Consider the following 56,988-nt stretch of genomic DNA (forward strand, 5'->3'; position numbering starts at 1 on the left):
GACATCGTGGTCGCGGTCTTCCGTAGCCGGCCGGACCTGCTGGTGGTCAAGCGCGCGGTCCGCCCGGCCGACGGCGGCTGGTGGGTACGCGGGGACAACGAGTTCGTCACCGACGACTCCCGCGTCCACGGCGTGGCCGACGTGTGGGGACGGGTGGTGGCGCGTTACTGGCCGCGACCTCGGCGCTTCAGTGACAGACGGTTATGACCCTACTCACATTCGAGGTTCATGCCGGACACTATGCTCGGGCGGTGCCCGGGTGACCCCCGCACCGTGCGCCGCCCGCTGCCGCTGACCACGTGGCCCGGTTGGCCGGTCCATCTGCTCGACAGATCCTGGAGTCACCATGTCATCGTCTTCTGTGGATCCCGCTGATCCCGTCTTCCGGCTGCACGCCGGCGGCAAGATGGCCGTCACCTCGACGGTGCCGCTGACCAGCCGGGAGGATCTCTCCCTCGCCTACACCCCGGGCGTCGCCCGGGTCTGTGAGGCCATCGCCGCCGACCCCGCCCTGGTGGACGACTACACATGGGTGTCGCACACCGTCGCGGTGGTCACCGACGGGTCGGCCGTACTCGGCCTGGGCAACATCGGTCCCCGCGCCGCGATGCCGGTGATGGAGGGCAAGGCGGTGTTGTTCAAGCAGTTCGGCGGCGTGGACGCCGTGCCGATCTGCCTGGACACCCAGGACGTGGACGAGATCGTCACGGCGGTGACCGCGCTCGCCCCGTCGTTCGGCGGGATCAACCTGGAGGACATCAGCGCGCCGCGCTGCTTCGAGATCGAACGTCGCCTCGACGAGGCCCTCGGCATCCCGGTCTTCCACGACGACCAGCACGGCACCGCCATCGTCGTGCTGGCCGCCCTGCGCAACGCGGCCCGCCTGCTCAACCGCAAGCTCGGTGACCTGCGGGTCGCGGTCAGCGGTGCCGGCGCGGCCGGGATCGCGGTGACCAAGATGCTGATCGCCGGGGGCGTCAACCCGGACGACGTGGTGGTCTGCGACTCGCGCGGCATCATCGGCCGGGACCGCACCGACCTCACCGCGACCAAGGCCGACCTGGCCGCCATCACCAACGCCGCCGGGCGGCGGGGGGACATCACCGAGGCGCTGCGGGACGCCGATGTGCTGATCGGCGTCTCCGGCGGCCAGATCCCGGAGGCCGCGGTCGCCCGGATGGCCTCCGGTGGCATCGTCTTCGCCCTGGCGAACCCCACCCCGGAGGTGCACCCCGAGGTGGCCGCCCGGCACGTCGAGGTGGTCGCCACCGGCCGCAGCGATTACCCCAACCAGATCAACAACGTGCTCGCCTTCCCGGGCGTGTTCCGGGGGGCGCTGGACGCGCGGGCCACCCGGATCACCGAGAACATGAAGGTGGCGGCGGCCGACGCGATCGCCGGGGTGGTCAGCGAGACGCTGACCGCGGACGCGATCGTGCCCTCTCCGCTCGACCCCCGGGTCGCCCCGGCCGTCGCCGAGGCGGTCGCCGAAGCGGCCCGCGTCGACGGCGTCGCCCGCGCCTGAAACACCGCCAGGCCGGAGGGGGCCCGCCCGCTCGACGGGCGGGACCCCTCCGCGTGGAGCGTCCGCCCCGGATCAGGTGGCGCGCCTGCGGCGGATCAGGTACCGGGCGAGGAGCGTGCCGGCGACGGTGAGCACCGCTCCGACGCCGACGGGTAACGCGAGCCCGGTTCGCCCGGAGGGTTCCGCCGTGGTGGCTTCGACCGGGACGGGAAAGGTCAGTGTCCCCTCCGCCTCGCGTTCCACCGTCCCACTGGTCAGCACCAGTCGGGCGGTCCACCGGCCGGGGGAGACGGGTTCGGTCACCTCCGCGCTGACCTGGCCGGCCTGGCCCGGGAGGATCGTGACGCCCGTCGTGACGGTGAAGGGGCCGAGCCTGGCGGTGCCGGACTCGCGGGACAGGGAGAGGGTTCCGTTCATGTCCAGGGCCCGCTGACCGGTGTTGTGCACCCGCGCGGTGACCACGGGCCATTCCCCCGGGCCTTGGCCGGCGGCGAGTCCGTCGATGCGGAAGTCCGTGGGCGGCTCGCCGCCGGGGCCGACGTCAAGGTAGATCCGGACGCCCACCCGGCGGATCTGGCCGATGTTGCTGCCGTCGGTCGGTGGCTTGGTGACCTGGGCGAGGAGGGCCGCGTACCGTTCGCCCCGCGACGCGGACTCCGGCACGCTGATGGTGACCCTGACCGCTCTCTTGGCGCCGGGCGGCAGGTCGACGCCGGGCACCTCGGTGCGGACCCAACTGCTCAGCTCGTTGCCGCCGCGACCGTCGGAGGCGGTGAAGACGTTCTCCCGGACGGTCGCGCCCGCCGCGTACAGCTCGATGTGCTGCCGCTCGGGGGACGAGTTCTGGATCTCGACACGGCGGTGGATGGTGGCACCCGGTTTGAGGTGGTCCACGATGTACGCCCGTGCGCGCGGGTCCTTCACCCGGGCGGCCGGGATGTCCAGCATCCGGATGCTGATGGTCGCGTCGTCCCCGACCCGGTGCGGGGATCCGAGGCGGGCGGCGGCTGGCGATGCGGGCACCGTGAACGCCACGACGGCGACGGACGCCAGCATCATCAGCCGCCGGAGTCGGTCACAGGACAGTGTGGGTCACCGTGCCCGTGTAGACCCCGGCAACGGCGGTGCCGGGGATGTTGACCACGAGGGTCGGGTTCCAGGTGGCGGAGTTGTCGCCGTTGCCGCCGGTGAGGGAGAACGCCGTCCTCGGCACGTTGATGATCTGTGCGTCACCGGGGCCCGGCTGGCCAGGGGTGAAGGTGCCGTTGCCGGTGGTGGCGGTGGCGCCGCCGGACCAGTAGAGGACGTTGATGTTGGGGATCGTCTCTGCCGGGGTGCCACCACCGGTGGTGAAGTCGGTGGCGATGACCGTGGCGTTCCAACTCGCGTTCAGGGCGGCCCGCTGGTCTGCCACGGTCACCGGCCCGATCTGCCCCGAGACGGTGTCGCCGGGATTTCCGGCACCGATGTTCGCCGTCGCCGGAACGGTGATCGCGAGACCGTCCTCGGCCGCGACGGTCAGGGTGACGATGGTGTCCTCGGCCAACGCCGGGGAGGCGAGCCCGATGGCCAGCGTGGCACCGGCCAGGCCGGCAGCCAGGAGTTTTGCCCTCACGAAAGATCCCATCTTTGGTAACGGAATGAAACGGACAGAAGTAATTTAGGGCCGCATATCCGTAGACGCCGGTGAAACCGAGAATTCACCCCCGCGCCGCCCGTCCGGCTTTCCGGGCCGGTTGCCGAGCGTCACGTGGCGGGGGCTGCGCGCCATCGTCATCCTTGTTACCGTGCCGACCATGCGTGCCGCCTTCGCCTCCCGATTCGACGACGCCGACCCGCTCGCCGCGCTCACCGTGGGAGAGCAGCCCGAACCGACCCACTGGGACGACGACTGGGTGACCGTCCGGGTGCTGGCCAGCTCGCTCAACCACCACGACCTCTGGTCGCTGCGCGGCGTCGGCCTGGGCGAGGCCCGCCTGCCGATGACCCTCGGCTGCGACGCGGTGGGCGTCGACCCCGACGGCAACGAGGTCGTCGTCTACCCGGTGATCGCCGACCCGCGAGACCCGCGCGGCATCTCCCTCCTCTCCGAGCACGCCCAGGGCACCCTCGCTGAGCGGGTGGCCGTTCCCCGGTCGAACCTGCTGGCGCTGCCCGCCGGGCTCTCCACCACCGACGCCGCCTGTCTGCCCACCGCCTGGCTCACCGCATGGCGGATGCTCCGGCCCGTCGGGCGGGTCGACGAGGGTGACGCGGTGCTCGTCCAGGGCGCCGGTGGCGGGGTCGCCACCGCGGCCGTGGCGCTCGCCCTGGCGATGGGCAAGCGGGTCTACGCCACCAGCCGGGACGCGGCCAAGCGAGAGCGGATCGCCGCGCTGGGTGCGACCGCCGTGCAGCCGGGAGCCCGGCTGCCGGAGCGGGTCGACGTGGTCATCGAGACGGTCGGCGCGGCCACCTTCGACCACTCGCTGAAGTCGGCCGCGCCGATGGCCCGGATCGTCGTCTCCGGTGCGACCGCCGGGCACGAGCCGAAGGTCAACCTCCGCCGGATCTTCGCCATGCAGTTGCAGATCCTCGGCACCTCGATGGGCACCCGGGACGACATGGCGCAGTTGCTCGCCTTCTGCGCCGAGCACGGGGTGCGGCCGGTGGTCGACAGCGTGCACCCGTTCAGCCAGGTGACCGAGGCGTTCGCCCGGCTGCACTCCGGTGACGTCTTCGGCAAGGTGGTCGTCGACCACACCCGCTGACCCCGGCGGCGCCCCGCCCCGACGACGGTCGCGGGGCGTCCTCCGGCGGCGGCGCGCTTCCCTAGTGTCACCGTCGGCGCGCACGCGTGCCGACGGCTCAGAGGCGGTTGCCGAGGGGCGCTCAGAGGCGGTCGTCGAGGGTGGCGAGACCGCCCCGGGCCGCGTCCGCCGGCAGCCGGTCCCGGGCCGCCTCGTCGCCGTAGAGGCTCCAGCGCAGGAACTCGACGGTGGTGTCCGAGACGACCCGCAGGGACGCGCCGTCGGAGAGCAGCGCCTGCCCGTGGTCGCCCCGGGGCAGGCTCAGCATCGCCTTGGGCCAGGGAACCCGGTCGTAGGCGGCCCGGCCGGAGGAGTAGTCGACCACCTCGTCGAGTTCGCCGTGCACGAAGAGCTGCGGGGCGGCGGTGCCGGCGAACGTGCTGCCCACGCCGAGCGCGGTGCCGGCGAGGACCACCCCGGCGTCGAGCCGCTCGTCCCGCCCCAGGGTGAACAGGCCGATGGTGGTCACCCCGCCGGCGGAGTGCCCGGCGGCGGCCACCCGGTCGGTGGCCAGCCGCCCGCGCAGTGGGTCGTCGGCCCGCTCGTCCAACCGCAGCACCTCGGTGAGCACGTACGACACGTCGGCCGGCTGGTTCAGCACGTCGAGCGGGTTGACCGGGGCGGCTCCCCGGCTGGTGTTCGGGAAGGTCGGCGCGGCCACCACGAAACCCGCCGCCGCCCACCGGGTGAGCAGGGCGGCGTAGTCGGCGGGCCGGCCGCCCAGGCCGTGGCTGAACACGACCACCGGGAAGCGGCCCCCGGCAGCCGGGGCCGACCGTTCGGCCGCCCCGCCCGCCGCACCCCGGGCCGGATACCAGAGGGTCACCGGCAGGGGCCGGTCGCCGTCCCGGTTCAGCGTCAGCTGGCGTACGCCGACCGCGAACGTCTGCTCCGGCGCCTGCCCGCGCGGGATCCCGGGCGCGGGCGTGGCGGTCGCCGACGGTTCGGCCGCCGGGGACCAGGTGGCCGGGGCGGCGTCCGCCGAGCACGCGGCCAGCCCTGCGGTGAGCAGCGTGACGGCGACGAGCGCGGGGGTACGGCGACGGGGCATGCCCTCGATTGTGCCTCGCGGCCGGGACCGGCCGGACCGCTCAGCGGGGGACGCCGAGCCGGTCCTCGAAGGCGGTCACCTCGGGCAGCCGCGCGCCGGCCGCGATCCGCCGTCCGGCCGTCGGATCCTCGTAGAGTCGCCAGCGCAGCAGGTCGGTGGTGGCGGCGAGGACCTGTGCGAACCCGGGGCGGCCGGGGGTCAGGTACTCGCCGTGCCCCTGGCCGGGCAGGGTGAGGAAGGCCCGGGGCCAGTCGGAGCGGTCGTATCCGGCCCGACCGACGTGCCACGGCACGACCTGGTCGGCTCCACCGTGCACGAAGAGCAGGGCGGCCGGCGGCCCGGCGAAGCTGCCCGCCATGCCGCCCCCGGCGATGATGACGCCCGCGCGCAGTCGGGCCGAGTGGCCCGAGGCGAACATGCCGGCGGTGGTGAACCCCCCGGCCGAGTGCCCGGCGGCGGCGACCCGGCCGGTGTCCAGGTGACCGGCGAACAGATCGCCGCGGGTGCCGTCCAACCGGATCAGGTGGCGGATCACCCGCCAGGCGTCCGCCGGCTGGTTGCGCACGTCGGCCCGGTCGAACCGGAGCGAGCGGAGGTTGGTGTTCGGGTAGGTCGGCGCGGCCACCACGAAGCCCGCCGCCGCCCACCGGGTGGTCAGCGCGGCGTGCAGCGCGGGCACGCTGCGCAGCCCGTGGCTGTACAGCACCACGGGGAACCGGCCCGACGCGACCGACCGGCCGGTCGCCGGATACCAGACGGTCACCGACAGCGGGCGGGCCGACCGGGGTTCGACGGTGAGCGTCCGCATGGCGACGGCGTAGGCCTCCCGGGGGACCGGGCGGGGTGCCGACGTCCCGCCCGGAGCGGCGGTGGCCGTGCCGCACCCGGCCAGCAGCGCCGTCAGCAGCACGGCGAGCAGGCGCGTCAGCTTCATGGAACGACGGTAGGTGGCGGCGGGGTGGCGCGCTCCCACCGTCCGGACCGGGTACGCCCACCAGCCGGTCGGTCCGGCCGACCCGGTCGGCGGCCGGACCGTTCGTCCCGCCCGGGTTGCGTGGCTTCGCTACCCTCGTCGGCATGGCTGACGACTCCGTCGACCCGGGTGGGACCATCGAGTCGTATCGTGCCTTCGTGCCCGCTCCGGAGCTGGCCGGCCAGATCGGCCCGCCGGTGTCGCAGTCGTCGAAGCCGTCGTTGATCAGCGCGGTGGTGGTGGCCTCGGTGCTGCTCGCCCTGGCGTTCTGGATCGCACTGGGCTGACCGGCCGGGCCCAGCCGCCCACCGGCCGGACCGCCGCCCACGGTGCGTTCAGCCGGCGGTGACCACCGTGCGGGCGGCCCGCGCGATCTCCCGTTCCTCGTCGGTGCCGACCACGCAGACCGCGACCTCGGACCCCTCCGGGGAGACGATCCGGTCCCCGTCGCCGGTGGCGTTGCGGGTCGGGTCGACGCTGATCCCCAGCCGATCCAGCCCGGCCAGCGCGGCGGCGCGGACCGGCGCGGCGTGCTCGCCCACCCCGGCGGTGAAGGTGACCGCGTCGACCCGCCCGAGCAGGGCGTAGTACGCCCCCACGTAGCCGGTGATCCGTCGGCAGTAGACGTCGAAGGCGAGCGTCGCCCCCGAGTCGCCGTCGGCGCGGCGGGCCAGCACCTCCCGCATGTCGTTGGCCCCGGACAACCCGAGCAGCCCGCTGCGGTGGTTGAGCAGGTCGTCGAGTTCGTCCACGCCGAGACCGCCCTCGCGGTGCAGGTGGAAGAGGATCGCCGGGTCGAGGTCACCGCTGCGGGTGCCCATCACCAGCCCCTCCAGCGGCGACATCCCCATCGAGGTGGCGACGCTGCGTCCACCGGCCACCGCGCAGGCGCTCGCCCCGTTCCCCAGGTGCAGCGTGATCGTGTTGGTCTCCCCGTACGCCCGGCCGAGCAGTTCGGCGGTGCGCCGGGAGACGTACGCGTGCGAGGTGCCGTGGAAGCCGTACCGGCGGACGCCGTACCGCCGGGCGGTCTCCTGGTCGACGGCGTAGGTCGCGGCGGCCTCGGGCAGGGTGTGATGGAACGCGGTGTCGAAGACCGCGACCTGTGGGGTGTCCGGCAGCAGGTCACGGGTCACCTCGATGCCGGCCAGGTTCGCCGGGTTGTGCAGCGGCGCGAGCGGGAACAGGTCGCGGATCGCGGCGAGCACCCCGTCGTCGATCCGCACCGGCTCGGTGAAGCGCTGCCCGCCGTGCACCACCCGGTGCCCGACTGCGACCAGCCCGGTCAGGTCCAGCCCGGCGAGGATCTCCCGGACCGCGCCGGAGTGGTCCGCCGGGCCGCCGCCGGGCTCGCCGATCCGCTCGACGGTGCCCCGATCCCGCACGGTGTCCCCGTCGTAGAGGCGGTACTTCACCGACGACGACCCGCAGTTGAGCACCAGCACCCGACTCACGACGACTCCCCGCTGCCGGCGGCCTGGATGGCGGTGATCGCCACCGTGTTGACGATGTCGGCGACGGTGGCGCCCCGGGACAGGTCGTTGACCGGCCGGCGGAGGCCCTGCATCACCGGGCCGACCGCGACCGCGCCGGCCGAGCGCTGCACCGCCTTGTACGTGTTGTTGCCGGTGTTCAGGTCCGGGAAGACGAAGACCGTGGCCCGTCCGGCCACCGGGCTCTCCGGCAGCTTGGTGGCCGCCACCCGGGGGTCGATCGCCGCGTCGTACTGGATCGGCCCCTCCACCAGCAGGTCCGGCCGGCGCTGGCGGACCAGCTTCGTGGCCGCCGCGACCTTCTCCACGTCCGCGCCGAAGCCCGAACTGCCGGTGGAGTAGGAGAGCATGGCGACCCGGGGGTCGATGCCGAACCGGGCGGCGGTGTCGGCCGAGGAGATCGCGATGTCGGCGAGCTGGGCGGCGTCCGGGTCGGGGTTGACCGCGCAGTCGCCGTAGACCAGCACCCGGTCGGCCAGGAGCATGAAGAAGACGCTGGAGGCCACCGAGAGCCCCGGCACGGTACGGATGATCTCGAAGGCCGGGCGGATCGTGGCCGCCGTGGTGTGCGTCGCCCCGGAGACCATGCCGTCGGCATGCCCGGTCTGCACCATCATCGTGCCGAAGTAGTTCGGCTGTGCCACGAGGTCGTGGGCCAGCTCGGCCGTCATGCCCCGGTGCCGGCGCAGGTCGGCGTAGCGCTCGGCGAACTCGTCCCGCCACCCGCTGGTGGCCGGGTCGACCACTTCGGCGTCGCCGATGTCGATGCCCAGTTCCCGGGTGCGCCGGGCGATGTCGTCGGGGCGGCCCAGCAGGGTCAGCGCGGCCACGCCCCGCCGGAGCAGGATCTCGGCCGCCCGCAGGATCCGCTCCTCGGACCCCTCGGGCAGCACCAGCCGCCGCTGCCGCGCGCGGGCCCGGTCGATCAGGTCGTACTCGAACATCAGCGGCGTGACCCGCGCGGACCGGCTGACCTCCAGCCGGCGGGCGAGGTCGACGGTGTCCACGTGGGACTCGAACGCGCCGAGCGCGGCCTCCACCTTGCGCGGGTTCGCCGGGCTGGGGCGCCCCTCGATCCGGTTCGACGCGGAGATGGTGTCGTAGCTGTCGGTCGGCACCGACAGCACCGCCAGGCCGGTGTTCATGCGCTCGACCAGCCGCATCGCCCGGGGATCGGGCCGCTCGCCGAGGGTGAGCACCAGCCCGGCCACCGAGACCTGACCGGCCACGTGCGCGGCGCTCGCCGCCACCAGCAGGTCGTCCCGATCCCCGGGTGTGATCATCAGGCAGCCGTCGGTCAGGTGCTCCAACAGGGTCGGCACGTGCGCCGCGCCGACCACGTAGTCGAGCACGTCCCGGCCGAGCGCGGCGTCGTCCCCGGCGAGCAGGGTGGCGCCGAGCGCCGCCGCCACCTCGGCCACCGTCGGCGCCGACACGGTCGGCACCTCCGGGATCGCGTACGCGGGCACCGGCAGGTCGGGCATGGGCATCATCCCGGAAACCCGGTTGGCGATCACCGCCAGCACCGTCGCCCCGAGGTCCACCAGGTCGTGGTACGCCCCGCGTGCCGCCGCCGCGACCGCCTCCGGCTCCTGCCCGAAGCCGTCCACCACGGGCACCACGACGCTGCCGAACTCGGTCGCCAGCCGGGCGTTGAAGGCCAGCTCACGGGGGGCCGCTCCGTCGCCGGAGTCGGCGAAGTCGCTGCCGACGACGACCATCGCCGGGCAGCCCCGCTCGATCTCCCGGTACCGCTGGACGATCCGGGAGACGAGTTCCTCCCGCCGTCCTTCGCCGACCAGTGCCCTTGCCTCGGCGTAGGTGGCCCCGGCCGGCTCGGCCGAGCTGACGTCCACCCGGTAGCGGTCGCTGAGCAGGGCAAGGATGGGATCCGGCCGGACTCCGGAGACCAGCGGCCGGAACACGCCGATCCGCTCGACCTGTCGGGAGAGCAACTCGGCGAGACCGAGCGCGATCGTCGACTTTCCTCCGCCGGAACCCACGCTGGTGAGATAGACGCTGCGGGCCACGCGGTCAACCTACTAGGTCGGGGTGAACCCCGCCCGGCCACCGGCCCGGGTGGCCCCGCCGCCACGTTTTCCCATGTCAGACGGGACACACGAGCGGGGATGCGGGGCTTGCGCGTGGTTGACTCGCCGGGGTGGAGGGCCCTACCGAGATTATCCCTGTTGCTCCGGAACAATCCCCAATTTTCGTCGACCCCAGCGGTCGCCGACGGCGGTGGCTCCGCCGTACCGCCTACGCCCTGGGACTGGCCGGGGTGGCGTACACCGCCCTGGTGGGGGTCAGCTTCGCTGGCGGGCCGGTCCGACCGGAGACCATCATCCCGTTCGTCGAGCCGACGACCCGGCGGTGGCAGCCGCCTCCGGCGGTCGAGCCCGCAGCCGAGCCCACGCCCGCCGTCGGATCCTCCTCCGCGCCCACCACCACGCCGCCCCGTCGCTCGACGGCACCCCGGTCCGCCTCGCCCTCCGCGACACCCTCCGCCACGCCGACCTCGACCAGCCCCTCGCCGAGCCCGTCACCGGAGAGCCCGAACAGCGGCCGGCCGGAGGACACACCGACGCGGACGACATCGCCCACGCCGCCGGTGACCAGCCCGTCGCCGGCCGTACCCCCGTCCACGCCGTCCCCGCAGGACCCGATCGCGTCGGTCGAAGTGGTCGTGCCCCGGTGAGCCACCCTCCCCAGCGCCCGCCCGGTCCCCCGGCCGACCGGACTCGGGCACCCCGGCACGCCCGTCCGCTCCCGCTCGCCGGTCCGGCGAACCGGGTCCGGCGCTACGTGCCGCGACCGAGCTGGACCGTCTTCGCGATGGTCTTCGTCCTCCTCGGCGGCATCCTGTTCGTGCAGGCGTACGCCAACGGCTCGTTCGTCCCCGACTACCGGGCGGAGGTCACCACCGGTGGCGGGCAGGACGAGGTCCCCGAGGAGTTGCTCAGCGGCGGGCCGATCGTCAACACCACCTCCGGCCGCCCGCAGTCGTACCGCCTGCCGCCACGCACCATGGTGCTCACCTTCGACGACGGCCCGGACGAGCGGTGGACGCCCGAGGTGATGCGGGTGCTGGAACGCCACCAGGTGCCCGGGACGTTCTTCGTCCTCGGCAACCAGGTCGTCCGGCACCCCGAACTGGTCCGCGCACTGGCGGACGGGGGGCACGAACTCGGCGTGCACACCTTCACCCACCCCCACCTCGTCGACCTGCCCGGCTGGCAGCGCCGGATGGAGTACACCCAGACCCAGCTCGCCATCGCCGGCGCCACCGGGATCCGCACCAACCTGCTGCGCTTCCCGTACTCCTCGCGGGCGGACGCCTTCCTCGACCGGGACTGGCCGCTGCTGCAACAGGCCGGTGAGCTGGGATACCTGACCGTGGTCAACGACCTCGACAGCCGTGACTGGGAGCGGCGCGGCCCGGACTCGATGATCGCCAACTCCACCCCGGCCGGTTACGCCGGGGCGGTCACCCTCTGGCACGACTCCGGCGGTGACCGCTCCCAGACCGTCGAGGCGCTGGACCGTTTCATCCCGATGATGAAGGAGCGGGGATACCGCTTCACGACGGTCAGCGGCGGGCTGGACCTGGCCCTCGCCGAGGCCGGGGCCACCGACGGCGGGCCCGGCCCGACGAGCGCGTCACCGGGGGAGCAGTGGCGGGGCGCCGTGCTGATCCGGGCGGTGCGGGCCGCGGACACCACGTTCCTGGTCTTCAACGTGCTCTTCGTCGTCGTCGGCGTGCTCACCATCGGACGTACCGTGCTGCTGTTCCTGCTGGCCCTGTGGCACGCCCGCCGCCGACGCCGCCGGGACTGGTCCTGGGGTCCGCCGGTCACCGAACCGGTCTCGGTGATCGTGCCCGCCTACAACGAGAAGGAGGGGATCGCGGCGGCGGTCCGCTCGCTCGCCTCGGGTGACCACCCCGGCGGCATCGAGGTGGTCGTGGTCGACGACGGGTCCACCGATGGCACCGCCGACATCGTGGCCGCTCTCGGCCTGCCGAACGTACGGGTGGTCCGCAAGCCGAACGGCGGCAAGCCGAGCGCGCTCAACACCGGCGTCGCGCTGGCCCGGTACGACCTGATCGTCATGGTGGACGGGGACACCATCTTCGAGCCCGACGCGGTCCGCCGCCTGGTTCAGCCCTTCGCCGACCCGCAGGTGGGCGCGGTCGCCGGCAACGTCAAGGTGGGCAACCGGCGGAGCATGATCGCCAAGTGGCAGCACATCGAGTACGTCATCGGCTTCAACCTCGACCGTCGCCTCTACGAGACGTTGCGGTGCATGCCCACCGTCCCGGGCGCGATCGGCGGCTTCCGTCGGCAGGCGCTGGCGTACGCGGGCGGGATGACCGACGAGACGCTCGCCGAGGACACCGACATCACCATGGCCCTCGGCCGGGCCGGCTGGAAGGTCGTGTACGAGGAGAGCGCCCGCGCCTGGACAGAGGCGCCGACCAGTCTCGGGCAGTTGTGGAAGCAGCGCTACCGGTGGAGCTACGGCACCATGCAGGCGATGTGGAAGCACCGCCGCTCGGTGTTCGACCGGGGGGCCTCCGGCCGGTTCAGTCGACGCTGTCTGGCGTTCCTGACCATGTTCGGGGTCGTGCTGCCGCTGACCGCCCCGGTCATCGACCTGCTCGCCCTGTACGGCCTGGTCTTCCTGGACCGGACCGAGACGGCGCTGGCCTGGCTGGCGATGCTCGGCCTGCAGTTCCTCACCGCGATCGTGGCGTTCCGCCTGGACCGGGAGAAGCTCGGGGTCCTCTGGGTGCTGCCGTTGCAGCAGTTCGTCTACCGCCAGCTGATGTACCTGGTACTGGTCCAGTCCGTGATCACCGCGCTGACCGGTGGTCGGCTCGGCTGGCAGAAGCTGCGCCGCACCGGACTCGACGCCGCCGGCCCCGGTCAGCCCGGCCGACCGGTGCTCCCCGCAGCCGGCCGGAGGTAGCGCGGTCACCGGCGGCGGCCCCGGCCAGGCCGACTACTGCGCGCGACGGGTCAGCCGCCGGCGCGTGCGGCGAGCCCGAGGGCGTACTCGGGCCACCAGACGCCGGTCTCCGGCTCGCCGGGGCGGCAGGAACCGTCGGACTCGCCCGGGTACTTGACCCAGAGCAGGGCGTCGACCCGGTCGAGGCCGGTCTCGGTGGTGGGCTCCGCGCCGAGGGCCCGCCCGGGCGGGTTGCACCAGCTCGGCGCGCCCGCCACCGTCGGGGCCGGGTACGGGCCGTTGCCGTTGCGGCTGGTGTCGATCACGAAGGTCGTCGTTCCGCCCAGCGCGTCGGAGAGCCGGTGGCCGTACCGCAGGTTCTCCGGAGTGCCGACGAAGTTGGCGACGTTCAGGGCGAAGCCGTCGGCGTCGGCGATCCCGGCCCGGGTCAGGGCCGCCGCCAGCTTCGCGCCGTCCCTGACCCAGCCCGGGTGCCCCGCGTCCAGGTAGACCAGGGCGCTGCCGGTGCTCTTGAGCACCGTGACCGCGTCCCGTAGCAGCGCGAGCCGTCCCTCGACGTCGGCCACGCACCCGTCGACGGCGTCCGGGACCGCGCCCGGTTCGAGGATCACGGTGACCGGCCGCCCCCGGACGCCGCCGGCCAGCTCCCGGATCCACGTCTGGTACGCCCCGGCCGTCCCGGCGCCCCCGAAGCCCTGCCGGCCGCAGTCGCGCTGCGGCAGATTGTGGGTGACCAGGATCGGCATCTGCCCGGCGAGGGCCGCACCGGCCAGGAAGTCCTCCACCTGGTCGGTGACCGGCGCGGTGCCGTCGACCAGCCACCGGGCGGTCGGCCGGGCGCTGATCCCGCGGAGCATCGCGGCGTCGCCGCTCCGGTGCGTCCGCTCCCACCGGGCCACCTGCTCGGCCGCCGCGCTGTGCGGGTCGACGTAGAAGACCGGGGGCGGTGGCGCGGCCGAGGAGGTCGGGGCGGCTCCGGGGGGCGTCCGCCCGTCCGTCGACCCGTCCGCGCAGCCGGCCAGGAACACGGCGAGCGCGATCCCGGCCAGCAGGACGGTGCGGCTGGTCCGGTCCGGGAGGAACCTGTTGGGCACGGCCGTCACGCTACCTGGCGCCCCAGCTGGGAAAACTAGTCGTCGTCCTCGTCGTCGAGCCGGGCCAGCCAGGTGGCGAACCGCTCGATCGGCGTCTCGAACTCCGGGTTCAGGTCGACGAAGTCACGCAGCCGCTCGCCCAGCCACTCGACCGACACGGACTCCTCTCCGCGCCGCTGGACCAGTTCCTCGATGCCACGGTCGGTGAAGTACACGATGCTCTCCTCGACATGCCGCTGGGGCAGGCCCGGCCGGTGTCGGCGGGCGCTGCCCCAGCGCGGGACGGGCTCAGGGACGGGGCAGGGCCGCTTCGATGAGCGCGGTCTGCTCGACGTCGTGCATCTTCGCCGAGCCGACGGCCGGGGCCGCCGCGGCCGGCCGGGAGATCCGGCGCAGCCGGACGCCGTCCAGATGCTCCAGCAGGTTGAGCGCGACGAAGCTCCAGCCGCCCTGGTTGGCCGGCTCCTCCTGCACCCAGGCGAAGTCCTCGGCGTTCGGGTACTCGGCCAGGGCCGCCCGGATCTCCTCCACCGGCAGCGGGTAGAGCTGCTCGATCCGGATGATCGCGGTGTCCGTCACGCCCCGGTCCGCGCGGGCCTGGAACAGGTCGTAGTAGACCTTGCCCGAGCAGAGCAGCACCCGCTTCACCTGCTCCGGCGCCGGCGCGGCACCGTCGCGCAGCACCGGCTGGAAGGTGCCCGAAGTGAACTCCTCCACCTGCGAGACGCAGAGCTTGTGCCGCAGCAGCGACTTCGGCGTGAAGACCACCAGCGGCTTGCGCTTCGGCGACAGCGCCTGGCGACGCAGCAGGTGGAAGTAGTTCGCCGGGGTGGTCGGGATGGCCACCCGCATGTTGTCCTCGGCGCACATCTGGAGGAACCGCTCGGGGCGGCCGGAGGTGTGGTCCGGTCCCTGGCCCTCGTGGCCGTGCGGCAGCAGCAGCGTGACCGCGGAGCGCTGGCCCCACTTCACCTCGCCGGAGGAGACGAACTCGTCGATCACCGACTGGGCGCCGTTGACGAAGTCACCGAACTGGGCCTCCCAGCAGACCAGCGCGTTGACATTCTCCACCGAGTAGCCGTACTCGAAGCCCATCGCGGCGTACTCGCTGAGCAGCGAGTCGTGCACGAAGAACCGGGAGCGCTCGCCGTCGGCGGTGAGCGACTTCAGCGGGAGGTAGTCGTCGCCGGTCTTCGCGTCGACCACCGCCGCGTGCCGCTGCACGAAGGTGCCCCGGCGGGAGTCCTGACCGGCGAGCCGGACGGTGACCCCGTCGTGCAGCAGCGTGCCGAAGGCGATGATCTCGCCGAAGCCCCAGTCGATGCCGCCCTCGACGGACATCTTCGCCCGCCGGTCGAGCAGTTGCTGGATCCGCTTGTGCGGGGTGAATCCCTCGGGGAGGTTGACGTGCGCGTCCCCGACCGCCTTGACGACCTCGGCGCTGGTGGCGGTCTCCACCTGCGGCTCCGGCTCGTCCTCGCGGCGCGGCCGGGCGTGCTGCTTCGGGGCCGACGCGGCGTCCCGGGTGGCCTTGAAGACCCGCTCCAGCTGGGCCTGGTAGTCGCGGAGCAGCTCCTCCGCGTCCTCCACGGTGATGTCGCCCCGACCGATCAGCTCCTCGGTGTAGAGCTTCCGCACCGAGCGCTTCGAGTCAATGATCTTGTACATCTGGGGGTTGGACATCGAGGGGTCGTCGCCCTCGTTGTGCCCGCGCCGTCGGTAGCAGACCATGTCGATGACGACGTCCTTGTTGAACGCCTGGCGGTACTCGAAGGCCAGCCGGGCGACCCGGACCACGGCCTCGGGGTCGTCGCCGTTGACGTGGAAGATCGGCGCCTGGATCATCCGGGCCACGTCGGTGCTGTACAGGCTGGACCGCGAGTACTCCGGGGCGGTGGTGAAGCCGACCTGGTTGTTGACCACCACGTGCACGGTGCCGCCGGTGCGGTAGCCGCGCAGCTGGGAGAGGTTGAGCGTCTCGGCGACCACACCCTGGCCGGCGAAGGCGGCGTCACCGTGCACCGCCAGCGGCAGCACGGTGTACCCCTCCAGCTTCAGGTCGATCCGGTCCTGCTTGGCCCGGACGATGCCCTCCAGCACCGGGTCGACCGCCTCCAGGTGCGACGGGTTCGCCACCACCGAGACCTTGACCTGGTGCGCGCCGTCCGGAGTGCTGAACTTGCCGTTCTGGCCGAGGTGGTACTTGACGTCACCGGAGCCCTGGGTCGAGCGCGGGTCGAGGTGCCCCTCGAACTCCGAGAAGATCTTCTCGTACGGCTTGCCGACGACGTTGGCCAGCACGTTGAGCCGGCCCCGGTGGGCCATGCCGATGACGACCTCGTCCAGCCCCGCCTCGGCGGAGGACTCCAGCACCTCGCCGAGGAGCGGGATCAGCGACTCGCCGCCCTCCAGCGAGAAGCGCTTCTGCCCGACGTACTTGGTCTGGAGGAAGGTCTCGAACGCCTCGGCCGCGTTCAGCCGGTTGAGCACGTGCTTCTGCTCGTCGGCGGTGGGCTTCTCGTACTGGCGCTCGATCCGCTCCTGGATCCAGCGCCGCTCCTCCGGGTCCTGGATGTGCATGTACTCGATGCCGATCCGGCGGCAGTACGAGTCGCGCAGCACACCGAGGATCTCGCGCAGCTTCATCCGCTTCTTGCCCGCGAAACCGTTGACCGGGAACTGGCGGTCCAGGTCCCACAGGGTCAGCCCGTGCTGGAGCACGTCCAGGTCCGGGTGCTTGCGGATCTTGAACTCGAGCGGGTCGGTGTCGGCCATCAGGTGGCCGCGCACCCGGTACGCGTGGATCAGCTCGTGCACCCGGGCGGTCTTGTTGATCTGGCCCTCGTTGTTGACCGCGACGTCGCGCATCCAGCGCACCGGCTCGTACGGGATGCGCAGCGAGGTGAAGATCTGGTCGTAGAAGCCGTGCTCGCCGAGGAGCAGCTCGTGCATGACCTTGAGGAACTCGCCGGACTGCGCGCCCTGGATGATCCGGTGGTCGTACGTGCTGGTCAGCGAGATGACCTTGCTGACCGCCAGCTCGGCCAGGGTGGCCTCGCTCATGCCCTGGTACGGCGCCGGGTACTCCATCGCGCCGACGCCGATGATCGCGCTCTGCCCCTGCATCAGCCGCGGGATCGAGTGCACCGTGCCGATGCCACCCGGGTTGGTCAGCGAGATCGTGGTGCCCGAGTAGTCGTCCATGGTCAGCTCGTTGCGGCGGGCGCGCCGGACCACGTCCTCGTACGCCTGCCAGAACTGCCGGAAGTCCATCTGCTCGCAGGCCTTGATGGAGGGGACCACCAGGTTGCGGGTGCCGTCCGGCTTGGTCAGGTCGATCGCGATGCCGAGGTTGACGTGCTCCGGCGTGACCATCGCCGGCTTGCCGTCGATCTCGGCGAAGGAGTTGTTCATCTCCGGGTGCTGGACCAGCGCTCGGACCATCGCGTACCCGATCAGGTGGGTGAAGCTGACCTTGCCACCCCGGCCCCGGGCCAGGTGATTGTTGATCACGATGCGGTTGTCCACCAGGAGCTTCGCCGGCACGGCCCGGACGCTCGTCGCGGTCGGCACGTTCAGCGAGGCGTCCATGTTCTGGACGATGCGTGCGGCCACGCCACGCAGCGGGGTGGTGCGGGGGCCGCTCGGCGCCGGCTGGGCGGCGGCCTTGGCGGCCGGCTTGGCCGGGGCGGCCTTCTCCGGGGCGGCCTTGGCCGGAGCCGTCTTGGTGGGTGCGGTGGCGGCCGGCTTGGCCGCGGGCTTCGCCTGGGGCGCGGCCGTCCGGCCGTTGTCCGGCTGCCCGGCGGCCGGGCGGTCACCGTCGGTGCGGGTCACGCTCGCGGCGGGCTCCTGCTGCCCGGCCGGCTCCGTCGCGGCGGCGGGGGGTGCCTTCTTCGGCGCCGTCACCGGGCTACCGGCGCCCGGACCGGGCCGGTAGTCGGCAAAGAAGTCGTGCCAGGCCGAATCGACGCTGTTGGGGTCGGCGAGGTAGCGCTGGTACATCTCCTCGACGATCCACTCGTTCGGGCCGAAACCCGCCAGTGGGTTCTCCTGCGAAGTCTGCTGGGTCGACACGGCCGGTAATCGCCTCTTTCACGCGGGTTGTGTGTCTCGCGACGTCCGCGGGCAGTCCCCGGGGGGAGCGGACAGACGGCTCCCAGGCTACGCCGTGCGCGGGCCGGAGGCATTTCCGCCTCCGGCCCGTGTCACGTTTCACAGAAGACGCCAGAAATTCACCAACCGCCGGGTACGCCGTCGCCTCCTGCTAAGGGGATCGTCCCGGGTGGGAGCGGCATCGACGCGCCACCCCCACCCCCGCTCCGACGAGGTCCCGGCCTCAGGAGATGTCCCGGCGGCGCGTGATCATGACGCCGGCCAGCCCGGCGGCGACCGCGTACGCGACCAGCACCAGGGCGCCCGTCCACCACGGCGGCAGCATCGGCGAGTCGATGCCGCTGATCATGATCTGGGAGGCCATCGCCGGCCAGACCACCTGCCACTCCAGGATGGCCTCGGAGTCGAGCAGGTTGGACAGGAGCAGGAAGAGCAGCCCCACGACCTGGGTGCCGACCAGGTAGACCACCGAGGCGGTGACGACCGCGCCGAGCTGGTTGGTGATCAGCGTGCCGAGGCCGACACCGAGGACCGTCCAGATCGCGTACGCCAGCAGGTTGAGCAGCAGGGCCCGGTGGACCTCCCACTCGCCGAGCTGGGTGCCGAAGTCGTTGACGGACATGAAGATCACGCCAGCGACCAGGGCGATCACCGTGGTGGCCAGCCAGAACACGAAGCCCATCAGGGACGCCGCGACCAGCTTGCTCGCGATCACCGAGGTGCGCCGGGGCGTGCTGAGGAACGTGGTGGTGGCCGTCTGGTGGAAGAACTCGTTGGTCACCATCAGGATGCCGATCAGCATCACCAGGAGCAGGCCGAAGAACTGCCCGGAGGTGTAGAGGTTCGCCGCCTGCCCGGCCACGTCGGCCTGGGCTGCCGCCTCCTCGGGCGGGAGGCCGATCTCGGCGGGGTCGCCGGTGAGCGAGACGTGGGTGATCCAGGCGTTGAACGCGAAGGCGATCACCGTGGCGAGGAAGGCCCCGATCGCCAGCAGCCACCAGGTGCTGGTCGTCCGGATCTTGAGGAGTTCGGACCGGACCAGGTTCATCATCGGATGTCCGCCTTTCCGGCCGTCAGGTCCAGGAAGACCCGTTCCAGGTCGGGTCGTTCCGGCGTCAGTTCGTGCAGTTCGATCTGGGCGGCCAGCGCGGCCCGACCCACCGCCGGGGCGTCCACGCCGGCGACCAGGAGCGCGCCCTGCCCGTCCGGCTCGACCGTGGCGGAGAGTTCCTTCAGCGCCGTGACCAGTGCCTCCGCCTGCGGGGTCCGCACCCGTACCCGCGCACCCTGGGTCATCGAGCCGAGGACCTCGGCGACCGGTCCCTGCCGGATCAGCCGCCCGGCGGCGATGATCACCACGTCGTCGGCGAGCAGCTGCATCTCGGAGAGCAGGTGGCTGGAGACCAGCACCGTCTTCCCCTGGTGGGCCAGGCCCTTGAGGAAGCCCCGCATCCAGCGGATCCCCTCCGGGTCGAGGCCGTTCGCCGGCTCGTCCAGGATCAGCACCCGGGGGTCGCCCAGCATCGCCGCGGCGATGCCGAGTCGCTGCTTCATGCCCAGCGAGTAGCCCTTGAACTTGCGGTTCGCCGCCGGCGTCAGGCCGACCATGGCCAGCGCCTCGTCGGCCCGCTGCTTCGGCAGGCCGGCCGCCGCGCAGATCACCCGGAGGTGGTTGATCCCGGTACGCCCCTTGTGTGCGCTGGACGCCTCCAGGACCGCGCCGACCTGTCGGAGCGGCTGTGCCAGGTCGGCGTAGCGCGCCCCGCTGATGGTGGCCGTCCCCTCGGTCGGGGTGACCAGGTTCAGCAGCATCCGCAGTGTGGTGGTCTTGCCCGCGCCGTTCGGCCCGAGGAAGCCGGTGACCCTACCCGGCTGCACGGTGAACGACAGGTTGTCGACCGCTCGCACGGTGCGGTACTGCTTCGTCAGGCCGGACACCACGATCCGACCCTGGCCGGCGGGGCTCCGCTGCCCGTCAGACATCTTTCTCCTCTCCCTGGCGCAGAGAAGCGCCGTTACACAGCGTGACGGCTGGACCGGGCGAGGTCAATAACGCTCGGCTCTGAGATGTGTCTCCACCTCAGGCAGGACCAGGTCCTCCCCAGGGGGGAGAACGCTACCTTGAGTAGTGGTGACGTCGCTGAAGTGGTGCCGCTCGGGCCGGACAGCCCGGTCCGACCGGCGACGGGGCGGCGGTCAGCCGGTGGGCAGGGCGATCCAGGTGGCACGGGCGTATGCCAGGAGGGTGCCGTCGAGGGCGTACAGGCTGGAGTGCACCAGGGCCTTGCGTCCCTCGCCGCCGGTCGCCGCGCCGGTCACCACGCACTCGTCGCCGGGCCGGGGCAGCGCCGCGACACGCACCGCGATCCGGCCCAGCACGTACGGGCGGCCGGGGCCGATCACCGCCCAGCCGCCGGGGCAGTCCAGCGCCGCCCAGACCGTCTCCGGACGGACCTCGGCCGGCACCCGGAACGGGGCCGCCGTCCGGCCGTCGGGAAGCCGGCCGGGAAAGATCCGTAGACCGTCGGGGTGCTCCGGCCCGCACACGTAGCAGCCGGGGAAGGGGTGACCGGTGAAACCGGGATAGTCGGCGGAGGCGGCCCGCGCGGTGGCCAGGTCCACCGCCGGCACGGTCGGGGTGAACCCCGCCACCGGCGCCACCTGGGCGACCAGCGTCCCGTCCGGGTCGTGGACCTCGTGGCGTCCGGGCTGGTCGGCGGAGGGCAGCACACGCAGCGGCACCCCCAGCGGCGGAGGCCGGCGCAGGGTCACCTCGACCGTGCCCGGTGTCGCGGCGGCGGAGCCGGCGTTCCCGTCGGCCGGGGTGACGTCGCCGACCGCGGTGGCGAAGACCCCGGCGCTCCAGCCGCCGTTGCCCGAGCCGGGCGGTCCGTTGTAGCGCGCCTCGATGATCATCCGATGGGTCCTCCGTCGCCACGACCCGGCGGCGGTGCCGGGCCTCTGGGCAGCCTGCCACGTCCCCGGCCCGCCGGCAGGCGCCCGGTCGGCGACAGGCGTTCATCCGATCGACATCCGCCGAACCGGTGCCCGGCAACCCCGGTCGCCTACACAGTGCTCATGGCCGTTCCGCACCCCCCTGGCACCCCTCTGACGACCAGCGGATACACCCTGCACATCGCCGACGACCCGACCGAGGTGGCAGCCGCCCAGCGGCTGCGTCACGAGGTGTTCGGCACCGAACTCGGGGCCACCCTGCGCCCCGGCACCGCCGGGCTGGACACCGACGACCTCGACCCCTGGTGCGACCACCTGATCGTCCGTCAGGAGCGGACCGGCGCGGTGGTCGGCACGTACCGGCTGCTGCCGCCGGGACGCACCGACCGCCGGTACGCCGAGCAGGAGTTCGACCTGACCGCGCTCGATCCGCTCCGCGACGATCTGGTCGAGGCCGGTCGCTCCTGCGTGCACCCGGACCACCGCTCCGGAGCGGTGATCAACCTGATGTGGGCCGGCATCGCCCGCTACCTGCACCTGCGGGGACGCCGCTGGCTGGGCGGCTGCGCCTCGGTGTCACTGGCCGACGGCGGGCACACCGCCGCCGGGGTGTGGGAGCGGGTGCGGGCCGGGCACCTGGCGCCCCCGCTCCTGCGGGTCCGGCCGTACCGCCCCTGGTTCGCGGAGCCGGACGCCCCGCCGCGGGCCGACGACGCCGGGCCGACGGTGGTGCCGCCGCTGCTGCGCGGATACCTGCGGCTGGGCGCGTGGGTCTGCGGCGAACCCGCCTACGATCCGGACTTCGGGGTGGCCGACTTCTACGTGCTGCTCAGCCTGGACCGGATGAACCCGCGCTACCTGCGGCACTTCCTCGGCGACCCGGCGGTCGAGCCGGCCGCCCCACGCCGGGCCGGGGTCACGGCGTGAGCGCCGTCGGGTACGACCTCTGGCGTCCGCTCTCCGCGTGCGGCGCGAGCTGCCTGCCGGCCGACGGCCCCGTGCCGGCCGTACCGGTCGCCCGGCGGACGGCCCGCGCGCTGGCCGTACTCGGGATGCTGCTGGCCGGAGCCGCGCTGGCCGCCGCGCTGCCGTTGCTGCCCGCTCCCGCCCGGCGGGCCGGGTGCCGGGTCTGGGCGCGCGGCACGGCACGGGCGTTCGGCGCGCGGCTGGTGGTCCGGGGCCGACCGCCGCGCGGCCGGGCGCTGCTGGTCGCCAACCACGTCTCCTGGCTGGACGTCGTGGCGCTGCTCGCGGTCGCCCCGGCCCGGATGCTGGCCAAGCGGGAGGTGCGGGCCTGGCCCCTGGTCGGCCTGCTCGCCCGGGGGGCCGGCACGGTCTTCGTCGACCGCTCCCGCCCCCGGGCGCTGCCAGCGACCGTGCGCCGGGTGGCCGACCTGCTCCGGGCCGGCCGGCAGGTCGCGGTCTACCCGGAGGGGACCACCTGGTGCGGTACGGTCGATCCGGTCCACGTCCGACCCCGGCCGGGCTTCCGGCCGGCGGTGTTCCAGGCAGCGGTCGACACCGGCGCACCGGTCGTGCCGGTCCGGATCGGCTACCGCTGCGCCTCGGTCGACGTCGACACCACCGTCCCGGCCTTCCTCGGCGAGGAGAACCTCTGGCGGTCGGTGCGGCGGGTGCTCGCCGCCCGGGACCTGGTGGTGTCGGTGACCGTCGGCGCGGCCCTGCACCCCGCGCCCGGGGCGGACCGGCGTGGCCTGGCCCGGACGGCGGAGTCCGCGTTGCGGCTGATGCCGGTGTGGAAGAGTGGTGCCTGAGTCCGGTTCACCGCGTCAGGGCGGCTTTCAGGGTTTTTGCAGGAAGCGTCCAGCCCGGGCGCAGCGTCGTCACGGATGATGGCCACATGGCCCCTACCCAGACCGAGGCGCGACTGCTCGTCGTCGAGGACGACCCCAACATCCTCGAACTCCTCTCCGCGAGCCTGCGCTTCGCCGGCTTCGACGTGGCGACGGCGACCAGCGGCAGCGCGGCGTTGAACGCCGCCAAGGACCACCGCCCCGACCTGGTCGTCCTCGACGTGATGCTGCCCGACCTGGACGGCTTCGAAGTGATCCGGATGCTCCGCGAGGGCGGCACCCGGACACCGGTGGTCTTCCTGACCGCGCGGGACGCCACCGACGACAAGATCCGGGGCCTGACCCTCGGCGGCGACGACTACGTCACCAAGCCGTTCAGCCTGGAGGAGCTGACCGCCCGGATCCGGGCGGTGCTGCGGCGCACGGTCACCGGGGAGCACTCGCCGTCCCGCCTCACCTTCGCCGACCTGGAACTGGACGAGGAGACCCACGAGGTGCACCGCGCCGGGCAGCGGGTGCAGCTCTCGCCGACCGAGTTCAAGCTGCTGCGCTACCTGATGCTCAACGCCAACCGGGTGCTGTCCAAGGCGCAGATCCTCGACCACGTCTGGAACTACGACTTCCGGGGTGACGACAACATCGTCGAGTCGTACATCTCCTACCTGCGGCGAAAGGTGGACAACACGCAGCCCCGCCTGATCCACACCCTCCGTGGGGTCGGCTACGTGCTGCGCAAGCCGGCGGCGTGAACGCCGTCGACCAGGCGAAGGGTCGACTGCGGGCCGTACCGCTACGGGTCAAGCTGGTCGCGGCCGTGCTCGCCCTGGTCGCCGCCGCCCTCGTGGTGATCAGCACGCTGACCACCTTCTTCCTCCGCACCTACCTGGTCGACCAGGTCGACGCGGAACTGCGCAACAACGAGGCGACCATCCGGGGTGCGATCAGCCGCCTGCTGTCCGAGGGGAACCCGCAGAAGGCGGACCTGCCGACCGACTACATGGTCGCGGTGATCGACGCCAACGGGGTCGAGCCGCTGAGGTACGACACCAGCAACCTGGGCCCGGCAGACCTGCCCGCGTTGTCCGGAAACCTCGACAACGCCCAGGAGCGCGTCGGTGAGCCGTTCACGGTGCGCTCCCAGGACGGCGGAATCCGCTGGCGGATGCTCTACATCCAGCTTCCCGACGGTCCGGTGCTCGCCATCGGGCAGCACCTCTCCGACGTCGACCGGGCGGTCAAGCAGCTCATCTGGATAGACCTGCTGGTCGGTGGCGCGGTGCTGATCCTGCTCGCCTCGATCGGCGCGGCGATCGTGCGGACCAGCCTGAAACCGCTGGTCGACATCGAGCGGACGGCCGGCGCGATCGCCGGGGGCGACCTCACCCGACGGGTGCCCGACCCGGAACAGGGCAGCGAGTGCCCCACCTCCGAGCTGGGGCGGCTCTCCCGGGCGCTGAACTCGATGCTCGCCCAGATCGAGGCGGCCTTCACCGCCCGGGCCGCCTCCGAGGCGTCGGCCCGGTATGCCGAGGCCGCCGCCCGGGACGCCGCCGAGGCGGCCCGGGCCTCCGAGGCACGGGCGATCCGCTCCGAGGAACGGATGCGGCAGTTCGTCGCGGACGCCTCCCACGAGCTGCGGACCCCGCTGACCACCATCCGGGGCTTCGCCGAGCTGTACCGGCAGGGCGCGGCCCGCGAGCCCGGGGAGACCGCCGGCCTGCTGCGCCGGATCGAGGACGAGGCCGCCCGGATGGGGCTGCTCGTGGAGGACCTGCTGCTGCTGGCGCGGCTCGACCGGGAGCGTCCGCTGTCGCTCGCGCCGGTCGAGCTGCCGGTGCTCGCCGCCGACGCGGTCCAGGCCGCCCGGGTGGTCGCCCCGGACCGCCGGATCAGCCTGGACATCGCCCCGAACTCCGGTCCGCTCGTGGTCCGGGGCGACGACGCCCGGTTGCGGCAGATCATCGGCAACCTGATGACCAACGCGCTGACCCACACCCCGCCGGACGCGTCGGTGACCCTGCGGCTGTGTGCCGAGGAGGCGACGGCCGTGGTGGAGGTGGTCGACACCGGCCCGGGACTCTCCGAGGAGCAGGCCGAGCGGGTCTTCGAGCGGTTCTACCGGGCCGACGCCGCGCGCACCCGACGGGTCGGCGGGGCCAACGGGACCGGCCTGGGACTGGCCATCGTCGCCGCCCTGGTCGCCGTGCACCAGGGCACCGTCGAGGCGGTGCCCACCCCGGGCGGTGGCGCGACGTTCCGGGTCCGGCTGCCGCTGGCCCCGGAGGAACCGGGCGACTCCGTGGAGGAAGTGGGCAACGACACCCGGTGATTTTCAGGCAACATTCAGGTGGGTTCCAGGCTGAACGCAGCCCATGGGGGCAAGGTGGGGACATGACCGAGTACGAGACCGACCCGCAGCGGCGACCGGCCGACGCCGAGCCGGTGCATCCCACCGCCGAGCTGCCCCGCGCCGAGCACGCGCAGTCGCCGTACGCCCCGGACGCCGCTGCGGCGTCCGCCGACCGTTCCGGGACCGACGTGCCCACGGTGACGCCCCCCGCCTCCGGCGTGCCGGCGACCGGCCCTGCCCCGGCCGACGCCCCCACGTCCTCGTTCGCCTCCACCGCCGCCGTCCCGCCCGACGCTCCGGCTGCTGCGCCCGGACCGGCTCCGGCTCCGGGTGGTGCTTTCGGTTCGGCTCCCGCTGCGGGTGGTGCTCCCGGATCGGCTCCGGGCGGTGCTCCCGGGCCGGCTCCGGCCGCTGCACCACAGGGCTGGCGACCGGCCGACGCGGCGCCCCCCGCTGCCCCGCCCTACCCGGGCCACGTGTCCGCCCAGCCCGGCTACCCCTCGTCCGGCGGCCCCCATCCGAACGCTCCCTGGTACCCGGGGAACCAGGGCGGTTGGCACGCCGGTCACCCGGGGCAGCCGGGAGCGTCCGGGCCCATGCCGCCCGGTGGACCGGTTCCGCCGTGGGCGCAGGGTCCGGCTCCCCGACCCCACACCCCACCGGGTCGGGTGGCCAAGTTCGTCGCGGCCGGGGTCGCCGCGCTGGCCCTGATGGTCGGCTCCGGAGTCGGCGGCGGCGTGCTCGCGCTGGCCCTGTTCGAGGATGCCGGCACCAGGGTCACCTACTCGGCCGCTCCGGTGCTCAACGGCGCCGACCTGCCGAAGATCGCCGCCGCCGTGCAGGACAGCGTGGTCTCCATCCAGGCCGGCAGCGGCGAGGGTTCCGGCGTCATCCTGACCGCCGACGGGTTCGTGCTGACCAACAACCACGTGGTCGCCTCGGCCGGTGGGGAGACCGTGCAGGTGGTCTTCGCCAACGGCAGGAGCGCCGCCGCGGAGGTGGTCGGCACCGACCCCAGGACCGACCTCGCGGTGGTGAAGGCGGCCAACGTCTCCGGTCTCCAGCCGGCCAAGCTCGGCGACAGCGACGCGATGCAGGTCGGCGACCAGGTGCTCGCCCTGGGCAGCCCGCTCGGCCTCCAGGGATCGGTGACCGCCGGCATCATCAGCGCCCGGGACCGGACCATCCGGGCCGGCAGCCAGCAGGACCCGCAGGCCGGGGCCAGCTCCATCTCCGGCCTGCTCCAGACCGACGCCCCGATCAACCCGGGCAACTCCGGCGGGGCGCTGGTCAACACCCGGGGCGAGGTGATCGGCATCAACACCGCGATCGCCACCAGCGGCCAGAGCAGCGGCAACATCGGCGTCGGTTTCGCCATCCCGAGCAACAAGGCCAAGCTCGTCGCCGAGCAGCTCCAGCGGGGCGACAAGGTCAGCCACCCCTCGCTCGGGGTGAGCGTCACCGGTGCCGAGGACGGCGGCGCCCTGATCTCCGTGGTCAACCCGGGCAGCGCCGCCGAGAAGGCCGGCCTGCGCCAGGGCGACGTGGTCACCAAGTTCGGCGACAAGACCATCGCCGACTCGAACGACCTGGTGGCGGCCGTGCAGGCCGGCAAGGTCGGCGACCGGGTGGAGATCGAGTACCGCCGCAACGGCGCGACCGCCACCGTCACCGCGACGCTCGCCGAGGCGTCCTGACCGAAGCTGTCTCCTCCCCGCCGACGGCGGGCGGCGGAACCGAGGGGGTCGGTTCCGTCGCCCGCCGTCCCCTTGTGCCCAGCGTCCCCTTGTGCCCACCCGGCCCGGGTGAGGGCACCTCACCCCGGTCGCGGGCATCGTCGACGGCAACCGTGGGGGGCAGGGGAGAGGGGAGCGGCATGACCACAGCGGCGGGACGACCCACCGACGGGCAGATCCAGCAGGACGTCTCCGAGGAGCTGGTCTGGGAGCCCCGCGTCCCGTCGACCGGGGTCGGGGTGACCGTCCACGACGGGGTGGTGACGCTGACCGGCCAGGTGGGCAGCTACGCGGAACGGTGGGCCGCCGAGCGGAGCGCGCAGCGGGTGCGCGGGGTCCGGGCGGTCGCCGACGACCTGGAGGTGCGCCTCGGCGCCGACGCGGAGCGTACCGACGCCGAGGTGGCGCTCGCCGCGGTCCGCGCGCTCGAGTGGGACAGCTACGTACCGGCCGAGCGGCTCGACGTCACCGTCGCCAACGGCTGGGTGATGCTCCGTGGCCAGGTGGAGTTCGGCTTCCAGCGCCGCGCGGCCGAGCGCGAGTTGCGCCGGCTGCGCGGCGTGCGGGGCATCACCAACCTGGTCCGGGTACGCCCCCGTGGCCCGTCCACCGGCCAGGAGCTGCGCCAACGGATCCAGCGGACGCTGCTGCGCCGGGTCGGCACGGAGGGGGTCACGGTCGAGGTGGCCGGGGACGCCGTGCTGCTCGCCGGCACGGTGCACACCCTGGCCGATCGGGACGAGGCGGAACGGATCGCCTGGTCGACCCTGGGTGTCTGCGTGGTGCGCACCGAGGTGACCGTCGCCGGCTGACCCGGCGGTCCGCTCGTTTACCCCCGGCGGTGGCGGGAAGACACCGCCCGGAATCTGACAGGGGAGGCGTCGTCGTCGTGAACCACTCGTCCGCCGCGCGCGAGGGGCCGTTGCGGATCGCCATGGTGGTGCCTCCCTGGTACCCGGTCCCCCCGTCCGGCTACGGCGGCCTTGAACAGGTGGTGGCCGGTCTGGTCGACGGTCTGCTCGACCGGGGACACCGGGTGACGCTCTTCGGCGCGGGTGCCCGCCACGGCACGGACGCGGCCTACGTCCCGACGGTCGGCGAACTCCAGCACGAGCGGCTCGGCGAGTCCCTGCCCGAGCTGGCCCACCTGGCGCGGGTGCACCGTTCGCTCGACCCGGCCCGCTTCGACGTGGTCCACGACCACACCACGATCGGGCCGCTGCTGGCCGACCGACGGAGCCTGCCCACGGTCGCCACCGTGCACGGCAATCCGGTCGGTGAGTACGGCGACGTGCTGAGCCAGGTGCCCTCCTCGGTCGGTCTGGTCGCCATCTCGCACGCCCAGCGCCGGCTGAATCCGGGCCTGCCCTGGGTCGGGACCGTGCACAACGCCCTGGAGACCGCGCTCTTCCCGCGCAAACGCGCGCCGGGCGTCGGCCCGGTGCTCTGGTTGGCCCGGTTCAGTCCGGACAAGGGCCCGGAGGTGGCCGTCGCGGCCTGCCGGGCGGCGGGCCTGCCGCTGGTGCTGGCCGGCAAGTGCAACGAGCCGAGCGAGCGCCGCCACTACACGGAGGTAGTCGAGCCGCTGCTCGGGCCGGACGTGCGGGTGGTGTTCGACGCCGATCGGGAGACCTGCCTGCGGCTGCTGGTGGAGGCCCGCTGCCTCATCATGCCGATCCAGTGGGACGAGCCGTTCGGCATGGTGATGGTCGAGGCGATGGCGACCGGCACCCCGGTGGTCGCGCTGAACCGGGGCGCCGTGCCCGAGGTGGTCCGGCCCGGGGTCACCGGGCTGGTCTGCGACCGGCCGGAGGAACTGCCGGCGGCGCTGCGCGAGGTGGACCGCCTGCGGCCGGAGGACTGTGTGGCGCACGTGGCGGAGCACTTCTCCACCAGCGGAATGGCGGGTGGGTACGAGGCCGTGTACCGGCGCTCGGCCGCCCGGCCGTACACCACCCCCGCCGAGCCGGTCCGGACGCCCGTCCGCTGACGGATCCGTCAGCCACGCTCCCCGAACCCGTAGCTGCGGTCGACGGTCAACCCGATTGACGACGGGTTCACGCGCTGACTAGGGTTCGCCCGTGTCCAGCCCCGAGGCGTCCAGACGCTAGCCACCGGTCTCCGGTGGCGGTGATGTCGCTCTGAAGCGCTGTCGATTCTCCAGACGGCGCCGTTTGGCCGTACCTGCCACCGGACCGCCGTGGGCTGTCCTGCACGAGGTCGCGACCAGGTTCACCGTCGTCCTCGTCGCCTCCGTGCCACAGCCCGGTCCCCCTCGCGCGGTGGTCCCCGTGCACCCCGCCGGACCGATGGCCCGTCGCCGACGTCCGGCCGTGCCCGCCGTGAGTCCACCGCGTCCTCTTCATCCATGTACGTCGAGGGATGTGGTGTGCCATGCCCATTGCCATCTACCTGCTCGGACTGGCGGTCTTCGCCCAGGGGACGTCCGAGTTCATGCTGTCCGGCCTGCTCCCGGACATTGCCCGTGACCTGCGTGTTTCCGTCCCGGCAGCGGGAGCGCTGACGTCTGCCTTCGCCGGAGGAATGATCATCGGAGCGCCGCTGACGGCCATCCTCAGCCTGCGGTGGCCGAAACGACGGGCACTACTGGTCTTCCTGGGCGTCTTCATCCTGGTGCACGTCGTCGGGGCGGTCACCACCAACTTCGGCGTCCTGCTGGCCAGCCGGGTCGTCGGAGCGCTGGCGTACGCCGGCTTCCTGGCCGTCGGCCTGGCCACGGCGACCGGGATGGCCGGGCCCCAGGCCCGGGGGCGGGCCGCCGCCGTCCTGCTCGGTGGCATCACCCTGGCCTGCGTCGCCGGGGTGCCCGCCGGTGCCCTGCTCGGTCAGTTGTGGAGCTGGCGCTCGGCGTTCTGGGCGGTGGCCGTCGTCTCGCTGCCCGCCGTCGTCACCATCCTGCGCTCGGTTCCGGCCGGTACGCCGGACGTGGCCGCCCCTGGCGCCCGACGGGAACTGCGGGCGCTGCGCCGTCCCCGCCTGCTCGTGTACCTGCTCCTGGGTGCCCTGGTGAACGGCGCGACCTTCTGCACCTTCACCTACCTGGCTCCCCTGGCCACCGACGTCAGCGGGTTCGGCCGGCAGTGGGTGCCCGTGCTGCTGGCCCTCTTCGGCCTGGGATCGTTCGTCGGGGTGACCATCGGGGGCCGCATGTCGGACTCCCGACCGATGCGACTCCTCGTGCCCGGTGGGCTGGCGCTGCTCGTCGGCTGGTTCCTGTTCACGGTGACCGCCGAGCACGCGTACGTGGTGTTCCCGCTGGTCTTCGTCCAGGGAGCCCTCTCGTTCGCGGTCGGGTCCACCCTCGTCACCCGGGCGCTGTACGAGGCCGTCGACGCACCGTCCCTGGGTGGCTCGTTCGCGACCGCCGCACTCAACGTGGGAGCGGCCGTCGGCCCCCTGCTGGGCGGTGCCGCCATCGGTGCCGGATTCGGTTACCGGTCCCCGCTGTGGGTCAGTGCGCTGCTGGTCGCCCTGGCGTTGCTGGCAGCGGGACTCGCGACAGCGTGGCGGCCGGGTCCGGACGGAGCCGTCGGGGAGACGGTCCCCACCTGACGCCGGTCGGACCGACCGGGCGAGGCCCAGAAAAACCCTGCCCACCGGCTCGCCTCGCCCGGTACGGTCGCGCACGTGTTCCCACTGCGGGGAGCCCAAGGGCTCCGCGCACGGCAGTCCTGGCAGTTCCCGCGCGGAGAGTAGGTCTCGTCAATGGCATGTCGTATCAGTGAACTCGTGCTCGGTTGCCGCGACCCCGAGGTGCTGGCGCGGTTCTGGTGCGAGGTCCTGGACTTCGTGGTGCTCGATCGCGAAGAGGACGGCACCCTGGAGATCGGGCCGCGCGAAGGGTTCGGCGGCCCGCAGCCGACGATCATCCTGAGCCGCAGGGACGAGCCGGAACAGGGGAAGCCCCGGCTGCACATCGACGTCAACGCCACCGACCGCGATCAGGACGCCGAGCTCGAACGTCTCCTGAAGCTCGGGGCGCGTCCGGTCGACATCGGCCAGACCGGCGAGGAATCCTGGCACGTTCTCGCCGACCCCGAGGGAAACGAGTTCTGCCTGCTCAGGGCCCGCCTCAACCCGCTCTGACGGCTCGCTGTCCCCGGTGCGGCCCTAGGTCCGCGCGGCGGCGAGGCGTTGCAGGGCGGTGTCGAGCTGGCGGGCGTACCCGGGGGTGATCGCGCCCTCGCTGACCCGGCGCGCGACCTTCTCCCGCAGCTGCGCCACCGACTGCGTCACGTCGTGCTGGCCGACGGCTGCGGCGGCGGTCAGGTTGCGCAGGTGGTTGTCCAGATCGAGGCCGACGTCCTCGCGGATCTCGCCGGCCGTGACCCCGGCGTCGATGAGCTGGTCGAGCCGACCCACCGCGCTCTCCAGGGTTTCCCCGTCGGGGTTGGCGGGGGGTTGCGACGAGGTTTCCGCCGGGGGCCGGGACGGGCGTTCGACAGCCGTCCCGGTGGGGCCGGGCGACTCTCCGGTGGGCTCGACCGCCAGCCCGGTGGTCGGCTGGACCTGCGCGGGCGGAGGTGCCGTCCCGGGGTCGTCCGGCCAGACCAGCGCGACCGGGACGAGCACCGCGACCGCCCCGGCGGCCAACCCCAGGGCCCACCGGCCCGGCCGCCGGTCCGGCGGTGCGTGCGTCCGCACCCCGTCGGCCGGTGCCCGACCGGCCGACGGCGTCGGTGCCGGCCCGGCTGGCTCGGGCACCGGGGCGGGCCCGTTCGACGGCAACGGCACGGTCTGCGCGGGAGCCGGATCGGCGGCGAGCTGTCGGCCCAACGCCTCGGCGACCTGCCGCGCGGTCGGGCGTTCGGCCGGATCCCGGGCGAGGCAGCGCAGGCAGGTCCGTGCCACCGGCGGCGGCAGGTCCGGTACGCCCGCCAGCGACGGCGCCTCCCGGGTCTCCAGCGCCACGCTGAGCTGCTCCCAGGTGTCCGCCGGGTACGGCACCCGGCCGGTCAACGTCTCGTACAGCAGCACGCCGAGGGAGTAGACGTCGGTCGACGGCTGGGCGGGTGCCCCGTCGAGGCGCTCCGGTGCGACGTACGCGGGTGTGCCGAACGTGCCGCCGTCCTCGTCCTCGTCCGGGGCGCCGATCCGGGTGGCGATGCCGAAGTCGAGGACCTTCGCGCCGACGGCGGTCATCATCACGTTGGCCGGGGTGATGTCCCGGTGCACGATGCCGAGCCGGTGGGCGGCGGCGAGGGCGTCGGCCACCTGCACGCCGATCTCCACCGCCTCGGTCCAGGGCAGCGGCCCCTCGGTGAGCCGGCACTCCAGCTCCTCGCCGCTGAGCAGCTCCATCACCACGAACGAGGTGATCGTGCCGTCCGGGGCGATCGCCTCGCCGTAGTCGTGCACCGAGGTGACGTGCGGGTGGACGAGCTGCGCGGCGGACCGGGCCTCCTCCCGGACCATGTCCCGGAAGCGGGCGTCGGCGGCCAGCGACGGGGCGAGCACCTTCACCGCGACGATCCGGTCGAGCACCTCGTCGCGGGCGCGCCAGATCACCGACATGCCGCCGGAGCCGATCCGGTCGACCAACCGGTACCGGCGAGCCAGCAGGCTGCCGGCGTGAAGCGCTCCCATCACTGAACGCACCTGCCTCGGGTCGGAGCGGTATCAGGTTGCGGGAATGTGTCCGGGGTGTCAACGGCTGGCCGGTTCGGCGGGACGGTACGGCCCGTGCCACGCCGGTCGGCGGAGGGTGGTGGGACCGGGGGGCGGTCCCGTCCCACCGGGCGTTGCGCCGTCCACCGGCCGACGGTCGACGGGCACGGACGTGCCAGGATTGACGCCATGACTGGCGGTCCGGTGGCGTTCGTGCTGGGTGGCGGGGGAGTGCTGGGCGCGGTCGAGGTGGGCATGCTGCGCGCTCTCTTTCGCGCCGGGATCCGCCCCGACCTGGTGCTCGGCACCTCGATCGGGGCGGTCAACGGGGCGCTCGTCGCCGCCGACCCGACCGAGACGGTGACCGACCGGCTGGTCCGGCTCTGGGCCTCCCCCGAGGCGAGCGAGGTGTACGGCGACTCGGTGGCCCGGCAGTTGCGCCGGTTCGCCGCCCGTACCCACCTGCACTCGCCCCGCCCGCTGCGCCGGTTGCTGGAGGCGGAGCTCGGCGCGGAGACCACCTTCGACGAGCTGAAGGTCCCCTTCCGGTGCTGCGCGGCGAGCATCGAACGTGCCGCCGAGCACTGGTTCAGCACCGGCCCGGTGGTGCCCGCCGTGGTCGCCTCCGCCTCGGTGCCGGGGCTGCTCCCCCCGGCGGAGATCGGCGGGGAACACTACGTGGACGGTGGCATCGTCAACTCGATCCCGGTGGGCGAGGCGGTCGTGCTCGGCGCGCGGCGGGTCTTCGTCCTCCAGGTGGGACGGATCGAACGGCCGCTGACCCCGCCCCGGCGGCCGTGGGAGGTCGCCCAGGTCGCGTTCGAGATCGCCCGCCGGCACCGGTTCGCCCGGGAGTTGGCGGCGCTGCCCGACGGGGTCGAGGTGCACGTCCTGCCCACCGGCGGGCTGGAACCCCGGGACGACTCGCCGTGGGCGTACCGGGACATGGCCGCGGTGGGCCGGCGGATCAGCCGCGCGTACATCGCCTCCCGCGACTACCTCGCCGCGCTGGACCGCTGATGCCGTTGCCGCCGGGTTGGATCCGCCGGGTGCTGCTCGCCCCGGCCGTGGTGTTCCTCGCCTTCACGGTGGTCACCACGCTGCCGGTCTGGCTGCTGGTCGCGGCGGCGCTGTCACCGTTCGTCCCCGGCCGGCTGCGCCCGCTGCGCCTGGTCTGGATCGGCGTCGTCTACCTGGTCTGGGACGCTGCCGCGCTGCTGGCCCTGTTCGGGCTCTGGATCGCCTCCGGCTTCGGCTGGCGGCTCCGCGCCCCGGCCTTCCAACGGGTGCACTACCTGCTCGCCGGCTGGTTCCTGCGGGTGCTCTTCTGGCAGGCCCGCTGGACGCTGCGGCTGAGCATCGACGTGGCCGGCAGCGACCCGGACACCGCCCTGCCCGGCCGGCCGGAACTGGTGCTCTGCCGGCACGCCGGACCGGGTGACTCGTTCATCCTGATCCACGCGCTGGTCAACTGGTTCTACCGGGAACCGAGAATCGTCCTGAAGGACGCCCTCCAGTGGGACCCGGCGATCGACGTCCTGCTCAACCGGCTGCCTACCCGCTTCCTCGCACCCGGGGCCCGCCGCGACGGGACGGTGCTCGACCAGATCGCACACCTCGCCACCGGGCTGGACGACAACGACGCGTTCGTCATCTTCCCGGAGGGCGGCAACTTCACCCCCCGGCGGCGGCTGCGGGCCATCGACCGGCTCCGGTCACGGGGCCTGGAGGGCATGGCGGTGCGCGCCGAGCGGATGCGGCACGTGCTCGCGCCCCAGCCGGGCGGGGTGCTCGCCGCGCTCGACGCCGCCCCCGAGGCCGGGGTCATCTTCGTGGCGCACACCGGGCTCGACAAGATGCTGACCGTGGCGGACGTCTGGCGGGAACTGCCGATGGACAAGCGGATCGTCATGCGGTTCTGGTCGGTCCCGCCGGAGGAGGTCCCGACCGGGCGGCAGGAGCGCATCGACTGGCTCTTCGACTGGTGGGCGCGGATCGACCAGTGGATCGAGGCCAACCGCGACGGTACGGCCACGCTGAACGGCGACGGGCCGCCTGACGCGTAGGGTGCGCTGCGTGGATCAGATCTGCGTGGTGACGACCGTGGTGGACGCGCGCTCGGTCGCGGACGTGCTGGCGGCGACCGCCGTGGCCGGACGGCTGGCGGCCTGTGCCCAGGTCGGCGGTCAGGTGGACAGCACCTACTGGTGGCAGTCCGCGATGGAGACCAGCGCCGAGTGGTCGGTGCAGTTCAAGACCGCCTCGGACCGGGTGGACGCCCTCGTCGACCAGATCCGGGCCAGCCATCCGTACGAGGTGCCGGAGATCCTGGTCACCCGGGTGGCGAGCGGCAACCCGGACTACTCGGCCTGGGTGCACGAGCAGACCCGGCCCTGAGTACGCGCACTCTGGGCCGGCGGTGTCCGGCCAGGGCAGGATGACCCCGTGCAGACCAGCGGCTACCCCTGTCCCGCGTGCGCGGCACCGGCTGACCTGATCGTCGGTTGCCGGACCTGCGGCCGGGGACCCGACCCGACCGCCGCCGAGGTGGTCCGGCTCGACGCCGAGATCACCGTCCTCGCCGGGCGGCTGGAGCAGGCGCGGCGGGCGTACCGGGACCTCGGCGTGGCCCTGGGTGCGGCCCAGCGGCGCCGGGCCGACCTGGCGGCGCGGGTCCGGGCGAGCCGGACGGTGCCCGCGCAGGCCACGGTGGCCCCGGCCCCTGCCATGGTGCGCCCGCCCCGGCCTGCGGTGGCCCCGACCCCGTCGGCGCCGCTCCGCACGGGCCTGGTTCCGCCTGGCCCGGTGCCGTCCGGTCCGCCTCAGATCCGGCCGGTCGCCGCAGGCCCGGTTCCGGTCGGCCCGGCGGCGGTGGGGGGCACCCCCGCCGGGCAGCGGGAGACCTCCACCCGGACGGTGCAGAGCGTGCTCTTCGTCCTGGGCGGACTGCTGCTCGGCACCGCGGCCATCGTCTTCACCGCGGTCGCCTGGGCGGCGGTGGGCGTCGTGGGTCGGGCGGCGATCCTGGCGGCGGTCACGGCGCTGGCGCTGGCCGTGCCGGCGGTCGTGGTGCGCAGGGGACTGCGCGGCACCGCAGAGACCGTCGCCGCCGTGGGGCTGCTGCTGGTGCTGCTCGACGGGTACGCCGCGTGGGCGGTCGACCTGGTCGGCGTCGCCGGTTGGCCGGTGACCCGGTACGCCGCGCTGGTCGGGGGGGCCAGCGCGGCGGTCGCCACCGGGTACGCGCTGCTCACCCGGCTGTCGGTGCCCTGGTTCGGGGCGTTGCTCGTCGCGCAGCCGGTGCTGCCGCTGCTCGCCGTCGAGGCCCGACCGGGCGTCGCCGGGTGGACGCTGGTGTTCGCCGGGGTCGCCCTGGTCGACTTGGCCGTGGTGCACGTGCTGTCGGCCCGGGTCGGTGCGGGCGGGCCGTTGGCCGTCGCGGGCCGGGTCGCCGCCTGGACCGGTCACGCCCTGGCCCTGGCCCCGGCGGCGGTCTGCGCGGTGGTCGCTCTGGTGCGGGGGGAGGCCTTCGGCACGCCGCTCGCGGCCGGGCTGCCGCTGCTGGTGGTGGGGGTGGTCCTGGCCGGGGCCGCACTGGTCGCCGGCAGCGCGGTCCTCCGGGCCGTCGCCGCCGCGCTGCTGGTGGTCGTCTCGGCCCCGGCGGTGCTCCGCCCGGTGGCCGAGCTGCGCCCCTCGGTGCTGCTGGTCACCTCGGCGGTGGTGGTGCTCGCGCTGGCCGGTGCCGTCCGGGCACTGCCCGCCGGGCTGCGCAGCGGCCCCCGGGCCGGGGCGCTCGTCGTGGCCGGGGTGATGGCGCACGTGGTCCTGGTGCCGACCGGTGGGCTGGCCGCCGCCGCGGTGCTCCGCTCCGTCCCGCCGTGGCGGGGCGCGACGGCCGGCCCCGACCTGCCCTGGGGCTGGCAGCTCCCGGTCGCGGTGCTGCTGACCGTCGGGGCGGGCCTGCTCCTGCTGCCCCGGGTCGCCCGGATCCCGGTCGCCCTCGGCGGCGGCGTGGTCGCGGTGCTCGCCGCGCCGGCCGTCCGGCCCGCGCCCTGGCCGGCGGTGGTGGCCCTCGGGTTGGCCGCCGGGGTGGTCCTGCTCCTGGTGGCGGTGTTCCGGTCGGGCGGACGGGCGTACCACCCGCCGCTCGCCGCCGCCGCTGGCGTGCTCCTGACCGGCCACGCCCTGCTCGTCGGCCTCGCCGCGCCGGTGGGGGCCGGCGCGGTCCTGGCCGGGGTGCTGATCGTCGGACTGGTGGTGGCCGGCCGGGCCCGACGGCTCGATGGCCCGGTCCGGTGGCTGGCCGGCCCGGCGCTGACCGTGGCGCTGCTCGCCGTACCGGCCCTGGTGGTGGTGACGCAGATCGAACTGGACCCGGCGCTGCCGTGGCGGCTGCGCGGGCCGGCCGTCGCCGTCGGGCTGCTGCCCGTCGCGCTGGTCGCGGTCCGTCGGCACTGGCCCGACCTCCAGCGGTACGCCGGTGCCGCGTTGGCCGGGGCGCTGCCGGTGGCCGGTCTCGCGCCGGTGGTCGTACCGGCCGGGGAGTCGGTGCCGGTCTACCTGTCGGCGGCGGTGCTGGTGGCGGTGGTGGGAGCCGCCGTGGTCCGCCCGACCGGTGGCCTCCGGGTGGTCGGCGTCGCGCTGGCGGTGGCGACCGGCGCGGTGCTCGTCCCGGCCGCCTTCCGGGTGCTGGTCGCTCCGTACGGCTGGCTCGGATCGGTCTGGTCCGGCGTGCCGGACGGGGTCGGGCTGGCGCCCGGGATGGCCCCGGCGCGACTCTCCGTCGGGGTGGCGTTCCTGGTGCTGCTCCTGGCCGTGGCGGTGGCCGCCCGGTCCACCCTGCTCGGGCGGGACCGGGCGGTGCTGATCGCCGTGCCGGTCGGCGCGGTGGCCGTGCCGGTGCTCCTCGGCGGGGCCGGCGCACCCTGGCCGGTGCTGCCGGCGGTGTCCCTGCTGCTCGGCGCGGCGGGCCTGCTGTTCGCCACGCTCACCACCGCCCCCACGGTCGCGGCCCCCGCGCCGCCCGCCGGGCCCGTCGGGTCACCGGCCGACTCCGTGACCGTCCCGTCCGACTCCGTGACCGTCCCGTCCGGCTCCGTGACCGTCCCGTCCGGCCCGGGTCTCGTCCCGTCCGGCCCGGGTTCCGCATCGCCCGTCAGGGCCGCGCGTCCGTCGTTGCTCCGGCTGGTGCTGCCGGTGCTGGCCGGCACCGGGCTGACCCTGGCCGGGGCCGGGTTGGCCGGCCTGCTGCCGACCCGCGCCGGCACGCTCGCCGGGCTGGGCCTGGCGCTGGTGGTCGCGGTCGTGGTCGGGGTCGCCGGTCGGGTCGACGCCGTCCGTCCGGTCGGCTGGGCGGGCGCGGCCCTCACCGCCACCGCCTTCGCGGTCACCGCCACGGTCGCCGCCGACCTGCCGCTGCGCACCGCCGGGTCGGCCGTGCTCGCGGTGGCGGTGCTCGTGCTGGGCACCGCCGCCCTGCTGGCGCGTCGGCGGCCGGCGGAGGGGCTGGTGCTGGACGCCGCCGCCCAGGGGGTCGCCCTGACGGCGCTCCTGCTCAGCGTCGGGTCGCGCCGGCAGGCCGCCCTGGTCTGCGTGCTCTGGGGCACCGCCGTCGCGCTGCGGGCGCTGCGCCCGGGGGAGTCGGTCGGTCGGCGGTGGACCTTCGCGGCCGTCGCCGGGGGCAGCGTGCTGCTCGGGGCGTGGCTCCTGCTCACCGTCGCCGAGGTCACGCTGCTGGAGGCGTACACCCTGCCGGCGGCCGGGCTGGCGCTGCTCGCCGGGCTGGTCGCGCTGCGTACCCGACCGGGGTTGACGAGCTGGACCGCCCTCGGCCCGGGGCTCGCCGCAGCGCTGCTGCCGAGTCTGGTGTCGGTCCTGGTGGGCGCGGACCCGCAACCGTGGCGGCGGCTGCTGCTCGGTGCCGGTGCGGTCGGCGTGGTGCTGTTCGGCGCGGTCCGGCGGTGGCAGGCCCCGGTCGTGCTCGGCGGGAGCAGCCTCGTCCCGCTCGCCCTGCACGAGGTCGTCCGCAGCTGGGACCTGGTGCCCCGGTGGATCTTCCTCGCCGTCGGCGGTCTCGCGCTGATCGGACTCGCGACCACCTACGAGCGTCGTCGGCGGGATCTGGCCCGGCTGCGTTCCGTGGTGGGGAGAATGGGGTAGGGCCTGCCCTACCCGCACTTCGGGGGGTCGCAGGATTACCCAGCGCAACCGTCGTCCGGAGACTGGAGTCGGGCCGCCGGCCGGCGGCCCGACCACCCGAGGAGACAGGGGCACACATGACGCTCGGTTCGGTGGCCGATCCGCCGCTACGGCGGGGCAGTGACTACGCGGGGTTGTCCCGGCGGATCAACGAGGCCGGTCTGCTGGCGCGGCGGCCCGGCTGGTACGTGGCGAGCGGAGCGCTGACGGTGGCTCTCTTCGTCGGCAGCTGGGCGTTGTTCGTCGCGGTCGGTGACAGCTGGGCGCAGCTCGGGGTCGCCGTGCTGCTCGCCGTCGCCACCACCCAGGTCGCCTTCCTGGGACACGACGCGGGGCACCGGCAGATGTTCCGTCGACGCGGTCCCAGCGAGGTGGTCGGGCTGCTCGCCGGCAACCTGGCGGTCGGGCTCAGCTACGGCTGGTGGGTGGACAAGCACAACCGGCACCACGCCAACCCCAACCACGAGGGCGAGGACCCGGACGTCGGTGCGGGCGCGCTGGTCTGGACCCACGAGCAGGCGGCGGCGACCCGGGGTTTCGGACGGTGGCTGGCCCGGTGGCAGGCGTGGCTCTTCTTCCCGATGCTGCTGTTGGAGGGGCTCGCGTTGCACGTGTCCAGCGTGCGCGCCGTCGTCGGGCGGAACCCGGACGGCGGGTTCCGGACGCCGATGCGGCACCGGACGGTGGAGGGACTGCTCCTGGCCGCGCACCTCGTCGGCTATCTCGTGCTGGTGGGTGCCGTCCTGTCGCCGGGGCGGGCGGTGGCATTCGTCGCCGTCCACCAGGGGCTCTGGGGGCTCTACATGGGCTGTTCGTTCGCCCCCAACCACAAGGGCATGGAGATGCCGACCGCCGCGGACAACCTCGACTACCTGCGTAAGCAGGTGCTCACCTCACGCAACGTGCGCGGCAACCTCCTGGTCGACGTCGCGCTCGGCGGTCTCAACTACCAGATCGAACATCACCTCTTCCCGAACATGCCCCGGGGCAACCTGCGCCGGGCTCAGCCGATCGTCCGCGCGTACTGCGCCGAGCAGGGCATCCCGTACGCCGAGACCGGTCTGTTCGACTCGTACCGGCAGGCGCTGGCCCACCTGCACGAAGCCGGCCGCCCGGTGCGGAGCTGACCGTCTGTGCCCCGCCGCCGCTGCTGCTGCGTCGGTAGCAGGGGTCCCCTGCACGACAAAAACGAGTAACAGGGGTCCCCTGCTACCAACCAACTGGGCACCCACCGTGCCCGGCGGGAGCGGGGGAGTGACGATTGCCGCTGGGTGGCGTTCGGGTCGGGCGGCGGCCGGCACGGCCCCGGTAGGGTGCTGACCATGGCAGAGGTGCTCACCGCAGAGGCGGTACGAGACAAACTGGCCGCGTTGGCGGACTGGACGGGCGACCCTGCCGGCATCAGTCGCACCGTCCAGCTCGGCAGCTTCCCCGAGGCGATCGCGGTCGTCGACCGGGTCGCCGAGGTGGCCGAGGAACGGGACCACCACCCCGACATCGACATCCGCTGGCGGACGCTGACGTTCCGCTGCACCACCCACTCCGCCGGCGGCGTCACCGAACGTGACATCGATCTGGCTCGGCGGATCGACGAGATCGTCCGGAGCACGCGATGAGATTCGAGATCAGCAAGGTGCTGGACGCGATCGAGGGACGCGTCTGCACCGACCCCGTCCTGGCCCGAGCGGTCGTCGACCTGGCCGAGGTGATCCGCTACCAGGATCTGGACGCCGGCCGGCCGGCGAGCATGCTGCGGCTCGGCATGGTCATCGACGCGCTGGCCCGCCAGCTGGAGGAGGACAGCGTCCCGGTCTACGCGGTCGTGCACCGGGCGCTGCTCTCCGACGCCGACCTGACCTCGAACGAGCGGATGGTGGTCCGCCGCTGGGCCGACGACGGCCTGGTGGAGGTGCTGGACCAGCCGGGTGACCGGATCCTGGAGGTCGCCGACCTGCTCGGCCTGCCGGTGCTCAGCCGGGCCCGCTTCGACGGGCTGCGCGGACGCTACCCGTGGGTGGTCGAGCAGCCGGGCCGGGTGGTCGCGCCGGTGCCGGGACAGGGCGGCCCGGCCTTCGTCGCGCACGTCGGCCCGGGTACGACCCCGGTCGCCGGCGAGCGGTCGCCGGTCGGGACGAAGCTGCTCTCCCGGCTGTGGCGCTGCCCCGAACCGGGCTGTGCGCTCTTCGGCTCCGGCGGCGGCGGTGGTGCCTTCGCCGACCTGGCCCCCCGCACGGAGCGGAGTCCGGCCGCCCAGCCGCCACCCACGCTGCGGACCGGCGCGCCGACCTGTCCCCGGCACAACACGCGGCTCGGTGACGCCGGAGCCCGGCCCCGGACCGAGGTCCTCGCGGTCCGCATCGGCGGCCTGGTCCGGCGTCGGTTCGTGCTCACCTCGGAGGAGCCGGTGCTGGTCGGTCGGGCGCCGGACCAGCCCAGCGGGATCGTGCTCGGCCAGTGGCTCAACGACGAGGCGCGCCGCTGGATCAGCCGCAGCCACGTCACGTTGGAGCTGCGGGCCGGCACGGTGGTGGTCACCGACGTGAGCACCAACGGCAGCGGGATCCGTCCGGGCGGCTCGATGGCCGAGGCGGAGCGGATTCCGCTGGCCCCGAAGCAGTCCCGCGTGCTGGACCCGGGCGACATGGTCGAGCTGTACCCGGGAGTGCAGATCGGCCGTCCGGGCGAGCTGCCCACCGGTGCCCGCTACACCCCCACCTCGGTGATGGCCGAAGCCCCCACCATGGCCATGCGCCTGCCCCGCCCCTGACGCCCTCCCACCGTTTTTTCTGCGTTGATCAAGAAGTTCGCGTCATCGTTCGGCGCTCTGCCTGACGCGAACTTCTTGATCGACGCTCAGGTGGGATGGGGTCAGGAGGCGGTGGGGGTGAGGACGGCGGTGAGCTGGGCCAGGGCGTGGTCGATCTCCTCGGCGGTGATGACCAGGGGCGGGGCCAGGCGGATCGTGGAGCCGTGGGTGTCCTTGGCGAGGATCCCGCGCTCCATCAGCCGCTCGCACGCCTGACGGCCGGTCATCAGCGCCGGGTCGATGTCCAGACCGGCCCAAAGGCCCCGGCCCCGGACGGCGACCAGGCCCCGGCCGATCAGCTCCCGTAGTCCGGCGTGCAGCCGCTCGCCCAGCTCGGCGGAGCGTCGCTGGAACTCGCCGGTGGCCAGCAGCCGGACCACCTCGGTGGCGACCGCGCAGGCCAGCGGGTTGCCGCCGAAGGTGGAGCCGTGCTGGCCGGGCTTGAGCACGCCCAGCACGTCGGCGTTCGCGGCCACCGCGGACACCGGCACGATGCCGCCGCCGAGTGCCTTGCCGAGCAGGTACATGTCCGGCACGACGCCCTCGTGGGCGCAGGCGAAGGTCTCGCCGGTGCGGCCGAGGCCGGACTGGATCTCGTCGGCCAGGAAGAGCACGTTGCGCTCGGTGCAGACCTGGCGTACGCCGGGCAGGTAGCCCTCCGGGGGCACGATCACGCCCTGCTCGCCCTGGATCGGCTCGATGAGCACGGCGACCGTGTTGTCGTCGATGGCGGCGGTCAGCGCGTCCAGGTCGCCGTACGGCACCACGGTGAACCCGGGGGTGTACGGGCCGAAGTCGTCCCGGGCGTCCGCGTCGGTGGAGAAGCTGACGATGGTGGTCGTCCGGCCGTGGAAGTTGCCCTCGGCGACGACGATGTTCGCCTGCCCGGCCGGCACGCCCTTGACCTGGTAGCCCCACTTGCGGGCGACCTTGATCGCGGTCTCCACCGCCTCCGCGCCGGTGTTCATCGGCAGCACCAGCTCCTTGCCGCAGAGCTGGGCCAGCTCGCGGCAGAAGTCGGCGAACTGGTCGTGGATGAACGCCCGGCTGGTCAGGGTCAGCTTGTCGAGCTGGTCGTGCGCGGCGGCGATCAGCTGCGGATGCCGGTGGCCGAAGTTGAGCGCGGAGTAGCCGGCCAGGCAGTCGAGGTAGCGCCGCCCGTCCACATCGGTGAGCCAGGAACCCTCGGCGGACGAGATCACCACCGGCAGCGGGTGGTAGTTGTGCGCGGTCCACCGTTCGGCGTCCCGGACCGCGTCCGGCGTCCGCAGCATGTCGTCGACGATCACTTGCCTGCCTTTCCCTGACGGAGTCGCAACGTGCAGCACTTCGGGCCACCGCCGGCCTTGCGCAGCTCGGACAGGTCGACACCGATGGTCTCGTAGCCCCGGTCCCGCAGCTTCGCGGCGAGATCGGTGGCCTGGGCGGGCAGCACCACATGCCGGCCGTCGCTGACCGCGTTCAGCCCCAGCACCTCGGCGTCGGCCATGGTCGCGTGCACCGCGTCGGGGAAGAGCCGACGCAGCGCCGCCCGACTGCCCGGCGAGAACGCCTCGGGCAGGTACGCCACGGTCCGCTCGTCCAGCACGGTGAGCGCGGTGTCCAGGTGGTAGAAGCGGGGGTCGACCAGCTGGAGGGTGATCACCGGATAGCCGAAGACCTCCTGCAACTGGGCGTGCGAGGCGTGCGCGGTGCGGAATCCGGTGCCGGCGAGCAGCAGGTCACCGGCGAGCAGGATGTCGCCCTCGCCCTCGTTGACGTGCTTCGGGTCGTGTATCTCGAAGCCGGCGGCCTCGAACCAGGCCCGGTACGCGGGGGCCTCGTCGGCTCGCTGCGGGTCGCGGAACTGCACGGCCATCGCCTGGCCGTCGATCACGGTGCCGCCATTGGCGGCGAAGACCATGTCGGGCAGGCCGGGGACCGGGGTGATCTCCTCGACGGTGTGACCGAGTTCGCGGTAGGTCCGCCGCAGTTGCTCCCACTGCCGGATCGCCAGGTCGGCGTCGACCGGCGCGGTGGGGTCCATCCAGGGGTTGATCGCGTAGTCGACGGCGAAGTACGTCGGCCGGCACATGAGAAAGCGCTGGCTGGTGGCGTCCATCGTCATTGTCCTGCTCCCGGGGGTCGGGCGCGCCCGGCCACTCGCGGCCTGCGGGCTGGCGCCGTTGCTCCAACGCTATGCGGCTGGCAGCGGCGGTATCCACCCGTGAGGATTGCGTGAAGCGTAGGTTCATTGCGTCTGTGGGGCAGTGGACGTGCGATTCGTTGCGTGCCGCAGCGCGGCGGACGGCCGATCAGGGTCGCCGCCTCTTTCCCGAGCAGGTCATCCAGGCCCACCGCCGAATGGTGCGTCGGCCGTCGGCAGGCTGCGGGAGTGACGAGTCAGAGGCGTGTGGCTACGCGGACCAGGTCGGCGAGGGCCCGGGAGCGGCTGTGCGGTGGCCAGGCGATGACTGTCGTGACGGCCGGCGCGTCCAGGACCGGCACGGCGGCCAGGCCTGCCAACAGGTTGGCGCGGCAGGACTCGGGCAGGACCACGGTGGTGGCCAGCACGAGCGAGGGCTGACTCGTCGCGGCCCGCCGGGCGCGTCGCTCGGCTGCGGCCAGCGCACGACGCCGGGAACGTGCCCTGGTGACGGACCTCCTGCTCACCCGCCATGGCATTCGGCCCCGGACATGCTTCAGGGGCGGCGAACCGCCGCCCCTGAAAGAGATGTCGCCCCCGCTGGTGAACCACCAGTTTGACCGGGCTCGACCGGTGCACCACCGGCGCCGCCAACAGTGCCCGTCAGAAGCGGTCGACAAACTGTGAGTCAAGCCACTCTCGGAAGCGGTTGACAAGGTCGCCGTCGGTGGTCGGCCAGTCGTACTGGCCGGTCATCGCGAGCACGCCGAGCACCACGGCGGCGAGGCCGGCCAGGATGCCGAGCAGCGCGTCGGTCTTGCCGGCGACGTGCCGACGGCGGGTGGCGATCAGGCCGAGGACGGCCAGCACCGCGCCGACCGCGCCGACCGCGATGCCGTACCCGGCGAGGGTGCCGGTGAGCACGAAGAGCAGCCCGGCCACCCCGACGACCAGCCCCAGGGTGGCGAGCAGGCTGGCCCGGGGCTTCTTGCCGGCCACCACCGCCGGCTCCGGGGCATGCCGGTCCGCGACGACGGGGTCGAGGTCCGGGTGGCGGTCGACCGTACGCTCCTGGGTCGCCCGGTCCAGGTCGCTGGTCCGCTCCATGGTGCTGGTGGTCGCGGTACCGGTGGTCGAATCAGGGCCCGGCCGGACGGGGCCCCGGTCCGGGTCCGTCTCCGCCGGGCGGACGGTGGCGGCCCGCGCGGTCGCCGCCCGGGCCGAGGCCCGTCGCTCCGCCTCGGCGTCCCGGGGGTCACGGATCCGGCCGTCCGCCGGCGGCGGGTCGCCCCGGTGGTCACGGCCGTCGGCCGTCGCGGCGGCGCTGCGGTACGTGGTCCGGTCGCCGTCCCGGTCGGTGCCCATCGGTTCGGCGACCCGGCCGGTGGACGACACCGACGACAGGTCCCGGTCGGCGGGGTGGACGGTCTCCGGGGCGGCTTCGTTCCCGTCCCGGGTGGCCGGTTCGTTCCGGCTCGACAGCAGGGGAATCTTCACGACGAACACCTCCTGGTCGGTGCGTGGAGACCTCGGACGCGCCGCCGGCTGCCACGCGGTGATGCTCGTGAGGTACCCCCGGCCCTCTTCCGGCACACCTGTCCCCTCCGGCGTCCCTCAATGGAATTGCAGGTGAACGAGGGGTCGACCAGTTCGTTTCACGCTGTGGCGGGGGCCGGAACGGCCGTAGGATCTCGACCCGTGACCGGTGCGGGCAGAGACGACGACCACGTTCCCGGTGCCCGGGGCCGCGTGGTCATGCTGGTCGACAACGCGGTGCACGGCGACTCTCGGGTGCAGAAGGCGGCCCGTTCGGCCGCCGCCGCCGGCTGGGACGTGACGCTGCTCGGCCGCTCGCCAGACGGCGCGCCGCACCGGTGGCGGCTCGGTCGCGCCGAGGTACGGCTGCTGCCGATGGGCGGCCCGGCCACCGGGACGCAGGCGCGTCGGCGGCGCGCGGTGGCGGCGCTCGGCGGCCTGCGCAAGCCGGTGGAACTGGCGTACACCCGGTTCTGGTCGGTGACCCTGCGGGAGCGGGCCTGGCGGCGGCTCGAACCGTCCCTGTGGCAGTACGAGCGGGCGTACGGACCGGTGGTGGACGCCCTCGACCCGGACCTCGTCCACGCCCACGACTTCCGGATGCTCGGGGTGGGCGCACGAGCCAAGCTGCGGGCCAGGGAACGGGGCCGGACCATCCGGCTGCTCTGGGACGCGCACGAGTTCCTCCCCGGCATCAAGCCCTGGCGGGACAACGTCCGCTGGCTGCCCGCCCACCGGGCGCACGAGCGGGAGTACGCCCCGTACGCCGACGCGGTGGTGACCGTCTCCGACGAACTGGCCCGACTGTTGCAGGCCGAACACGGCCTCGCCGACCGGCCGGCGGTGGTGCTCAACGCGCCGGACCTGCCGGACACCGCGCCGGAGGCGGAGTCCCTGCGCCAGCGGTGCGGGATCGGACCGGAGGTGCCGCTGCTGGTCTACAGCGGGGCGGCGTCCCCGCAACGCGGGCTGCGTGTGCTGGTGGAGGCGCTGCCCGACCTGTCCGGCACGCACCTCGCGTTCGTGGTGAACCGGCCCGACGGCGACCACGTCCGGGGCCTGGTCGCGCGGGCGACGGAACTCGGCGTCGGAGACCGGCTGCACGTCGGTGGGTACGTCGCCGCCGACCAGGTGGTGCCGCTGCTCGCCGGGGCGGACGTCGGGGTGATCCCGATCGAACACTGGCCGAATCACGAAATCGCCCTGATCACCAAGTTCTTCGAGTACTCGCACGCCCGGCTGCCGATCGTGGTCAGCGACGTGCGGACGATGGCGCAGACGGTCCGGCGTACCGGCCAGGGCGAGGTGTTCCGGGCCGGGGACGTCGCCGACCTGGTCCGTGCAGTGCGGACGGTGCTCGCCGACCCCGCCCGCTACCGGGCCGCATACGAAGCCCCGGGCTTGCTGGAGTCCTGGTCCTGGCCGGCCCAGGCCGAGGTGCTCGACCGGATCTACACCGCGCTGCTGCACCCGTGAATGAGAAGATCTTGCCGTGACCGAGTTCATGCCCCCGGAGCAGATCGCCCACCGGACCGCACGTGCCGTCGACGCCGCCGTCCACGCCGGACGTGGTCTCGGGCTCACCGTGACCGACCCCAAGGTGCTGTACGAGGTGTTCTCTGTGGTCGTCCACCTCGCACCATCGCCGGTCGTGGCCCGGGTGCTCACGGTGCTGCCGCACTACGCGGACCTCGACAGCCAGGCGGTCCGGCAGCGGGCGGAACTGGACGTGACCCGGTGGCTCGCCGACCGTGGCACGCCGGTCATCCCGCCCAGCCCGCTCGTCGCACCGCAACCGGTCCAGCGTGACGGGTTCTCGATGACGTTCTGGCAGCTCGTCGAGGTGGACCCGGACGCCGAGCCCGACTACGTGGCGAACGCCGGCCTCGTCGCCGACCTGCACGCCGCGTTGCGCGACTACCCGGGCGACCTGTCGTTCCTGTCCGCTGCCGAACCCCGGTTCATCGAGGACAGCCTTGCTCTGCTGGAGGACCACCCCGACCTCCTCGACCCGGCCGACCTGGGCCGCGCCCGCCACGAGTGGCAGGTCCTGGAGCCTCTCGTACGGTCCCGCGAGGCGTTCGAGCGCAGGTTCCCGGGAGCCGACCTCCAGCCCATCCACGGTGACTGTCCGGCGGTCAACATCGTCCCGGAGGTGCGCGGGCAGTTGTACGCCGACTTCGAGATGGTCACGCTGGGGCCGGTCGAGTGGGATCTCGCCGGCCTCGGCCCCGACTGCGAGGCCGCCTACGACCGCGAAGCGCGGCGCAGGGGACTGCGGGAGTTGAACCGGGACGTCCTGGGCTTCGTGAACGCGGTGGGAATGCTGCGAGGCGTCGCCTGCCTCGCGCTCGCCCCACAACTGCCCATGCTGGCCGACGCGACCCGGCCGCTCGTCGAGCAGTGGCGGTCGATGCCGTTCGCAGGCGGGCTGACCGACTGACGGAGTTTCCGGCGCGACGGTGACAGGTGGCGGCGTCAGCCGTGACTCGCCGTACGCCGCGCCTGCGTCGTCCGGCGCTGCGGGGTGGTCGGTGGCAGCCCGACCGGTCCGCGATTCTGGCGTACGGTCGGCAGGACGGCCGGTGTTCGGGGTGTGGACGAGCGTTGCTGGACCCGCAGCCCGGCCGGCTGCACGAAGATCGACCGGCGGGCGATCGCGTCACCCTTCCTGTCGAGCTGGTAGCCGTCGAGCCAGACCCACCCGTCGAAGGTGACCCGGTCGAGCACCCGGATCACGCGGAACACGATCGGCGTGACGAACTGGACGCTGGCCGCGCGGGTCACCAGCACCAGGTCACCGGCTCCGGGCAGGGGAGCGGTCATCGCCAGCCGAACACGCCACGGTGCCGACGCCATGTCCTGATCCGGGCGCGGGCGGCGTCCACCATCGGGCAGAACCCGGTCTCCGTGCATCTCGGGCAACGGCTGTGGCGGTGGTGGTCCAGGCAGTACCAGGCCGCCTGCACGAGGAACGGCACCTCGCGGTAGACGGTCATGGCTTCTCCCGGGGCCAGTGCCCTCGGTTGATCGGGATTCGACGCCGGACGTGGCAAGGCAACTTCGCGCCGCAGCGGCACACCCTGCGCCAGCGTCTCCAACTCCAGACCGGTCGGTGCTGGTGGGCCAGCGTCAGCGCGGTGGTCAGTAGGTAGTCGTCAGGGCGGATCCAGCTCATCAGTGCTCTCCGCTGGCTGTTGGGGTTGGTGGCCGTCAGGGCGACGGGATCCGCGCCGCCCTGACGGGGCTTGCCCACAGGTTGCCGAACCAAAGGAAGCCACAAGCAAACTACGTCACTGGTTGACGTAGGTAAAGCACGCGGCGTGGTTTTCCTGCATCACTTGCTGACGGTGGTTCATGCATGGTCAGATGGCAGGGCCGAACCAAGGGGATCGAAGTCATGCCCTCTGCACCTGCCGAATACCGACGCATCGCCGACGAATTGACCGCGAAGATCAAAAGCGGTGAGCTCGCGCCAGGGACGAAGTTGCCCAGCACGAGTGCGCTGGCCGATCAGTTCGCTGTCAGCGTGGCCACCGCGTACCGCGCCGTGTCGCTCCTGCACGATCGTGATCTGGTCGTGGGGCAGCCGGGGCGAGGCGTGTACGTGGCTGGCAAGGAGTAGCCGCGCGGGGGACGAGGTCCTCGTGGTGCTGAACGCCACCGCCTTGATCGCCTACGCCCGTGGTCAGGTCGCCACAAGGGAACCGGCCGTGCCATCCGGCCCACGATCCCTCCGGTTTGGCGATCTCGGGGTGTCCCGGCCGAGTGTCACCCCCATATCGCCGAAGTCGTGCTGGCCCGCGCCCCGACGGTGGAGCGCGACGACCGCTGACTACCCTTGGTGGCCGTGCCCGAGGGACATAGCATCCACCGCCTGGCGGCCCGGCACGCCGAGTTGTTCGCCGGGGAGAAACCACAGGTCAGCAGCCCTCAGGGCCGGTTCGCCGAAGGAGCCGCGCTGATCTCCGGCACCCTGCTGGAGAGCACCGAGGCGTACGGCAAGCACCTGCTGCACCACTACGCCGGGGAGATGACCCTCCACATCCACCTCGGGCTCTACGGCAAGTTCACCGACGGGGCGGGGGAGCCGCCCGCGCCGGTCGGGCAGGTGCGGCTGCGCATGGTCGGCGACCGCCACTGGTTGGACCTGCGCGGCCCCACCGCCTGCGAGCTGCTCACCCCGGGTGAGGTCGAGGCACTGCGCGCCCGGCTCGGCCCGGATCCGCTGCGGGCCGACGCCGACCCGGCGCGGGCGTACGGCCGGATCTGCCGCAGTCCGACGCCGCTCGCCGCGCTCCTGCTCGACCAGTCGGTGGTGGCCGGCACCGGTTTGATCTTCGTGACCGAGGCGCTGTTCCGGGCCGGACTGCCGCCGCTGCTGCCCGGCCGGAACCTGACCCTGGAGGGCTGGCGGGCACTCTGGACCGACCTCGTGGAGCTGATGACCCTCGCCGTCGAGCGGGGGCGGATCGACACCGTCCGTCCGGCCCACCTGCCCGAGGCGATGGGGCGTGCGCCGCGCGTCGACCGGCACGGCGGCGAGGTGTACGTCTACCGCCGCAGCGGCGACCCCTGCCACGTCTGCGGCTCGGCGGTCAGCCGGGGTGAGTTGGGCGGGCGCAACCTCTACTGGTGCGCCGCCTGTCAGGCCGGCTGACCCGGCCGGTGCCCGCGTTCCAGGCCGGGCCGACCGCTCGTGGTCCGGTCCGGTGGTCGGGCCGGTCCGCACCACCGGCCCGACCACCGCGCTCAGACCAGCCGGCGGATGTCGCCGTACGCGCGGTAGAAGCCGCCCCGGCCGGACTCGCGGACCTCGGGGACCAGGTAGCGGGCCCCCCGTTCGCGGATGCCCTTGGGGAACTGCACCGACCAGTCCCGGTGGAACCCGTCGGAGAGCACCTGGATCCGCAGCTGCCCCCGCACCTCGATGCACTGCACCACCACCCCGCCGTCGGCGTGGTTGACCACCTCCACCGTGGTCGACGGGGCGGTGGCCGCCATCCGGGGTGGTGCCTTGACGTCCACCACCTGCGGGACGCTGCCGCCCTCGGCCGCCCGGATCGCCGGCTCGCTGGCGTCGATGCAGGCCAGGTAGCCGCCGGTGGTGACCACGTAGAGGCGTTCGTCGTGGTACTGCATGGAGTACGCCGAACCGCAGCCGGTGCCGAGCTTCCAGAGCCGGTTGCCGGCCTCGTCGAAGCAGTAGATGGAGGAGTGGTTGTCCCCGGCGAAGACGTACCGGCCGTTCTCGGTGGCGGCGCAGGAGAAGACCGGGGCGTCGCACTGGTACGTCAGGTCGGCCCGGCCGTGCTTGGTCAGCCGGACGACCTGGCGGGTGCCGGTGCCGGCGAAGACGTGGTCGCGTTCCTGCCAGCCGAAGAGGACCGAGCCGGTGCGGGTGTTCCACAGCTCCTGGCCGGTACGCCAGTCGAAGCCGGTCACCCCCGCCGAGTGGCCGTGGTAGATCGCGTCGTCGTCGCAGCGCACCATCCAGGCCGACGAGCCGCGCCCCGGCCGCCGCCAGAGGAACTCGTCCTCGTGGTCGACGGCGGAGATGCCGCCGCCCGCGTCGGAGACGCCGAGCACCCCGTCGTGGATGTCCAGCCAGTAGATGTCGATCTCCGGCGCGATGGTGTACGCCACCCGGGGCACCTTGCCGGAGAGGTCGTAGACGTTGCCGTCGTCGCAGCCGGCGTAGATCCAGGCGTCGTCGGCGACGATGCACTTCACCCCGTCCGGCAGCCGGACCTGGCTCAGCACCTGGGCGTCGTGGCCGAGGGTGGTGATCACCCCGTGCTCGTTGCCCACCATGCAGTGCTGGCCGTCGACGAAGATGCCGAAGGCCGGGGCACCCGAGTGGTACCGCCAGAGCACCGGGGCGGTCCGCGCCGTGGAGTGGGTGCTGACGATCTGGCGGCGGCTGACCGCGCGCTTCTGCCGCACCCCGCGCACCGCCGGGGCGTACCCCTTGCGGACCTTCTCGCCGATCTTCTTAGCGGCGGCGGCGCGGGCCTTCGCGTTGTCCGCGAAGCTGCTGGTCTTGACCTGTCCCTGGTCACCGATCCGGCCGTAGCGGACGGTCAGCTCGGAGCCGTCCACGACGGTCTCGTAGAACTTGTGCGCGCCACCGTCCGCTTCGGACAGCTCAAGGTACGTCGTCTCCTGCGGCATGGGGAATCCTCCGGGGGCGGGCGACCGGCGGCGATCCGACCGGTACGTCGACAGCGCGCACACCGTAACCCGCGCCCCTGACAAGCCCGCCGAACGGGGCCTGACCTGCGGCTCAGCCGCCGTCGAGGAGCCAGCGGACCACCTCGACCTGCTGGGGGAAGACCTGCCCCTCGCCGATGCTCCAGGCCAGCGTCTGGCCGATCGTCCAGCCCCGCACCCGCTCCCGGTCCAGCCCCAGCCCGGCGGTGAGCCGGTCCAGCCGGCGGCGTACCGCGACCGGCGAGTGGCCCAGCTCCGCGCCGCGCACCATCGGCACCACGCTGAACTCGCGCTCGCCCACCAGCGGCTTCGGGTCGATCACCAGCCACGGCTCGCGTCCGGCCCGCAGCACGTTCCCGGCGTGCAGATCCTGGTTGACCAGGACCTGCTCACCCTGGGTCGGGGCCAGGCCGGTGAGCAGGTCGCGGGCGGCGTCAAGGAGCCGTCGTTCGTACGGCCGGCCGGCCCGCTCCCAGTTGCCCGGCAGCCGATCCACCCAGCCGGCGGCCTCGTCGGCCAGCGACGTGAAGGGGGCACCAGCCGGCCGCCAGAGCCGGGGGAGCAGGTCGACGACCACCCCGAGCGCCTCCTCGGGCGGGCAGTGGGACAGCGGGTCGCCGGGCACGCACCGCTCGATCAGCAGGGCCCGCCACGCCGGCTCGTGCGCCAGCAGTCGGACCGCGCCGTCACCGGCCCAGGCCGCCAACGCCGCCGCCTCGTGCTCGCTCTCCCAGCCGGGATACTGGAGCTTGAGTACGGCCGGCGTCCCGTCCGGCAGGTCGGCGGCGAGCGCCAGCGACACGAACGCCTCCGGGTACGCCGGGCCGAGCCGCAGCGACCACCGGTCCACGCAGGCGGCCAGCCGTTCCGGCAGCGCCGCCAGCCAGTCGCGTCCGGCGGGCACCCGCCGCATCCAGTCCAACCGCTGAGGGATCTCCAGGTCCACCCGACCATCCTCGGGCCGGCCCGGCGCGCTCGTACAACCGTTTCCGGCCGCCTTCCGTCCGGATGGAGACAGCGACGGAGGTGACCGTCAGGCGAGGGCGTCGACCGCCTTGCGGGCGGCGATCAGCACCGGGTCCCAGACCGGGGCATACGGCGGCGCGTAGCCGAGATCGAGGCCGGTCATCGCGTCCACCGTCATGCCGTTCCACAGCGCCACGGCCAGTGTGTCGATCCGCTTGGCCGCCTCGGACCAGCCGACGATCTGCGCGCCGAGCAGCCTTCCGCCGGGCTTCTCGGCGATCAGCTTGACCGTCATCGTGCGGGACCCGGGGTAGTAGCCGGCCCGGTTGGTCGACTCGGTGACCACCGAGACGAACTCGAAGCCGGCGGCAGTCGCCTCGGACTCCCGCAGTCCGGTGCGTCCCACCTCCAGGTCGCAGACCTTGGTCACCGCCGTGCCGATCACGCCGGGGAAGGTGGCGTACCCGCCACCGATGTTGATCCCGGCGACCCGGCCCTGCTTGTTGGCGTGCGTGCCGAGGGGGATGTTGACCGGCTGGCCGCTGACCCGGTGCAGGGTCTCCACGCAGTCCCCGGCCGCCCACACCCCGTCGGCCCCGATCACCCGCATCCGGCGGTCCACCCGGATTCCGCCGGACGGCCCGACCGGCAGGCCGGCCGCCTCTCCGAGGGCGGTGTTCGGACGCACCCCGAGACCGAGGACGACGACATCGGCCGGGAACTCGCCGGCGTCCGTAAGGACCCCGGCGACCCGGCCGTCGCGGATCTCCAACCCGGTGACCGTCACCCCGGTACGGATGTCGATGCCGAGCCCGCGCATCGCGTCGGCAACCAGCCCGGCCATGTCCGGGTCGACGGTGGACATCGGCTGGTCGGCCTGCTCGACGAGGGTCACCTCCAGGCCGCGCACGATCAGCGCCTCGGCCATCTCCACGCCGATGTAGCCGCCGCCCACGACCACCGCGCGGCGGGGCTTCGGGTCGCGTTCCAGCCAGTCGCGCAGCGCGTCGCCGTCGTCGAGGGTCTGCACCCCGAACACGCCGTCCGCGTCGGTGCGGGCCCACTCCGGGTGCACCGGGGTCGCGCCGGTGGCGTACACCAGGGTGTCGAACCGCTCGCGGACCTCGCCGCCCCCGGCCAGGTCCCGGGCGACGACCTCGCGCCGGTCGAGGTCGATGGCGGTGACCTCGTGCCGGAGGCGGACGTCCACGTGGTACTCGTCCCGGAAGGTGGCCGGGTCCCGGGCGACCAGGTCGTCCCGCTCGTCCACCAGCCCGCTGATCCAGTACGGGATGCCGCAGGCCGAGTAGGACGTGAAGCGCCCCCGGTCGAACGCCACGATCTCCAGGTCGTCCCGCCCGCGTCGCCGTCGGGCCTGGGACGCCGCCGCCATGCCGCCGGCATCGGCGCCCACCACGATCAACCGCTCCGCCATCGGTTCAGTCTTCCACCGTCGGCGACCCGCCGCGCGTCTGTCGCGCCACGTCCTCGACCACGTCGACGAGGCGATGGGTGCGGGCGTGCACCGCGCGCTGCCGCTCGGCCCCGGTGCCGTGCCGGCGCACCCCGGCGAGCAGGTCGTCGACCTGGTCGGCGTCGCCGTGCCGGTCGAGTTCGGGGCGGACCCGGTCGACCAGGCGCTCCAGCAGTTCCCATGCCGGACCCACCTCGCCGGTGTGCGGGTCGACGGCCTTGCCGGTCAAGCCGTCGTGGGCGGCCCGCCAGTGCGCCCCGACCAGCAAATGGTGGTCGACCCGGGGCGCCGGACGACCGGCGGCGATCTCCGCCAGCGCGGTGCCGACCAGGCTCCGGACCAGCGCGGCCACCAGGATCGTGTCGTCCAGGGACGGGCAGACGTCGCCGATGCGGATTTCCACCGTTGGGTACTTCGCCGACAGCCGGGCGTACCAGTAGAGCATTCCCTCGTCCAGCATCATGCCGCTGTCGATGAGCTGCCGGATCAGCCGCTGGTAGTGCTCGTGCGAGTCGAGCCAGGGGGTCGGGGCCACCGAGGGCCAGTGTTCCCACTCGATCGAGCGCCAGCTCGCGTACCCGGTGTCCTCCCCCGCGGAGAACGGGGAGTTGGTGGTCAGCGCGTGCAGGATCGGCAGCCAGGGCCGGACGTGGTTGAGCACCTGCACGCCGGTGTCCGGGTCGGGGATCCCGACGTGCACGTGCATGCCGTTGTTGCCCGGACCGGGCGCGAGCAGCCGGAACCGTTCGACCATCCGGTCGAAGCGCGGCTTGTCCACCACCGGGGGCACCGGTCCCTCGACCGGGCCGGTGCCGATGGCCAGCAGCCGGACGCCGGCCCGCTCGGCGGCGTCGGCGAGCCCGGCCCGCAGCAGCCCGAGGGAGTGCCGGATCGCCCCGAGGTCGAGTCCGGGCGGGCTGCCGATCTCGATCTGGCTGGTCTGGAACTCCCGCTCGACCTGGCCGCGCAGCTCGGGGGGCACCTGTTCCATCACCAGGTCGACGGCGGGCACGGCCACGCCGGTGTGCGGGTCGACGAGGAGGAACTCCTCCTCGACGCCGACGGTGAGCAGATCGGATCCGTCCGGCGTGCTCGTCACGTCCTGGATCGCCACCTGGCCGGCCACGGCCCTCACCACCTTCTTCCGGTCCGCGTCACTCGCGGGTGCTGGCTCTGGGCTACCCAGCCGTACCCGGCCGGAAAACGTTGTCCGGGCGTGTCGGGGCGGGCTCGCCGGGGTCGGGAACGTGACAGCGGGTCCTAGGCTGTGCCCGTGGTGGCTCCGCTGTCGGTGGTGATCTGGGCCTGGGCGTACGCGCTCGGCCAGTTCGTCGTGCTCGCCGACCGGCCGGTGGAGCTGCTCGCCGGTGCGGCGGTCGGTGCGGCGCTGCTGCTCGCCACGTTGGTGGCCGTCCTGGTCACGGCGGCCGGCACGGCCGGCCCGCAGGCCGGCCGGCAGGCCCGCTCCCTGCGGGAACGGGCCCGTCGCCGTCGGGTGCCCCGGCAGCTCGACCCGGACGCGTCGGGTCGCCCCCGCCCCCGCGCGCCGGGGGTACGCCCCGCGACCGCGTGACGCGTCGCCGGGGTCCGCCGGCACCGCCAACTGCCACCCGCCAACCGGCCGGCCCGCACCGTCGGGCCCGCCGGTCCGCGCCGTAGGTCCCGCGCACGCGGTCGATTCCGCCCGTCATCCGTCCATCAGGGACATCCGACCGGAATCGCACCGAGGGGTATCTCCATGCTCGCCTTCGCACCACTCGACGCCGCCGTCGGCGTCGCCTCCCACGCCGTCTCCGCGCTCGCCGCCGCGGTCGCGCCGCTGGCCGGCGGGGCTGCCACCGCCGTCGCCATCGTCGGGTTCACCGTCGCCGTCCGGTTGCTGATCGCACCGCTCACCGTCGCCCAGGTGCGCGGGGAGCGGCGTCGCGCGGCCCTCGCCCCCCAGGTCGGCGAGCTGCGTCGCCGGTACGGCGACGACCCGGCCCGGTTGCAGCGGGAACTGCTCGACCTGTACGGCTCCGCCGGGGCGAGTCCGCTGGCGGGCTGCCTGCCCGCCCTGCTCCAGGCACCGTTCTTCCTGGTCATGTACCGCCTCTTCACCGCTGGCGACCCGGCGGCGCTGGCCGGGGAACTGGCCGGGGTGCCGCTGGGGCACCACCTGTCCGACGGGCTCGCCGGAGCGGCCGGACCGGTCTGGGGCGTGCTCCTGGCGGCGCTGCTGGCCCTGGCCTGGTTGGCGTCGCGGCGGATGCGGCGGACCATGGCCGCCGGCTCGGCGTCGTCCGCCGGACCGTTCTCGTCCGGTGGGTCGTCCTCCGGTGGGTCGAGGCCGTCCGCCGGCTCGGTGCCGTCCCCGGCGGCGGGGGCCGGTGGGGTGGCCGGGGACGTGGGAGCGGCCGTCGGCCGGATCCTGCCGTTACTGCCGTACGCGACGCTGCCGGTCGCGCTGGTGGTGCCGTTGGCGGGCGTGCTCTACCTGGTCACCACCACCGCCTTCACCGCGCTGGAGCACACCGTGCTGCGCCGCGACCGGTCAACCTCGGCGGCAACCCTGGACAGAAACAGTTAACTTTCTTGATAATTACCGGACCTGTTGACATCCATGGATGCCCGCTCGGGCCTGGAGGGTCCTGTGAAACGTTCCCGATCTCTTGTCCTCTCCCTGGTCGCGGCCGTGGTGGCGACCCTCGGCGCGGCCTGGGTGTCGTTGCCCGCCTTCGCCGCCGGACCCAGCGCGACCTTCGTCAAGACCGCCGACTGGGGCACCGGTTGGGAGGGGAAGTACACCATCACCAACGGCGGCGGCAGCACGATCAACGGCTGGAATCTCACCTTCGAGTTCCCCGCCGGCACCAGCGTCGGCACCTACTGGGACGCCCTGCTCACCTCCTCCGGCCAGCGGCACACCTTCACCAACCGCTCCTGGAACGGCAGCATCGCCCCCGGCGCGTCGGTGTCGTTCGGCTTCCTCGCCACCGGCTCCGGCGTGCCGCGCAACTGCACCCTGAACGGCGCGTCCTGCGGGGGCGGCACCCCGCCGACCACCCCGCCGCCCACCACCCCGCCCCCGACGACCCCGCCGCCTCCGACCACCCCGCCGCCCACCTCCGGCCTGCCGAAGCACGTGCTCACCGGGTACTGGCACAACTTCGACAACCCGGCGGTCGAGCTGCGGCTG

General features: G+C 73.4%; 52 protein-coding genes (2 of these 52 running past the window's edge). 28 read left to right on the forward strand and 24 right to left on the reverse strand.

The genetic code is table 11. The features are described from left to right. Together ACIBJE_RS13870 and ACIBJE_RS13875 are read left to right on the forward strand one after the other, a co-directional pair. Positions 1-207, forward strand: partial view of a S24/S26 family peptidase gene (locus ACIBJE_RS13870; RefSeq protein WP_396747900.1) — the 3' portion only. Its footprint begins 141 nt before the window's first position; the window shows 207 of its 348 coding nt (coding positions 142-348); its start codon lies beyond the left edge, outside the window; it ends in the stop codon at positions 205-207. Positions 208-346: 139 nt separating this feature from the next. Continuing rightward, the gene (locus ACIBJE_RS13875; protein WP_396747903.1) at positions 347-1,525 is read left to right on the forward strand and encodes an NADP-dependent malic enzyme; all 1,179 of its coding nucleotides are present in this window, start codon (positions 347-349) and stop codon (positions 1,523-1,525) included. Positions 1,526-1,597: 72 nt separating this feature from the next. On the opposite strand, the gene ACIBJE_RS13880 is transcribed toward ACIBJE_RS13875, so the two are convergent. Both ACIBJE_RS13880 and ACIBJE_RS13885 read right to left on the reverse strand, forming a co-directional pair. Then, on the reverse strand, positions 1,598-2,584 hold the full coding sequence (locus tag ACIBJE_RS13880) for a hypothetical protein (protein ID WP_396747906.1): 987 nt from the start codon (positions 2,582-2,584) through the stop codon (positions 1,598-1,600). 16 nt (positions 2,585-2,600) lie between these two features. Then, complete coding sequence (locus tag ACIBJE_RS13885) at positions 2,601-3,140, reverse strand: hypothetical protein (RefSeq protein WP_396747909.1); 540 nt, start codon at positions 3,138-3,140, stop codon at positions 2,601-2,603. Between the two features lie 172 nt (positions 3,141-3,312). Here ACIBJE_RS13885 and ACIBJE_RS13890 point away from each other — a divergent pair, with 172 nt between their 5' ends. Continuing rightward, positions 3,313-4,275: a zinc-binding dehydrogenase gene (locus ACIBJE_RS13890; RefSeq protein WP_396747912.1), complete on the forward strand. Its 963-nt coding sequence runs from the start codon at positions 3,313-3,315 to the stop codon at positions 4,273-4,275. A 121-nt stretch (positions 4,276-4,396) separates the two neighbouring features. Here ACIBJE_RS13890 and ACIBJE_RS13895 read toward each other — a convergent pair whose 3' ends face one another. After that, on the reverse strand, positions 4,397-5,365 hold the full coding sequence (locus ACIBJE_RS13895) for an alpha/beta hydrolase family protein (protein ID WP_396747915.1): 969 nt from the start codon (positions 5,363-5,365) through the stop codon (positions 4,397-4,399). A gap of 40 nt (positions 5,366-5,405) precedes the next feature. After that, a complete protein-coding gene (locus ACIBJE_RS13900; protein WP_396747918.1) occupies positions 5,406-6,299 on the reverse strand; it encodes an alpha/beta hydrolase family protein in 894 nt (297 codons plus the stop codon). A 143-nt stretch (positions 6,300-6,442) separates the two neighbouring features. On the opposite strand from ACIBJE_RS13900, the gene ACIBJE_RS13905 reads away from it, so the two are divergent. Continuing rightward, on the forward strand, positions 6,443-6,625 hold the full coding sequence (locus tag ACIBJE_RS13905) for a hypothetical protein (protein ID WP_396747920.1): 183 nt from the start codon (positions 6,443-6,445) through the stop codon (positions 6,623-6,625). A gap of 48 nt (positions 6,626-6,673) precedes the next feature. Here ACIBJE_RS13905 and ACIBJE_RS13910 read toward each other — a convergent pair whose 3' ends face one another. The 3 genes from ACIBJE_RS13910 to ACIBJE_RS13920 all read right to left on the reverse strand — a co-directional run bounded on the left by ACIBJE_RS13910 (position 6,674) and on the right by ACIBJE_RS13920 (position 10,477). Beyond that, on the reverse strand, positions 6,674-7,792 hold the full coding sequence (locus ACIBJE_RS13910; RefSeq protein ID WP_396747923.1) for an acetate/propionate family kinase: 1,119 nt from the start codon (positions 7,790-7,792) through the stop codon (positions 6,674-6,676). Further along, positions 7,789-9,861 (reverse strand): phosphate acetyltransferase, encoded by a 2,073-nt coding sequence (gene pta, locus ACIBJE_RS13915; protein WP_396747926.1) that lies wholly within the window; start codon positions 9,859-9,861, stop codon positions 7,789-7,791. The genes ACIBJE_RS13910 and pta overlap by 4 nt, the downstream gene beginning before the upstream one ends. Before the next feature lie 229 nt (positions 9,862-10,090). Next, complete coding sequence (locus ACIBJE_RS13920) at positions 10,091-10,477, reverse strand: GTPase (protein ID WP_396747929.1); 387 nt, start codon at positions 10,475-10,477, stop codon at positions 10,091-10,093. A gap of 189 nt (positions 10,478-10,666) precedes the next feature. Here ACIBJE_RS13920 and ACIBJE_RS13925 point away from each other — a divergent pair, with 189 nt between their 5' ends. Beyond that, positions 10,667-12,802, forward strand: coding sequence for a bifunctional polysaccharide deacetylase/glycosyltransferase family 2 protein (locus ACIBJE_RS13925; RefSeq protein ID WP_396747932.1), 2,136 nt, complete (start codon positions 10,667-10,669; stop codon positions 12,800-12,802). Positions 12,803-12,852: 50 nt separating this feature from the next. Here the strand turns inward: ACIBJE_RS13925 and ACIBJE_RS13930 are convergent, their stop codons facing one another. The 6 genes from ACIBJE_RS13930 to ACIBJE_RS13955 all read right to left on the reverse strand — a co-directional run bounded on the left by ACIBJE_RS13930 (position 12,853) and on the right by ACIBJE_RS13955 (position 20,925). Next, positions 12,853-13,896 carry a glycoside hydrolase family 6 protein gene (locus tag ACIBJE_RS13930; protein WP_396747935.1) on the reverse strand — a complete coding sequence of 348 codons (1,044 nt, stop codon included), beginning with the start codon at positions 13,894-13,896 and terminating at the stop codon, positions 12,853-12,855. Positions 13,897-13,931: 35 nt separating this feature from the next. Continuing rightward, positions 13,932-14,111, reverse strand: coding sequence for a DUF6104 family protein (locus ACIBJE_RS13935; protein WP_088982274.1), 180 nt, complete (start codon positions 14,109-14,111; stop codon positions 13,932-13,934). Positions 14,112-14,184: 73 nt separating this feature from the next. Then, positions 14,185-17,970: a multifunctional oxoglutarate decarboxylase/oxoglutarate dehydrogenase thiamine pyrophosphate-binding subunit/dihydrolipoyllysine-residue succinyltransferase subunit gene (locus ACIBJE_RS13940; RefSeq protein ID WP_396747940.1), complete on the reverse strand. Its 3,786-nt coding sequence runs from the start codon at positions 17,968-17,970 to the stop codon at positions 14,185-14,187. 262 nt (positions 17,971-18,232) lie between these two features. Beyond that, positions 18,233-19,060 (reverse strand): ABC transporter permease, encoded by an 828-nt coding sequence (locus ACIBJE_RS13945; protein WP_396747943.1) that lies wholly within the window; start codon positions 19,058-19,060, stop codon positions 18,233-18,235. Further along, positions 19,057-19,992, reverse strand: coding sequence for an ABC transporter ATP-binding protein (locus ACIBJE_RS13950; RefSeq protein ID WP_396747946.1), 936 nt, complete (start codon positions 19,990-19,992; stop codon positions 19,057-19,059). The genes ACIBJE_RS13945 and ACIBJE_RS13950 overlap by 4 nt, the downstream gene beginning before the upstream one ends. 213 nt (positions 19,993-20,205) lie before the next feature. Beyond that, positions 20,206-20,925: a hypothetical protein gene (locus ACIBJE_RS13955; RefSeq protein ID WP_396747949.1), complete on the reverse strand. Its 720-nt coding sequence runs from the start codon at positions 20,923-20,925 to the stop codon at positions 20,206-20,208. 162 nt (positions 20,926-21,087) lie between these two features. Here ACIBJE_RS13955 and ACIBJE_RS13960 point away from each other — a divergent pair, with 162 nt between their 5' ends. From ACIBJE_RS13960 to ACIBJE_RS14000, 9 genes are all read left to right on the forward strand, one after another. Further along, the gene (locus ACIBJE_RS13960; protein WP_396747952.1) at positions 21,088-21,891 is read left to right on the forward strand and encodes a GNAT family N-acetyltransferase; all 804 of its coding nucleotides are present in this window, start codon (positions 21,088-21,090) and stop codon (positions 21,889-21,891) included. Further along, positions 21,888-22,739, forward strand: coding sequence for a lysophospholipid acyltransferase family protein (locus ACIBJE_RS13965; RefSeq protein WP_396747955.1), 852 nt, complete (start codon positions 21,888-21,890; stop codon positions 22,737-22,739). The genes ACIBJE_RS13960 and ACIBJE_RS13965 overlap by 4 nt, the downstream gene beginning before the upstream one ends. A gap of 86 nt (positions 22,740-22,825) precedes the next feature. Continuing rightward, entirely contained in the window at positions 22,826-23,527 is a 702-nt protein-coding gene (locus tag ACIBJE_RS13970; protein ID WP_145836801.1) for a response regulator transcription factor, read from the forward strand. After that, positions 23,524-25,107, forward strand: coding sequence for an ATP-binding protein (locus ACIBJE_RS13975; RefSeq protein ID WP_396747959.1), 1,584 nt, complete (start codon positions 23,524-23,526; stop codon positions 25,105-25,107). Before ACIBJE_RS13970 ends, ACIBJE_RS13975 begins: the two co-directional genes overlap by 4 nt. 62 nt (positions 25,108-25,169) lie before the next feature. Continuing rightward, on the forward strand, positions 25,170-26,825 hold the full coding sequence (locus ACIBJE_RS13980) for a S1C family serine protease (RefSeq protein WP_396747962.1): 1,656 nt from the start codon (positions 25,170-25,172) through the stop codon (positions 26,823-26,825). Between the two features lie 179 nt (positions 26,826-27,004). After that, positions 27,005-27,676: a BON domain-containing protein gene (locus ACIBJE_RS13985; protein WP_396747965.1), complete on the forward strand. Its 672-nt coding sequence runs from the start codon at positions 27,005-27,007 to the stop codon at positions 27,674-27,676. A gap of 122 nt (positions 27,677-27,798) precedes the next feature. After that, positions 27,799-28,854, forward strand: a complete 1,056-nt coding sequence (locus ACIBJE_RS13990) for a glycosyltransferase family 4 protein (protein WP_396748176.1) — start codon at positions 27,799-27,801, stop codon at positions 28,852-28,854. 404 nt (positions 28,855-29,258) lie between these two features. Next, the gene (locus ACIBJE_RS13995) at positions 29,259-30,437 is read left to right on the forward strand and encodes a Cmx/CmrA family chloramphenicol efflux MFS transporter (RefSeq protein ID WP_396747968.1); all 1,179 of its coding nucleotides are present in this window, start codon (positions 29,259-29,261) and stop codon (positions 30,435-30,437) included. Positions 30,438-30,590: 153 nt separating this feature from the next. Beyond that, entirely contained in the window at positions 30,591-30,971 is a 381-nt protein-coding gene (locus ACIBJE_RS14000; RefSeq protein ID WP_396747971.1) for a VOC family protein, read from the forward strand. 24 nt (positions 30,972-30,995) lie between these two features. On the opposite strand, the gene ACIBJE_RS14005 is transcribed toward ACIBJE_RS14000, so the two are convergent. Then, positions 30,996-32,471 (reverse strand): protein kinase, encoded by a 1,476-nt coding sequence (locus ACIBJE_RS14005; RefSeq protein ID WP_396748178.1) that lies wholly within the window; start codon positions 32,469-32,471, stop codon positions 30,996-30,998. 210 nt (positions 32,472-32,681) lie between these two features. On the opposite strand from ACIBJE_RS14005, the gene ACIBJE_RS14010 reads away from it, so the two are divergent. The 7 genes from ACIBJE_RS14010 to ACIBJE_RS14040 all read left to right on the forward strand — a co-directional run bounded on the left by ACIBJE_RS14010 (position 32,682) and on the right by ACIBJE_RS14040 (position 41,457). Continuing rightward, positions 32,682-33,512, forward strand: a complete 831-nt coding sequence (locus ACIBJE_RS14010; protein WP_396747974.1) for a patatin-like phospholipase family protein — start codon at positions 32,682-32,684, stop codon at positions 33,510-33,512. Beyond that, entirely contained in the window at positions 33,512-34,558 is a 1,047-nt protein-coding gene (locus ACIBJE_RS14015; RefSeq protein ID WP_396747977.1) for a 1-acyl-sn-glycerol-3-phosphate acyltransferase, read from the forward strand. The genes ACIBJE_RS14010 and ACIBJE_RS14015 overlap by 1 nt, the downstream gene beginning before the upstream one ends. Before the next feature lie 10 nt (positions 34,559-34,568). Next, positions 34,569-34,889: a divalent-cation tolerance protein CutA gene (cutA, locus tag ACIBJE_RS14020; RefSeq protein ID WP_145836795.1), complete on the forward strand. Its 321-nt coding sequence runs from the start codon at positions 34,569-34,571 to the stop codon at positions 34,887-34,889. 48 nt (positions 34,890-34,937) lie between these two features. Next, positions 34,938-38,651, forward strand: coding sequence for an SCO7613 C-terminal domain-containing membrane protein (locus tag ACIBJE_RS14025; protein ID WP_396747981.1), 3,714 nt, complete (start codon positions 34,938-34,940; stop codon positions 38,649-38,651). Positions 38,652-38,767: 116 nt separating this feature from the next. Beyond that, positions 38,768-39,817 carry a fatty acid desaturase family protein gene (locus ACIBJE_RS14030; RefSeq protein WP_396747984.1) on the forward strand — a complete coding sequence of 350 codons (1,050 nt, stop codon included), beginning with the start codon at positions 38,768-38,770 and terminating at the stop codon, positions 39,815-39,817. Between the two features lie 195 nt (positions 39,818-40,012). After that, the gene (locus tag ACIBJE_RS14035; RefSeq protein WP_396747987.1) at positions 40,013-40,306 is read left to right on the forward strand and encodes a 4a-hydroxytetrahydrobiopterin dehydratase; all 294 of its coding nucleotides are present in this window, start codon (positions 40,013-40,015) and stop codon (positions 40,304-40,306) included. Beyond that, positions 40,303-41,457 carry an FHA domain-containing protein gene (locus ACIBJE_RS14040; protein ID WP_396747989.1) on the forward strand — a complete coding sequence of 385 codons (1,155 nt, stop codon included), beginning with the start codon at positions 40,303-40,305 and terminating at the stop codon, positions 41,455-41,457. The genes ACIBJE_RS14035 and ACIBJE_RS14040 overlap by 4 nt, the downstream gene beginning before the upstream one ends. Before the next feature lie 101 nt (positions 41,458-41,558). Here the strand turns inward: ACIBJE_RS14040 and rocD are convergent, their stop codons facing one another. The 4 genes from rocD to ACIBJE_RS14060 form a co-directional block, all read right to left on the reverse strand. Then, complete coding sequence (gene rocD / locus ACIBJE_RS14045) at positions 41,559-42,782, reverse strand: ornithine--oxo-acid transaminase (RefSeq protein WP_396748180.1); 1,224 nt, start codon at positions 42,780-42,782, stop codon at positions 41,559-41,561. Continuing rightward, entirely contained in the window at positions 42,782-43,597 is an 816-nt protein-coding gene (ddaH, locus tag ACIBJE_RS14050) for a dimethylargininase (protein WP_396748182.1), read from the reverse strand. Before ddaH ends, rocD begins: the two co-directional genes overlap by 1 nt. A gap of 281 nt (positions 43,598-43,878) precedes the next feature. After that, the gene (locus ACIBJE_RS14055; RefSeq protein WP_396747992.1) at positions 43,879-44,148 is read right to left on the reverse strand and encodes a hypothetical protein; all 270 of its coding nucleotides are present in this window, start codon (positions 44,146-44,148) and stop codon (positions 43,879-43,881) included. Positions 44,149-44,284: 136 nt separating this feature from the next. After that, the gene (locus ACIBJE_RS14060; RefSeq protein ID WP_396747995.1) at positions 44,285-45,118 is read right to left on the reverse strand and encodes a thrombospondin; all 834 of its coding nucleotides are present in this window, start codon (positions 45,116-45,118) and stop codon (positions 44,285-44,287) included. Between the two features lie 258 nt (positions 45,119-45,376). On the opposite strand from ACIBJE_RS14060, the gene ACIBJE_RS14065 reads away from it, so the two are divergent. Next, positions 45,377-46,633 (forward strand): glycosyltransferase family 4 protein, encoded by a 1,257-nt coding sequence (locus ACIBJE_RS14065; protein WP_396748184.1) that lies wholly within the window; start codon positions 45,377-45,379, stop codon positions 46,631-46,633. A 16-nt stretch (positions 46,634-46,649) separates the two neighbouring features. Continuing rightward, positions 46,650-47,600, forward strand: coding sequence for a phosphotransferase (locus ACIBJE_RS14070; RefSeq protein WP_396747998.1), 951 nt, complete (start codon positions 46,650-46,652; stop codon positions 47,598-47,600). Between the two features lie 35 nt (positions 47,601-47,635). Here the strand turns inward: ACIBJE_RS14070 and ACIBJE_RS14075 are convergent, their stop codons facing one another. After that, the gene (locus ACIBJE_RS14075) at positions 47,636-47,983 is read right to left on the reverse strand and encodes a hypothetical protein (RefSeq protein ID WP_396748001.1); all 348 of its coding nucleotides are present in this window, start codon (positions 47,981-47,983) and stop codon (positions 47,636-47,638) included. After that, positions 47,980-48,156 (reverse strand): hypothetical protein, encoded by a 177-nt coding sequence (locus ACIBJE_RS14080; protein ID WP_396748004.1) that lies wholly within the window; start codon positions 48,154-48,156, stop codon positions 47,980-47,982. The genes ACIBJE_RS14075 and ACIBJE_RS14080 overlap by 4 nt, the downstream gene beginning before the upstream one ends. 362 nt (positions 48,157-48,518) lie before the next feature. Here ACIBJE_RS14080 and ACIBJE_RS14085 point away from each other — a divergent pair, with 362 nt between their 5' ends. Together ACIBJE_RS14085 and ACIBJE_RS14090 are read left to right on the forward strand one after the other, a co-directional pair. After that, entirely contained in the window at positions 48,519-48,782 is a 264-nt protein-coding gene (locus tag ACIBJE_RS14085) for a GntR family transcriptional regulator (protein WP_396748007.1), read from the forward strand. 225 nt (positions 48,783-49,007) lie between these two features. Beyond that, positions 49,008-49,817 carry an Fpg/Nei family DNA glycosylase gene (locus ACIBJE_RS14090; RefSeq protein WP_396748010.1) on the forward strand — a complete coding sequence of 270 codons (810 nt, stop codon included), beginning with the start codon at positions 49,008-49,010 and terminating at the stop codon, positions 49,815-49,817. Positions 49,818-49,909: 92 nt separating this feature from the next. On the opposite strand, the gene ACIBJE_RS14095 is transcribed toward ACIBJE_RS14090, so the two are convergent. From ACIBJE_RS14095 to ACIBJE_RS14110, 4 genes are all read right to left on the reverse strand, one after another. Next, positions 49,910-51,331: a WGR domain-containing protein gene (locus ACIBJE_RS14095; protein WP_396748013.1), complete on the reverse strand. Its 1,422-nt coding sequence runs from the start codon at positions 51,329-51,331 to the stop codon at positions 49,910-49,912. A gap of 112 nt (positions 51,332-51,443) precedes the next feature. Beyond that, positions 51,444-52,316, reverse strand: coding sequence for an aminoglycoside phosphotransferase family protein (locus ACIBJE_RS14100; protein ID WP_396748016.1), 873 nt, complete (start codon positions 52,314-52,316; stop codon positions 51,444-51,446). Between the two features lie 87 nt (positions 52,317-52,403). Continuing rightward, entirely contained in the window at positions 52,404-53,771 is a 1,368-nt protein-coding gene (locus ACIBJE_RS14105) for an FAD-dependent oxidoreductase (RefSeq protein ID WP_396748019.1), read from the reverse strand. Between the two features lie 4 nt (positions 53,772-53,775). Then, positions 53,776-54,936, reverse strand: coding sequence for a glutamate--cysteine ligase (locus ACIBJE_RS14110; RefSeq protein WP_396748022.1), 1,161 nt, complete (start codon positions 54,934-54,936; stop codon positions 53,776-53,778). 147 nt (positions 54,937-55,083) lie between these two features. On the opposite strand from ACIBJE_RS14110, the gene ACIBJE_RS14115 reads away from it, so the two are divergent. The 3 genes from ACIBJE_RS14115 to ACIBJE_RS14125 all read left to right on the forward strand — a co-directional run. Beyond that, positions 55,084-55,383: a DUF6412 domain-containing protein gene (locus ACIBJE_RS14115; RefSeq protein WP_396748025.1), complete on the forward strand. Its 300-nt coding sequence runs from the start codon at positions 55,084-55,086 to the stop codon at positions 55,381-55,383. Between the two features lie 165 nt (positions 55,384-55,548). Next, on the forward strand, positions 55,549-56,379 hold the full coding sequence (locus ACIBJE_RS14120) for a YidC/Oxa1 family membrane protein insertase (RefSeq protein ID WP_396748028.1): 831 nt from the start codon (positions 55,549-55,551) through the stop codon (positions 56,377-56,379). A gap of 63 nt (positions 56,380-56,442) precedes the next feature. Further along, positions 56,443-56,988, forward strand: partial view of a chitinase gene (locus ACIBJE_RS14125; RefSeq protein ID WP_396748031.1) — the beginning only. The gene runs 831 nt beyond the window's last position; 546 of the gene's 1,377 nt are visible here — the first part of the coding sequence; the start codon lies at positions 56,443-56,445; its stop codon lies off the right edge, out of view.

This window comes from Micromonospora sp. NPDC050187, from assembly GCF_044459745.1.
Taxonomy (GTDB): Bacteria; Actinomycetota; Actinomycetes; order Mycobacteriales; family Micromonosporaceae; genus Micromonospora.

Coding starts and splice junctions, on each gene's coding strand:
- ACIBJE_RS13875 (WP_396747903.1), top strand. CDS start 347: ATGTCATCGTCTTCTGTGGATCCCGCTGATCCCGTCTTCCGGCTGCAC.
- ACIBJE_RS13880 (WP_396747906.1), bottom strand. CDS start 2,584: ATGATGCTGGCGTCCGTCGCCGTCGTGGCGTTCACGGTGCCCGCATCG.
- ACIBJE_RS13895 (WP_396747915.1), bottom strand. CDS start 5,365: ATGCCCCGTCGCCGTACCCCCGCGCTCGTCGCCGTCACGCTGCTCACC.
- ACIBJE_RS13900 (WP_396747918.1), bottom strand. CDS start 6,299: ATGAAGCTGACGCGCCTGCTCGCCGTGCTGCTGACGGCGCTGCTGGCC.
- ACIBJE_RS13905 (WP_396747920.1), top strand. CDS start 6,443: ATGGCTGACGACTCCGTCGACCCGGGTGGGACCATCGAGTCGTATCGT.
- ACIBJE_RS13925 (WP_396747932.1), top strand. CDS start 10,667: ATGGTCTTCGTCCTCCTCGGCGGCATCCTGTTCGTGCAGGCGTACGCC.
- ACIBJE_RS13945 (WP_396747943.1), bottom strand. CDS start 19,060: ATGATGAACCTGGTCCGGTCCGAACTCCTCAAGATCCGGACGACCAGC.
- ACIBJE_RS13950 (WP_396747946.1), bottom strand. CDS start 19,992: ATGTCTGACGGGCAGCGGAGCCCCGCCGGCCAGGGTCGGATCGTGGTG.
- ACIBJE_RS13955 (WP_396747949.1), bottom strand. CDS start 20,925: ATGATCATCGAGGCGCGCTACAACGGACCGCCCGGCTCGGGCAACGGC.
- ACIBJE_RS13960 (WP_396747952.1), top strand. CDS start 21,088: ATGGCCGTTCCGCACCCCCCTGGCACCCCTCTGACGACCAGCGGATAC.
- ACIBJE_RS13970 (WP_145836801.1), top strand. CDS start 22,826: ATGGCCCCTACCCAGACCGAGGCGCGACTGCTCGTCGTCGAGGACGAC.
- ACIBJE_RS13980 (WP_396747962.1), top strand. CDS start 25,170: ATGACCGAGTACGAGACCGACCCGCAGCGGCGACCGGCCGACGCCGAG.
- ACIBJE_RS13985 (WP_396747965.1), top strand. CDS start 27,005: ATGACCACAGCGGCGGGACGACCCACCGACGGGCAGATCCAGCAGGAC.
- ACIBJE_RS13990 (WP_396748176.1), top strand. CDS start 27,799: ATGGTGGTGCCTCCCTGGTACCCGGTCCCCCCGTCCGGCTACGGCGGC.
- ACIBJE_RS13995 (WP_396747968.1), top strand. CDS start 29,259: ATGCCCATTGCCATCTACCTGCTCGGACTGGCGGTCTTCGCCCAGGGG.
- ACIBJE_RS14000 (WP_396747971.1), top strand. CDS start 30,591: ATGGCATGTCGTATCAGTGAACTCGTGCTCGGTTGCCGCGACCCCGAG.
- ACIBJE_RS14005 (WP_396748178.1), bottom strand. CDS start 32,471: ATGGGAGCGCTTCACGCCGGCAGCCTGCTGGCTCGCCGGTACCGGTTG.
- ACIBJE_RS14010 (WP_396747974.1), top strand. CDS start 32,682: ATGACTGGCGGTCCGGTGGCGTTCGTGCTGGGTGGCGGGGGAGTGCTG.
- ACIBJE_RS14015 (WP_396747977.1), top strand. CDS start 33,512: ATGCCGTTGCCGCCGGGTTGGATCCGCCGGGTGCTGCTCGCCCCGGCC.
- ACIBJE_RS14030 (WP_396747984.1), top strand. CDS start 38,768: ATGACGCTCGGTTCGGTGGCCGATCCGCCGCTACGGCGGGGCAGTGAC.
- ACIBJE_RS14035 (WP_396747987.1), top strand. CDS start 40,013: ATGGCAGAGGTGCTCACCGCAGAGGCGGTACGAGACAAACTGGCCGCG.
- ACIBJE_RS14040 (WP_396747989.1), top strand. CDS start 40,303: ATGAGATTCGAGATCAGCAAGGTGCTGGACGCGATCGAGGGACGCGTC.
- ddaH (WP_396748182.1), bottom strand. CDS start 43,597: ATGGACGCCACCAGCCAGCGCTTTCTCATGTGCCGGCCGACGTACTTC.
- ACIBJE_RS14065 (WP_396748184.1), top strand. CDS start 45,377: ATGCTGGTCGACAACGCGGTGCACGGCGACTCTCGGGTGCAGAAGGCG.
- ACIBJE_RS14075 (WP_396748001.1), bottom strand. CDS start 47,983: ATGACCGCTCCCCTGCCCGGAGCCGGTGACCTGGTGCTGGTGACCCGC.
- ACIBJE_RS14080 (WP_396748004.1), bottom strand. CDS start 48,156: ATGACCGTCTACCGCGAGGTGCCGTTCCTCGTGCAGGCGGCCTGGTAC.
- ACIBJE_RS14085 (WP_396748007.1), top strand. CDS start 48,519: ATGGTCAGATGGCAGGGCCGAACCAAGGGGATCGAAGTCATGCCCTCT.
- ACIBJE_RS14095 (WP_396748013.1), bottom strand. CDS start 51,331: ATGCCGCAGGAGACGACGTACCTTGAGCTGTCCGAAGCGGACGGTGGC.
- ACIBJE_RS14105 (WP_396748019.1), bottom strand. CDS start 53,771: ATGGCGGAGCGGTTGATCGTGGTGGGCGCCGATGCCGGCGGCATGGCG.
- ACIBJE_RS14120 (WP_396748028.1), top strand. CDS start 55,549: ATGCTCGCCTTCGCACCACTCGACGCCGCCGTCGGCGTCGCCTCCCAC.